Below are 57,671 nucleotides of genomic sequence, written 5' to 3'. Positions count from 1 at the left end.
CGAACTCCTTGCTTGGTATCCTCATTTACACACTCAATGAGAAGATATTGTCTCAATAAATCCAGTTTGAGAAAGGGATCTTCACTTTCACAGATAAAGTTTACTTGGTGTGTTGCCTCCGTTGTTTGCTCCCAAGGTTTCAGCGTAAATTCAGCCCAGTCTAAGCGATCACAGAGTAGGGCTTTAGCGATTCTTCTTTCCCCTAACCAGTTATGAACCATGCAGGGGAGATGGACTGTCTCGGGCAGTTCAACACTGCGCCGTAAGCTGGGCAGTAGCGACATGCGCTGAACTTGTAGTTGTTGTGCCAAGGTCATCATAAGAACGATCGCCGTTAAGCCAGATGATGGCCAGCAACCGAGAGTTGCAGTGAGATCGGTGGCGACTTGGGTTAATGCTTTCGCCAGTTGCACACCTTGGGGATGACCTTGTACTTCAAAAGCATATTGCGATTCGGCAAAGCCACCATTGGCAATCGTAACCACATGACCATGGGGCGTGAAATGCTGCGGACATTGCGTACCATTAAAAATAAAGGTGAGACCTTTCGCGGCAGGTTGCCATTCCCCTGACGCATTGCCAATGATGGTGGCTTGCTCAAGCTTGAGTTGCTCGGCAAGTGCTTTGAGGGAAATCCTAGGTTGCGGCTTAGCCAATTGACGGTGCATATGCGTATGTGGCTGAGGCGCATCGGCTAAGGGGTGTGAATAGGGCATACTCGCAAGGACTCTCTAAAGCAAAGAGGGCTAGTGTACTGGATCTTCTGTGCTGACTAAAGAATTATTGCCTACAAGCTATCGGTAAAATAATTAATAAAATTTTATAATAACAGTACGTTACACTGTTTTGTTTATCAGTATTACTTACTCACTAATCATCATAAACACAGGTATCTCAGCAAGAAACCTATACCAATTGCTCCAGAGTTTCATCTAGACGCGCCTTCGACAGGCTAAGGAATATATGTCGATTTTAATCGGCGGTAATCAGCAGCATGCTATAAACATTTTCATTTAAACCTATCTCACTTCATCCATCCTGAGCGCTGCTTGAGTTGAATATCCAGAGGCTGGTCGTCCTCAAATGTGTGACTCATCTTGTAAATATAGTAGATTACCCATATGTCGTATTGATAATAATTCGCATTAACTTTACACTGACAGGATTTTAAAAGAGGTAGGAACAACTCCCCATGGTGAAAATAAGTAATCGCTTCTGGTTTATGTTACACGGCTGGGTATCATTGCCCATCTGGATTTTATTCAGTTTCATCTGCTTAACGGGCACGGTTGCCGTACTTAGTCATGAACTGACTTGGCTGACTAACCCCGCAGCCCGTGCGACCAATCCGAATGAGCTACCCGCTAAACCCGTTGATGAATTAATGCTGGTGGTGGAAAAGGCCTATCCAAATGCACAAGTCATGGGAGCGATGACCTTTGAGCCTTATATAGTCAATGCCATTACTTTTACCGATGCCGATAAGCCTTATGCCATCGCCTATGTGAATCAATATACGGGTGAGATCCAGCAGATCAACGAAGGCATCACTTTTATCGGCTTTATGCGTTCATTACATGGTTGGCTGTTGTTTCCGTGGCAAGGCGGTTATAGCTTGGGGTATTACCTAGTGTGCTCTATGGCGCTCTTGATGCTTGCCTCATTAGTGACAGGGCTCATTGTGTACAAACGCTTTTGGCGCAGCTTTTTTGCACCTAAATTACGTCTAACGCAAGGAAAGAAGACCTTGTTGTCGGATCTGCATAAGTTATCGGGCGTTTGGTCGATTTGGTTTATCGCGATAATGAGCCTCACCGGGCTTTGGTATTTAGTCCAAGCCATCTTCTGGCATGCGGATATTGATATCGAGCCCCATGCACCATTGATTGCTGCCGAGCAAGTGCCGCTAGTACAGGCTGGCGATTCAAAAGTGCCAAGCGCCAATGTCTCTTTTACCGAGGCTTTAAGTTTAGCCAAACAGCGCTTCCCCGATTTTCAACCAAGTTATGTGATGCTGCCTGAGCATCAACGGGATATGTATCATTTAAGCGGCAGCGGCGATCATATTTTTTATGATCAATATTCCTATAATCTGAGCATTAATCCATGGACCGGCGAAATCGCCAGTGTCAGCTCGCCAGAAACCATGACAGGTATGCAAACCTTAATGCATATTGCTGATCCGCTGCATTACGGCACCTTAGGAGGGATTTGGACTAAGTTTATTTGGTTCTTTTTTGGTTTGGTGCTTTCTGGGATGTCAATCACTGGTTTTATGATGTGGGGATTGCGCCATGTTCGCGCCTTTAAACAGGCCGAAACCACAGATTTGGCCGCTGAGATGATTGGGGAGGCTCGCTAATGGCAAAATCGGTATTTTGGTTAAAGCATAAATACAAGCTCAGTGGCTTGATTTTAATTTTACCCTTAGTGTTTCTCTATCAGTCGCTTAGCCCGAGTTTTCCACCCGCTTGGCCGAGTCAGCAACTGGGGGAGTTTAAGATTGCGCCTATGCCGTTAGATTTAAAGTCGCCCTATAAACACCATGGTGATTACGTTAAAGATTTTATGTTGATCTTTGAGCAGGGAGATGTGGCCCATATTCGTCAAGCTTATGCCAATATCGGCCCAGTTGCTCTGCCATTAGAAGCGTTACAAAAAGGTGAAAATGGGGTGTTACATGGCAGCAAACATGGCCAGCATGTGCATGCGATTACGGGCGCTAAGTTAGCGGCAACGGACAGCTTGTGGGTGTCGATTCAAAATTGGCAGGGCGAATGGTTGGTTAGCCAATGGCCCGTGCCCGAGGCGGTGTTAGTTCAGTAATACCGCTAGCAAATTGTTTGCAGTAAACTAGCCCTCAGGTGCAAACTGTGCCTGAGTGTTATTTTTATCGGGTAGGTTTTACTGCATAGGATGTGATATGGAATTTACTGAAACAGAACTCGCGTTAATCGCGGCCGCAACACAAAAAGTGCAAATGGCGCAGCGGGTGCGGATAGGGGTGATTATTATGCTTATCTTAGGCACGCTTACGTTGCTGGCAGGATTTTGGAGTCACCCGTATGCGATTTACATTGCCTTCGCGATGGTGGTCTTTGCGGTCGCGCTACCTCAGTTTGGTCAAGGACCCAAATATGAAGAATTGTTAGCTCTATTGCAGCAAAAAGCCGCTCAAGTAAAATGATTAATCTGCATCAAAGTGCTAAGAGCGGTGCTAACAACAGCGCTAATAACAAAAGGACTTTCAGCAACATATTCTCTAGCCTAAAGCCCTTGTTACTTGTTCATTCCGTTAGTTAAAGCGCTTAACGACAGCCATATGACGCCCTTATTCTTCGGGGTAGACCTTTTCTTTAAATTCGCAAAGATCCTCAATAATACAGCTGCCGCAGCGTGGTTTGCGGGCCAGACAGGTATAGCGGCCATGCAGGATAAACCAGTGGTGGACATCGACTTTAAATTCGGCGGGAACGACCTTTAACATACGTTCTTCCACTTCGACCACGTTTTTGCCGGGGGCAAATTTAGTGCGATTGGCGAGGCGAAAAATATGGGTATCTACAGCGATAGTCGGCCAACCAAAGGCGGTATTGAGTACCACATTGGCGGTTTTACGGCCGACACCGGGAAGGGACTCGAGGGCTTCTCTGTCCTCTGGGACTTCGCCATTGTATTTTTCAATCAAGATCTCACAGGTTTTAATCACATTGATAGCCTTGTTGTTATACAGGCCAATCGTCTTGATATATTCCTTTAATCCTTCCACGCCTAAGGCATAAATGCTGTGGGCGGTATTGGCCACCGGAAACAGTTTATCGGTCGCCTTATTCACGCTCACATCAGTTGCTTGTGCCGACAAGGTCACCGCCACCAGTAATTCAAAGGGACTGGAGAAATTCAGCTCAGTTTCGGGTTTGGGATTGTTTTCACGTAGGCGGGTGAGGATTTGGATGCGTTTTTGTTGATTCATAGTGATCCTTGTCAGTAGTGGGTTGAACGTTAAACCCACTACTTAAGCTGTTATCTCAATGAGGCTTAACTCACTTTGGTGATCCGCGCCCGTGTCACACTAGGCTGCGCTGCTGCTTGTGGCTGGCGCTCTTTAAGCTTTTTATCGACAATATTTTTCAGGGCAATAAGTAGGCCCATTACGATAAAGGCACCAGGCGGCAACATAGCGAGCAAGAAAGGGGTATCGACTTGCCATACTTGAATGGTTAAAGCCTTTGCCCATGGGCCGAGCAATTGGTCGGCGCCGTCAAATAGCGTGCCTTGGCCAAGAATTTCCCGCGTAGCCCCAAGCACGGCTAATACCAAGGTAAAGCCTAGTCCCATCATCAAGCCATCGAAGGCCGAGCTAAAGGCATTATTACGGGAGGCAAACGCTTCGGCGCGGCCAATGATAATGCAGTTGGTCACAATCAGCGGTAAGAAGATCCCTAACGACATATACAACCCATAGGCGTAGGCATTGACTAACAGTTGCACCGCTGTCACCAGCGCCGCAATGATCATCACAAACACGGGGATTCGGATTTCCTTCGGCACATAGTCGCGCACTAACGAGACTAAAACGTTTGAGCCAATCAGCACCAGCATTGTTGCGATACCTAGGCCAAGGGCGTTGGTGAGGGTGGCCGTTACGGCTAACAGTGGGCAAAGCCCCAACAGTTGCACTAAACCTGGGTTGTTTTTCCACAGTCCTTGCCAGGCAATTTCGCGATAATTAGTCATGGTTGGCCTCACAATTCAGTGGTTGGCTGAAAATCTCTGCTTGATGCTGAGTAAAGTACCATACAGCGCGTTTAACGGCTTTCACATAGGCGCGTGGTGTAATTGTCGCGCCAGTGAATTGGTCGAAATCGCCGCCGTCTTTTTGTACCTGCCACTGCTTATCATCTTCAGATGTAAGCACTTTACCCACAAATTTGGTGACCCAATCGGATTTACGTAACTCGATTTTATCTCCAAGCCCAGGCGTTTCTTGGTGAGAAAGCGTACGAACGCCTAATACTTCACCTTGGGTGTTGATACCAACAATCAGCTTAATATTACCGTTGTAACCATCGGGAGCGATGGCTTCTAAGGCAATAGCAACGGGTTTACCCGCTGCGGTGGCAATATACGCAGGCAAGGCATCTTCAGTGCCGAGCGCCTCTTTATTTTGCAGTAACGTACATTGCGCGGTCAGCTCATTGTCATGGAGTTCATCTGGGATCAGTTGATGTAAGATGCCCATCAGTTCTTTCTGCTGTTGCAGCTTTATTTCATCAAAGGTCTGTTGATTAACCACAGCCACTAAGCCGGTGCAGAGCAGGGCAAATAGGGCAAGTAGCAGACCATTTTTAATCATTGGGTTATTCAATTTTTTTCCTCAAGAGTCTTTGTTCAAGCTCGCTTGATTCTCTATTTCACAGGTCTAGCCCGCTGAGTGGCCATAGGCACGCGGACGCACATAATAGTCAATAAATGGCGCGCACAGGTTGGCGAGCAATACAGCAAAAGCAAATGCGTCGGGATAACCGCCTTGGGTACGGATGATATATACCAAGACACCGATTAAAGCACCGAAAATCAAACGGCCGCGTGGACTGGTGGCGGCGGTGACAGGATCGGTCGCAATAAAGAAGGCGGCGAGCATGGTGGCACCCGAAAATAAATGGAACAGCGGACTTGCCTGCATATCGGGTGACAGTAAAAAGCCGATGCTCGATGCCACAAATAATCCCGCCAAGACGCCAGTACTGATGTGCCAACGAATGGCTTTTAATTTAAGCAGCACTAACCCGCCAGCGAGATACGCCAAATTGACCCAAAACCAACCTACGCCAGTGCTGCCATCGAATATGCTTTTGGTCATACTTTCAGTGGTGGTGAGCCCTAGTGACAAATCGGTTTTGAGGGTATCGAGTGGCGTTGCCATACTGATACCATCAATCCCTAAACGGAATTGATCCATCCCACCATGGGCACCGACATTGAAGATAAGTTGCAAGCTATCGATAACACTTGGGGTATTGAGTGCAACGGTACTTGGCGCAATCCAGCTGGTCATCTGTAGTGGAAACGACACCAGTAGCAACACATAGGCAGCCATGGCAGGGTTAAACAGGTTATGGCCTAAGCCGCCATAGAGGTGCTTAACAATAACAATCGCAAAGGCGGTGCCCATCACGATCATCCACCAAGGTGCTAGCGGCGGGATCGCGACCCCAATTAAGATTGCCGTCAGCATGGCGCTGTTATCGCTTAAGCTCGCTTTGATGCTGCGATTACGCAGTTTCATCACCGCTGCTTCACAGCTTAGGGCCACGATAATCGCCAGTAACACTTGAATAAGCGTGCCCCAGCCAAAAAAGGCGCATTGCACCACAAGGCCGGGTAACAAGCATAAAATAACCCGTTGCATAACCGTTGAAGTATGCAAGTTACGGGTAACATGGGGTGATGAGGCTATTTTAAACGCCATTGTGATCCCTTTTATCTAATCTTGAGTCACTGATTTTTAAGCTAATAATTTTTAAAGCACGGATGTCAAAATCAGCAGTGCTATTCATTTGAGTCACTGAGCGCATCCGCTTCTCTGGCTGCTTTTTTGGCTTTCGCACGAGCAACCGCAGCAGCGACCTTGGCCTTTTTCTCATCATCAGGACTGAGTGGTGCGCTTAGTTCGGTGGTTGAGTCTGATTCATCGCCTGACTCATTGGTTGACTCTGGCTTAGCCTCTGTTACTAACTCGGGCTGAACCTCGGCAACCTCACTCGAATCCGCTTGCTGTGCGGCGGCTTTTTTGGCTTTCGCGCGAGCAACCGCAGCAGCGACCTTGGCCTTCTTCTCATCTTCAGGGCTAAGCGGCGCACTTATTTCAGCGGCTGAGCCTAATTCATTGCGTGATTCAACGTCAGAGCCTGACTTTTGCTTAGCGTCTGCGGCTAGCTTGGGCTGAACCTCGGTAACCTTAGTTGATTCAGCTTGCTGTGCGGCGGCCTTTTTGGCTTTTGCGCGGGCGACGGCAGCAGCGACTTTGGCTTTTTTGTCATCCGCCTCTGTGCTCGTAGCCGTTTCTGCTACTGGCTGATTCGCATTGACAGTCGCTTCAGTATCGCCATTGGCATCCGAGTCGGCCTTCAATGCCGTTTTTTTCGCTTTGGCACGAGCGATAGCGGCGACGACTTTATCTTTTTGTGATAAAGACTCGGCTTGAACCGTTGGCTCGCTTGATTCAGAAGAGACTGCTTGCTTTGACGATTCTGCATCATCCGCCCCTTGAGCCGCCTTCTTGGCTTTAGCTCGAGCAATTGCAGCGGCAACAGCCGCTTTACCCTTAGGCGCTTCTGTGTTGCTCGTATCAGCAACAACGACCTCGACCGTCGCGTTATCGGTTGTGGCTTCTGCCGCTGCTGCCTTTTTGGCCGCAATCCGCGCCATGGCTTCAGCTACAGCATTCTTATCCGTTGAGGTCATGGTCGCTTGGCGACGCGCAGCGGCTTCTTTAGCCTTAGCTTCGCGGGCGAGTTTTTCTTCTTCGAGGCGTTGAATACGCGCCTCGAAGCGCAGTTTGGCGCGCTCGGCTTGATGCTTCTCATCGGCGGCTTGTTTTAGTGCCGATTTAGCGATGCGGTAGTATTCCACCAGTGGAATATCACTCGGGCACACATAACTACAGCAACCGCATTCGATACAGTCTTTTAGGTTGTAGCTGGCCGCCTTATCATATTCTTCGGCTTTTGCATGCCAAAACAGTTGTTGTGGTAGCAAGAGTGCAGGGCAGGCATTGGCACATTCGCCGCAGCGGATACAGGCCTTTTCCTCTGGAGTTATCCCAATCTCTTGACTGCTCGGGACCAAAATACAGTTTGTGCCCTTTAAAATCGGTACTTGGATGGTTGGCAATGCGTGGCCCATCATTGGCCCGCCAATAATCACTTTTTGCTCGGCTTCGGCATTAAATTCAGTTTGCTTGAGCACATGTTCAACAGGCGTGCCTATGGGTAACCAATAGTTGCCAGGTTTACCCACATTTTGCCCCGTCACGGTTACCACACGTTCAATCAGCGGTTTTCCTTGGGTCACGGCTTGATGAATCGCAAAGGCGGTTCCCACGTTATGCACGACAATCCCAAGCTTAGCGGGAATGGCGCCTGAGGGCACTTCACGACCGGTGATGATTTGGATCAGTTGTTTTTCACCGCCAGAGGGATACTTAGTTGGGATCACCGTTACCCGAGTGCTGCCCGCAGGGAGCGTGGATTGACTGACCGCCTGTTGCATCGCCTTTATGGCTTCAGGTTTGTTGTCTTCGATAGCAATCACAATGCGTTTTGGCGACAAAAGGCGATGGATAATCGCAATACCCGCCAGAATGTCTTGGCTGTATTCGCGCATTAAGCGATCGTCGGCGCTGATATAAGGCTCACATTCCACGCCGTTGATTATCACTAATTCAATTTCACTGACGGGATTGAGCTTAATGTGGCTTGGGAAAGCGGCGCCACCCATGCCGGCTATCCCTGCGCCATGGATTTTGGCAATCATCTCCTGATTGCTGAGCTCAATTGAGCCTGGCGTTAACTCGCACCAGCGGTCTTCACCATCGGCAGCAATTACACAGGTATTGACTGGCAAGGCCGAGGCATGGTTACTGACTCTTGGCTCAATGGCGACCACAGTGCCAGAGGTTGGCGCGTGCACGGGCAAATGCCAAATTGAGGTGCCTTGAGTTAATGGCGTACCTTTTAATACTTTGTCACCCACTTTTACTGCAAGAGTGCAGTTTTCGCCCACCTGTGGCACAGGGACAAGGTATTCCTGTGCTAATGGCAGTTGGCTAATCGGTGTGGTGTTTGAGAGGAATTTGACTTCAGGCGGATGAATGCCACCAGGTGAGCGCCAAAGGGTTCCTTTATCTAATTGATCTAATAAAGTCTGCACCGCTTATCCTCTCTTTTCTTCGTGCGGGGTCTCTTGGATAAGAGTCACGGGAATGGCATTTAAGCGCCAGTTCCAGTTTTTCAGATTTTGGCCCACAGGGATCATATCGATACAGTCAACGGGGCAGGGCTCGACACAGAGATCGCAACCTGTGCAGTCTGCCGTGAGCACGGTATGCATGAGTTTGCCCGCGCCAATAATGGCGTCGACAGGACAGGCCTGAATACATTTAGTGCAGCCAATACATTCATCTTCGCGAATATAGGCGACTTTTTTGACTTGGGACTGAGCCTCGGCGTTGAGCGGCTCTGGCTCGACCCCCATTAAGCTGGCGAGTTTTTCCATGGTCGCAGTGCCGCCGGGCGGGCACTTGTTGACTTTATCGCCATTGGCAATGGCTTCGGCGTAAGGACGACAACCGGGATAACCACATTGACCGCATTGAGTTTGTGGCAGAATCGCTTCGAGTTCATCGACGATAGGATTACCTTCAACCTTAAATTTTAAGGCGGCAAATCCGAGTAATACCCCAAAGAACAATGCCAATAGGGTCAATAAGATAACGGCAATTAACATGGTGGACATCTATTTAACCAATCCTGTAAATCCCATAAAGGCCAATGACATCAGGCCCGCGGTGATCATGGCGATAGCACCGCCTTTAAACGGCATTGGCACATCGGCCGCCGCTAAACGCTCACGCATCGCGGAAAACAGAATTAACACTAAGGAAAAACCCACCGCAGCACCAAAACCATAGATAGCAGATTGAATAAAATCGTGTTTTTCGTTCACGTTTAATAGGGCTACCCCTAATACTGCACAGTTAGTGGTGATCAGCGGCAGATAAATTCCCAGTGCGCGATGTAGGGCTGCACTGGTTTTCTGCACTACCATCTCGGTAAATTGCACTACCACCGCAATCACCAGAATAAAGCTCATGGTACGCAGATAACTGAGATCAAAAGGCAATAATAGGTATTGATTCACTAGGTAACTGAGAATGGATGCCAAGGTCAACACGAAAGTGGTCGCCATAGACATACCGATAGCGGACTCCAGTTTGCTGGAGACCCCCATAAATGGACATAAGCCTAAGAATTTCACTAATACGAAATTGTTGACCAGTACAGTGCTGATCAACAACAGGAGATATTCACTCATCTCAATACTTGTCTAAACGGATCTTGGCCGTATTATCGACTTTTCCGTTTGCATAAACAACATATAGAATGCAGGGTTAACTATCTTTACTGTAAATATGCATGCTTGATTAGCCCTGCATTGGTTTAAATTTGATCAGTTAGGGTGATGGCCTGTGGCTGGGCAATGTAATAGCCTTGGAGGCCATCAACGAGAAGTTTTTCGAGGGTTAATTTTTCTTCTTGGCGCTCAACACTGGTCGCAATTACGCGGATACCAATACGTCTGGCAACGTCTACCATCATACGCACAAAGAATTTATTATTACTGTCTTCATCGATCGCCGAGGTGTAGCTACCATCAAGCTTAATGTAGTCTGGGCGCACTTCGCTGAAGAATTTGAACGAGGTAAAACTCATGCCAAAACGCTCAATTGATACCCTCGAACCTACGCTATGCACTTCACGCACAAACTTATAACTCGCCCCTAAATTGGCTTGCATACCGGATTCGTTAATCTCAAATACTAAGCGTGAAGCGATATATTTATGCTTGCCAAGAATATCCTTTAACCAGCCAACAAACAGTTCTTGATGCGCTGAAAAAGCACTGATGTTGATGCCAAAATTGCCGCTAATGGTGGGGTTTTCTTTAAGCATTTTTAATGTAGTGATCACCACTAGTTTATCTAATTCTGTGCTCATTCCATGGCGCTCCGCCATGGCAATGACTGTGGTGGTCGGTAAAAACTTCCCTTCACTATTGTAGAAGCGTGCCAGCAACTCGCGATATACCTCTACATCGTTACGGCAAGGTTGAATCGGTTGTTGGAAAAATTTAAGCGCTTGGCGGGTGATTAGGTCGTTGATTGCCAGTTTCCAACGGTCGTCACCAAATTGCTGATCCGCATTGAGTTTCTCTTGAATATGATAACTATTAGGACCAAGGGTTTGCGCTATGCTGACAGCCGTATCTGCAAGGGATAGCAAATTGACGGGATCTGTCCCTTGTTGGTATGGGACAAGCCCGATATGTGCCGCGGATTCTGCTTTGATCATCTGTTGATATTCATCAAGGAAAATTTTCAGTTGATCTAAAAACTTAGGTCCATCCTTTAACACTAAATCGGGCAAAAAAATCGCAAAATCGGCACTGGAAACGCGGTAGCACTCTGCATCGGGATATTTTGAACAGGCTTTACGAATGCAATTAGCCACATTCGATAAATAATCGTCACCCGCTGAGCGCCCTTGAAGTTGGTTGATATGAGCTAGCTCAGTCGCCTTAACCATGGCCATTAATCCGAGTTGAGGAATGGCACGATTGCTAATACTTTCCAACTTGGAGGTAAAACGAGGACGACTGCCAAACCCCGTAATGGGATCTTGATAAGCCACTTTATGCAGTTTCTGGTTTTCCTGTGTGAGGCTATCGACTCGTGATTTTAACGTTGTTCGGCACTCCTCAAGCGCTAATCTGACTGGGGTCATTTCGCCATTCAGTCTAGAAGACTCTATGGCTGAAAAACTCAACTCCGGAACATGCATAATATAATCGGCAGCATAACGGATAGAAGATTTTAATTTATTGATAAGTAATAAAAAAACAACAACTAATACAATGTAAGCTAGCAGCAATGAGAATCCTAGCTGCTGGGTACTGGCAATGGCGTTTTCGATGGCTTGGTTAACACTCAACTTAACTTGTAACCGACCCGCAGGCAGCTTTTGTGTATGTGACAAATCTAAGGAAAATAACCCAGCAAGTGGGTGAGCCATTTGGACGTTGAGTTCACCTTGAGTGTAATTAAGTTGCCCATCAGTATCATCAATATATTGAAAAAATTGCAGAGGGTAATGTTCGGAGAGGCGTTGGTAAAGTTCGCTACCATTACCTTGCCACTGGTCAAAGTTGACCATGTATTGTTTGAAATTATTGAGTTCCTGCTGTTTTTCTGCCTGCAACTGGTGATTTTCGCTTTGATAAATCCAACCAAAAAAGCCTAAAAAGATCAGCAACAAAAAAATGGGATACGATTTAGACATCGCCATAAAATTCGCTCTCAATATGTCAAAGTATGTGCAATAAGATATTGCATGAGATTTGAAATAACACCGTTATCTGCGCGATGATACACGGTATTTTGGTTAACAAACTGCTCACAGTGTAACCGTATTTAAGGCAAAACAGAAATGAAAAGCGTGATCTATAAGCGTTAGATGTAGGATAAAAATCAGATGAAGTGAAATAAAATGGCTCCCCTGACTGGACTTGAACCAGTGACATACGGATTAACAGTCCGCCGTTCTACCGACTGAACTACAGGGGAGTAGAGGGTGCGATATGACTATCGACTTTGGATATTACTTTAAAATGGCTCCCCTGACTGGACTTGAACCAGTGACATACGGATTAACAGTCCGCCGTTCTACCGACTGAACTACAGGGGAATCGTTTTAACGTATCAGCTTGCTAACTAAGTGGCTCCCCTGACTGGACTTGAACCAGTGACATACGGATTAACAGTCCGCCGTTCTACCGACTGAACTACAGGGGAATCGTTAGTTATCTAACTGTATTCTCATTGATTATCAATGATTAAATAGTGGCTCCCCTGACTGGACTTGAACCAGTGACATACGGATTAACAGTCCGCCGTTCTACCGACTGAACTACAGGGGAATCGCTTTAATCGTCTCGATGACTCGTTGAGAACGGAGCGCATAGTAAAACGCTCTGTTGGAGGAGTCAACTCGAGTTACTAAAAAAAGTGTAATTATGCTGTTAAGTGCTCATCTAATGTGCATCATGGTGTAGAAATCAGCATTTTGATGAAGAAATAACTTAACTTTTCGCAAGATAGCGCTGTTCGGTACCATAAAATTTGTCAATGAAAAGTGCTTAAAGGCTGGCTCATATCTTCAATTGCTTAAAGATCCGTCGCTTGAGCATCAAAATCACTACGGCATTGAATAAATACACGAAAGTGCAAAATTGGCTGAATGTTTACAGGAACTAATAGCAAACAAAGTCAATGCGGATTCCGGCAGATGCGAACCCTTACTCAGAAAGGTTTTTGCCCGCATAAATAATCTCTTACCTCGTTATAATGTTGATGCCGCTATTTGGGCTGAGTTTATCGCGTGAGTGGTGAGCACTGACGTTTAGGCGAATAGAGCCACAACTCGAGCATTAGTCACTAGATGAGCGCCGTTAAACATTAAGATGACCATTTGATTGCAGCAAAGTGAAACTTTTTGACTACGGCGTTTTAGTGCTCAAACTGACGATAAAACGCACTGAAATTCAGGATTAATGCCAAATTAATACACAAGGAAGGACTTTCATCTGCTTACAAAATTGCAACTTAAATTTATGCTAAAAAAGATAAGGCTTGCAATTGTCAACTATATGAAATTTAAGGATTAATATTTTTATCGCCAAAATAGTGCAATTTAAGTCCATCGCCCGCGCACCAAGGGTTTGCCGCTTGTTTTAAGTCGCAACTCACAGGGTTATCCACAGAATTTGTTGATAAGTCGAAATAAGCGAGAAACCATGCGGGATTGAGGAGTATTTTTCATCCCCAACATTGGAGATAAATGGTTTGTAATTTAATTACATTTGATAAAAGTTACTACTTGTTACATTGGCGTTTATGTTCAGTGTAGGCTGATTATAAGATAACTGCTGGAGCTTAATCTGTCTCTTGATTAGAATGGTTCGACTAACCACAAGGATATGTAGCGCGTGTCAGAATCTGTTTTTCAGCTTGAATCCCAATTTGCCCCCGCAGGTGACCAGCCAACAGCCATTGCTAAATTGGTTGATGGCCTCGAATCAGGCCTTGCTTGCCAAACCTTATTAGGGGTGACGGGCTCTGGTAAGACGTTCACCATCGCCAATGTGATTGCCAAGCTTGGGCGACCGACCATTATTATGGCGCCAAATAAGACTCTCGCCGCACAGTTATATGGTGAGATGAAAGAGTTTTTCCCCAATAATGCGGTGGAATATTTTGTCTCCTATTACGATTACTATCAGCCCGAGGCGTATGTCCCCGCATCCAATACCTTTATAGAAAAAGATGCTTCGGTAAACGCCCATATTGAACAAATGCGGCTCTCGGCCACTAAAGCCCTGCTGGAACGCAAGGATGTGGTGCTGATTGCCTCGGTATCGGCGATTTATGGTCTTGGCGATCCTGACTCTTACCTAAAGATGCTATTGCACCTGCGCCAGGGCGATACCATGGGACAGCGGGACATTCTTAAGCGCTTGAGTGAATTGCAATACACCCGCAATGATATCGAGTTGCAGCGCGGTACCTTTCGTGTTCGCGGCGAAGTGATTGATATTTTTCCTGCCGATTCAGACCGCTACGCGATTCGGGTGGAGCTATTTGACGATGAAATTGAACGCTTAAGCGAGTTTGATCCGTTAACTGGGCAGATTATCAAACGTATCGCTCGCACTACAGTGTACCCTAAGACCCACTATGTGACGCCGCGGGAAAAGATCCTAGAAGCCACCGAGCTGATTAAACAAGAGCTGCGTGAGCGCAAGCAATATCTGCTCGACAATAATAAGTTGATTGAGGCGCAGCGCATCCACGAGCGGGTGCAATATGATATCGAGATGATGGTGGAGCTAGGCTATTGCTCCGGCATTGAAAACTACTCCCGCTATTTATCCGGACGCGCCCCCGGTGAGGGGCCACCAACGCTGCTCGATTACTTACCCGCTGATGGTTTATTGGTTATCGACGAATCCCATGTCACCGTGCCACAAATTGGTGCCATGTATAAGGGTGACCGTTCCCGTAAAACCACGCTAGTGGAATATGGCTTCCGTTTGCCCTCGGCGTTGGATAACCGGCCGCTGAAGTTTGAAGAGTTTGAGCAGTTAATGCCGCAGACGATTTATGTGTCGGCGACGCCAAATCCCTATGAATTGGATAAGAGTGGCGGCGAGATTGTTGAACAAGTTGTGCGGCCCACAGGATTGCTCGACCCTGAGCTGGAGGTGCGCCCCGTTGGCATTCAAGTGGACGATTTGCTCTCTGAGGTCGCCAAACGCGTCGCCGTCAACGAGCGGGTGCTTGTCACCACCCTAACCAAGCGCATGTCGGAGGATTTAACTGAATACCTCGATGAACACGGCGTCAAAGTCCGCTACTTGCACTCAGATATCGATACCGTAGAGAGGGTGGAGATCATCCGCGATCTGCGCCTCGGTAAGTTTGATGTGCTGGTCGGCATCAACTTGCTGCGCGAAGGCTTAGATATGCCGGAAGTCTCGCTCGTCTGTATTTTGGATGCAGATAAGGAAGGCTTTTTACGTTCGGAGCGTTCGCTTATCCAGACCATTGGTCGTGCCGCGCGTAACGTTAATGGTAAGGTGATCCTCTATGCCGATCGCATCACCAACTCGATGGCAAAGGCGATGGGCGAAACCGAGCGCCGCCGTGAGAAACAGCGAGCCTACAACCTTGAGCATGGCATTGTGCCAAAAGGCGTGGTCAAGCGTATTACCGATGTGATGGATGTGGACGATGGCAGAGAGTCTGAAAAGGGTTATGCTCAAGCATCCCTTGGCAGAGTCGCTGAGCCTAAAGCCAAACGTTATCATGCAGATGCTGCGCAGCTGAGCTATGATATCGACAAGCTCGAGAAGCAAATGCATGAACATGCGCGTAACTTGGAGTTTGAACAGGCGGCGGCCTTGCGTGATGAGGTAAAACGCTTAAGGGAATTACTGATCAGCGCATAAATGAGTTTCTCGCCTAAGCAAGGCGTTGAGACTCGACGCTGTGATGCTAACGTTCTGCCACTAAGGTGTTTTACTGAATAAAAAGCCGCTAACACAATGTGTTTAGCGGCTTTTTATTGGATTAGATCATCAAAGAAGAATCGAGACTTTATGCTTTTTCTTTGGTTAGCATCGTGCGTGGGAGCATAAAGAATAAGAGCGCGCAGACTAATCCGCAGATCAAACCAACTAAATGCGCCTCGGTGGCCACCCGCGCGCCGATCATTGCGGTTACATCGTCACTGGCACCATAGAACTGTTCATGGCCAACTTTGATGATTACCCCGAGCAGCAGCAAATAACCAGAGTACATTTTGCGGCGAATATCCTGCATTGCACCAAAGGTAAATAGGCCATGTAACATGCCGCTCAAGCCCACATAGCCAAATAATTGTGGGTAACCTAAATACAGACCAATGCCTTCAAACAGACAAAGCAGGATAAACAGCGCGGTTAATCCCTTAAGCTGGTAATGAAAGTGGTGCAAAAACAGCACTACCCATAATCCCGCGAGGTTCATCAGCAGGTGCCAATGATTGGTATGCAGCAGATTACCGGTAATCAGGCGCCACCACTGGCCGTCACTGATATCGCTGCGTCGATAGGCGAGCAGATTATCTACGCTTGGGGTAAAAAGTCCCGCAATATATAAGAGCGCGCAGAGCAGACTGACGATAAGCGCCAGCCAATAGGGGCTGAGTTTTTTTAACGTTAACAGTTTCACGCCTGTGGCTTACCTGTTTCAATTGCCTGTGTGAGCGAGGCCATCACTGCGGATTTGTTTTGCAGATAATCATCCAGTCCGCGTTTACGAAGATGGCAGGCTGGGCAGTCACCGCAACCATCGCCAATAATGCCGTTATAACAGGTCAGGGTATGGTGGCGAACTAAATCGAGTTGCTGGTATTTATCGGCCAGCGCCCAAGTTTGGGCCTTGTTGAGCCACATTAACGGCGTGATGATCTCAAGCTTTTTATCCATGCCTTGCACCAGTGCCGATTCCATCGCGCGGACAAAGTCGTGGCGACAGTCGGGATAACCCGAAAAATCGGTTTCACATACGCCGGTGATAATCGACTCAGCCCCTAACTGATAGGCGTAGATCCCCGCTAGGGTTAAAAACAGAATATTACGCCCAGGCACAAAGGTATTGGGCAGGCCGTTTTCCATCAACTCGTGGGAGACGGGGATCGCATCCCGGGTGAGGGCTGAAATGGCTAACTCATTGAGTAAGCTCACATCCATCACTTTATGGCTAGTGATCTTTAAGCGCTTGGCGAGGGATTTAGCAACTTCAATTTCTTCACGGTGACGTTGACCATAATCGAAGGTGATCCCGTGGACTTCATCAAACTGAGTTAAGGCTTGAATAAGACAAGTCGTTGAGTCTTGTCCGCCACTGAAAACCACTACCACCTTTGAAACTGATGCTGCTGACATAGGATCCACTTAAATTGACACATAAAATAGGGCGTAAGTGTAACTCAGGCGCTAGGGCTTGCAAACTCTTTGCTGGCGCGTGGCGACGGGTATGCGGCACTTAGTATCACAATGGCAGAGGCGGTAAAAACTTGCAGCTGCATCTAAAATCCTCTATAAATGCCGCCCCAGAAAAACGGAACGCTAGCATGAATTACCCTGTCAACGAAGTCTTTGAAACTATTCAAGGTGAAGGTGTCTTTACCGGAGTACCCGCCATTTTTGTGCGTTTACAGGGTTGCCCTGTGGGATGTGCTTGGTGTGATACCAAACAGACTTGGGATCTGCTTGAGGAAAATAAGGTGTCACCCGAACAAGTGATTACCGTCGATGGCTCCGTGGGGCGCTGGGCAAACCATACGGCGAAGAGTCTTATCGAGGCGTTCAACGCTAAGGGATACACGGCGCGCCATGTGGTGATCACAGGTGGTGAACCTTGTATGTATGATTTGAATGAATTAACCCTCACGCTCCACGCTGCCGGCTATGCCACTCAAATCGAGACCAGCGGCACCTTTGAGGTGAAGTGTGATGCTGATACCTGGGTGACTGTCTCGCCCAAGATCAATATGAAAGGTGGTTATAAGGTGTTAGCGCAGGCCTTGACCCGCGCCAACGAAATAAAGCATCCGATAGCGACCGAACATCATATCGACGAACTCGATGAGTTACTCAAAGGGATTGATGTGTCAGCGAAAACGATTTGTTTGCAACCGATCAGCCAAAAACCAAGGGCGACGGAATTAGCCATGAAGGTGTGTATTGCCCGCAACTGGCGTTTATCGATTCAGACCCATAAGTACTTAAATATCGATTAATCGCCATCTAGCTCAACTGGATGGGTCTTTAATGCTCAGAAATAGTTTTAACGCTCCGAATGGGGCGTTTTTTTATGAGCAAAATCGATAGATTAAAGGCACTAAATTTAAGCGATAAATAATAAGTCTGAATTAGCTGGTGTGCTAGAAAGAAAACTTGGGGAATAACGTGAGATAAAGTGTGATATGAGAAAGAAGTGGTGGAGGGAGAAGGATTCGAACCTTCGAAGGCGGAGCCGTCAGATTTACAGTCTGATCCCTTTGGCCACTCGGGAACCCCTCCACATAATTTCTTCAACTTTTAAGTCTGACTCATCGAGTCTGATTTTAAAGTTATCTTAAATCTTGGCCCGATTTAAGGGTAAAGCAAGTTTCCAGCGAACTAACGATTGACGAACCACATAAGATAAAAGTGGTGGAGGGAGAAGGATTCGAACCTTCGAAGGCGGAGCCGTCAGATTTACAGTCTGATCCCTTTGGCCACTCGGGAACCCCTCCACGAGTATCTTTTATAGCATCGCTAATTGTTAGTGCAAATGGTGGAGGGAGAAGGATTCGAACCTTCGAAGGCGGAGCCGTCAGATTTACAGTCTGATCCCTTTGGCCACTCGGGAACCCCTCCTCAATTGCGGCCGCCATAGTAGTCAGAAACCTTAGGCATGTAAAGTCTAAATATGAAAATTTTCCTAAAGTTCTTGTTCAACTGGTCGATTAACTGACAACGAGTTGTTTTAGCGATGTTTTTTTATGCAAATCGATGTTCCTTTAATCAATGAAGCCCAAATTGGCTCCCGCTTAAATGCGGCAATCGAACACAACAGGCGAGGTGAGTTTGCCCTGTTGCTGTCGCTATTGTCTGCTGACGCGAGGGACATGGCGCAGTTTCAATGGCAAAAAGAACTCGATACTGCCGAAAAACTACAACGTCAGTTTGAATTACCACCAAAACAAACGTTAGTGGCGGATTTATCCTCAGACAATCATATTATCGACAATAGCGCCGTGTTTATGCAGCAAGGGGCAAGAGCTTTTCAATTGCAACAGGCCTTGCGACCGGAAGCGTTAGTGATCCGAGGTGGTGAACCCATCGCCATGGCCGAAGCCTTAAGTAACTGTGAGTTTACAACTCGCTTGCGTCAGCGGGGGCAATTGCCATCTCCTCAAGTTGAAATCATGCACTTTGCCGATCAACTGGCGATCCAACGTAATTTGATCCCACGCTTAGCCAGTGCTTAGTGCTACTGAGGCTATTTATTATCAAAGGTATTATTTCGGGTAATAAGCGTGAGCAATACCAGAGTCTCTCTCATCATCATTCCCTATAATTAGTCGTTAGTGATATTAATGTTGAGTCGCTTATGTTGAGTTTTTAACATGAGACCATTAGAGAGGATAACCCTATGAAAGGTATCATTGCAGGACAAACCCCCACAGTAAACGACACATGTACCGATTGCGGCAGCTTTGTCGACATAGGCGCAGTGATTGATGAACAAGATACTGTACTTGAGTTGCAGTTTACGGGTGGCGAGGCGGAAAATGAGGCGGCAAAGATGGTTGAGCGTGCCCAGACACGTTTTCGACACACGCAAGCGAGCGTTACTCGAGGTGAAACGGGTGTGACGCTCAAACTGGTATTTGATGTCAGTGTCGAAAAAATGATTTTCCAGTTAGAGAATGGTCTATAGCGCAACCCCTGTGATACAAGTCGAGGTTAATTTGTAATAAAGTGTGGCCGATGTTGCTGTTTTAAATGTAGATCGTGTAATCTGCGTCAACAAAAACAATGATAAATCGGCTCCATTAACACTCCTATCTTTGGTGTGTTAGTCGCAGCATTATCGTTTTACCCAACACGAAGTTTTGTAGGGATCAGAGTGAAGCGACGTCAGCATCAACACTTATTAGAGTCTTTAGTCCATTCTACGGCAAAGCAGCAGGGTGATTTCACTAAGACGGCAGAGTTAGCGACAGAGCTACTGTGTCAGAATTTAGCGGTCTCCTTGGTGTCGGTGTGGATTTTTTCTGCCGAGCAAAACACCCAATCTCTCGTCGCCCAGTTTGGGGCGATGGCGCTGCAGGACATCTACCGTCCTAAACTGCTGCAAACGGTGCCGCGTTATTTAAATGAACTAAAAAATCACAGACATATAGATGCTGGTAATACGCTTATTGACCCGCGGTTGACCGAATTAGTCGATAGTTATTTTATTCCACGCCAAATTTTATCTAGTCTCGAAGTTGGCATCCGTATCAATGGCCATCTTGAGGGCGTGCTCTGCATTGAGCGCGCGCAGCTCACACACCATTGGCACGATAGTGAAATTCATCTGGCTTGCCAAATGGCCGATCAATTAGCCCTCACTCTTGCGACCAAACATGCTTACGATAAAGAAGAACGTCTCAGCCTTTTTCGCTGCGCCATAGAACAATCTCGTCAAATGACTATGTTGATTAACTTGCACACTGAAAAAGTGGAGTACGTTAACCAAGCCCATCAGGATATTAGTGGTATTTCTCGGAGCAGGAGCGTTGGCACTAATTTACGTGATTTAACTTTTTTCAAACAGCACAATGCGTTAGCTGAGCAGACCTTAGCAAAAATTTTCAGAGGTGAACTGGCAAAAGGTGAAGTGCAATTTAATCGTGCTGATGGTAGTCGTTATTGGCTGAAATATGTTGTGAGCCAATTTATCACCGATAGAGGCAATCATTACGCTTTAGTGTCGGGTGAAGAAAGTACGGATGAGCATAACTACAAAGCGGAGTTGGAACGTCTGGCGTGGCGTTGTAGCTTGACTGGACTGAACAATCGCAGTCACTTTAATCGAGTGCTCGAGCGAACAACACATGGGCTACTGTTGCTAGTCGATTTAGTCGCCTTTAAGCGTTTTAACGATACTTATGGTCATGAAAATGGCGACAGCCTGTTGATTGAGATTGGCCGGCGCTTAAAGCATTTTTCAGACATCAACAAAGCGACTGAAATCGCTCGTGTCGGTAGTGATGAGTTTGCGGTATTACTGACCGACGACAACGCAGTTTATGATCTGGACTATATCAGCACCCGCTTATACCAGCATTTAGCCATGCCGATATTAATTGGCCGTGAACAAGTGGAACCTAAACCCGCACTGGCCGTGGTTGATATTGCGTCGGTGGCAAATTTATTTGCACCACTGACCTGCGCCGATATTGCAGTGCAATATGCGAAGAAGAAAAAGGGCACAGCAATTCAAGTCTTTAACAGTACATTGCTGAGTGCGTTTAAGGAAGATGCGCAAATTGAACGCGATTTGCATAGTGCTATTCGCGGTCGACAATTTGAGCTTTATTACCAGCCCTTAAGGGATCTCGAACAGCAAACTTATATCGGTGCCGAAGCGCTTATTCGTTGGCATCATCCCAAAAGAGGCGTGCTATATCCCGGCGCGTTTATTGATATTGCCGAGCAATCGGGGATGATCAATGCGATAGGCAGTTGGGTATTAGAGGCGGCCTGTCGGCAATTGAATATTTGGCAGCATCACAATGCCGATCTTAGCATGCATGTTAACGTGTCTGCGCGGCAGTTTTTTAGTGGTAATTTGTATGAACAAGTATGGCAACTCTTAACCCGTTATCGTTTAAAGCCCAAAACCTTAATTTTAGAAATTACAGAGACGGAACTCATGGGCGATATTCGCCATGCGACCTTATTGTGTCAGGAGTTGGCTGAACTGGGGGTAGGCTTGGCTATCGATGATTTTGGGACGGGTTACAGCTCGATGCGCTACCTTAAACAGTTTCCTATCAGTAAGTTAAAAATCGATCGCTCGTTTATTTCAGATTTGACGATTAGCCGCGAAAGCCAAGAAATCGTCTCGGCCATTATTGCGATGGCGAGTGCGCTCAATATTTCCTTGACCGCAGAAGGGGTAGAAACCGTTGAGCAGGAGGCGTTTTTAGCCAAGAGTTTGTGTCATCAGGCACAGGGATATTTATACAGTCCAGCTCTGCGAGAACCCGAGTTTGCGCAGTTTTTGCTGGCCGCGAAACAATCGAGTTTTATCGCCCACTAAACCAGATGTTCGTATTGGTGTGATGAAAAAATAAAGGCAATCAATTGATTGCCTTTATTTTATGAGTCGATACTTTCATCAACAACTATCGTGTTAAGCAGCACTGTTTAAATTTCTTACCACTCTGGCAAACACAGGGATCGTTGCGCCTAGGGCGTTTGGCCTGCATTTGTTGTCCTTGGGTATAGTACCAACGGCCCTGTTCAAATATAAACTCAGATAGTTCATAGATTGCATCAATCTCACCCGCGAGTTTATACCAAGCTTTGAAGGTCACATTGCCGCGTTGAGTACCATCGGGATAGATTTTTTCATTCGCAGCTAAGACCTCAAGCCCTAACCAATGTGGATGTGGGCCTTGCTGTAGTTGTTCGAAGGTTAAGCCATCGAGAAAGTCTACATGGTGAGTTTTAATAATGTAATCAAAATTTTTCAACACAAATGCGCAGTAGCGTGAACGCATTAGTTGTTCGGGACTGGTGGCCACTTGAGTCCCTGAATCAACATTAAGGTGCAAAGTTTCACAACAGTGCTGATAAGGTTTTTGGCTGCCACAGGGACAATAGGCTTCTGGTGTCATGAGTGTAACTTGCTCAATAATAAAGATTATTACTTTGGTTTTTTACTGTCAGGTAATGGCGGAAACTGACGGCCATAGTAAAGATTTGGCACAGGCTTCGCATTCAAATAAAAACTAGGCTCGGCTCGATTGTTCATATCAAGGGTGACATTCCAGCGGTGCTGGGTGTCTTTTTGTGTGCCAATGACGAACTTGCCTGCAAATTCACTCACGGGTTCGCCAGTCTCTTCGGCGGGATAAAAACGCACTAAATAATAGCCAGTGTCGAACGCGCTGTTGCCTGATAATTTGCGGTTTAGCACCCGAAAGTCGATATCGATACGGGCCTTTTTGGTTCGGATTTTATCAAAAAAGCGCTGATAAATAGCGACAATATTATCACGGCCATAATAAATTTCTTTACTTTGACTTTCTGACAGATAACTTGCGTCTTTAGCATAAATCTCGGCAGTGACGTCGTGATTAAGTTCATTAAATGCTTGAGTAAACAAAGGATAATTCGCATTTATCAATTGATCTGTTGTCATGCTGGTCTTGGCTTTTGAGGGGGTCGCAAAACTCGGCAGCGACAATAGGCATATCAGGGCTAGCAGCAAAAATCTCATTACATTATTCTAATCAAGCATTCATGGCGCCACTATAATGGAGGCGCCCGCTGAACTAAAGGGGTGAATGTTTACAAAGTGTGTTTCTGTTGTAAAAGTGCACACTGAGTGTGAAGAGTGGAGGAGCTTGCCATGCTGGATAATGAATCGGCACTATTTTTTGAAGAAATGGCGGGAGTTGTGCCACTTAAAGGTGATGTCAAGGTGGTGAATTTACAACCTAAGGCATTAACGGATGAGCAAATTCAGCGCCGTGATGCGCTGCAACGTGAGGCTTATTTAGCTTGTATGCCGCTGGATTTAAGCTTGATCCCGGTTATGGCACCCGATGATATAGCCAGTTTTAAGCGTGAAGGGGTTCAGGGGGCTGTTTTTAAGCGCTTAAGGCTGGGGCAGTACAGTATTAAAATGGAGTTAGATGTGCATGCCTACCGTTTGAGTCAGGCCAGAGATGCGTTACTCAATTATTTGTTAGCGGCGCAGGCCCATGGTGAACGTTGTGTGATGCTCATTCATGGTAAAGGCCATAACAGTAAACCCGTGGCTGGATTGCTTAAATCAGCGGTATGTCACTGGTTATCTCAGCTTGATATGGTACTTGCCTACCATTCTGCGAAAACCGAGCAGGGCGGCACGGGCGCCTTATATGTGATGCTCACTAAATCCGAGCAGCTTAAGATTGAGAATAAAGAAGCAAATCGTAAGGGAATGGGTTGGCGTTAATAGGCTTCTGAACGCATTGATTTTATCTGATTGATACTCGCGTTCGTTATTAATGCCGAAGCTTAAAAAGAAAATGCCCAACATCGTTGGGCATTTTTATTGGTTTAGTTTAAGGCGTGGATATGACTCGCACCTGAGGCTTAATTACCAGCCACATTGACGATTCGCAGCTTTGTTCTGCTCATCAAGCCAGATTTTAAGCGGCGCAAAATAATCGAGTACTGCGCTCGCATCCATCATTTCCGTTCCTGTGACTTCTTTTAAGGCAACGGGCCAAGGTTGGCTTGCACCAAGCGCTAACATTTTATTGAGTTTTTCTCCTGCCGCTTGATTGCCGTAAATACTGCATCGATGCACTGGGCCCTTGTCTCCAGCCGTTTCACACAGCGCCTTATGGAACTGGAATTGCAGAATATGTGCGAGGAAATAGCGGGTATAAGGCACATTACCGGGTACATGGTATTTTGCACCTGGGTCAAAATCGGCTTCGCTGCGCTCAGTCGGGGCCTTAACGCCTTGGTATTTTTCTCTTAATTCCCACCAGGCTTGGTTATATTGCGCTGGAGTGATTTCACCGCTAAAGACTTTCCAGCGCCACTGGTCAATCATCAAACCAAAGGGCAGGAAGGCGATTTTATCCAGAGCTTGCTTTAACAATAAGCCAATATCCTTGGAAGCATCGGGTACGTCTTCGAGCAAACCAATCTGTTTTAGATAGCTTGGGGTGATAGATAGCGCGATCGTGTCACCAATGGCTTCATGGAAACCATCATTGGCACTGTTTTTAAATAGGAAAGGTTGTTGTTTATAGGCACGTTGATAGAAGTTGTGTCCAAGCTCGTGGTGAATAACGGTAAAGTCTTCAGCGGTTTTTTGGATACACATCTTGATGCGAATATCATCGAGGTTGTCCAAATCCCACGCCGAGGCATGACAAACGACATCACGATCCTTCGGTTGCAAGAATAAAGAGCTGCTCCAGAAGCTGTCTGGCAGCGGCGCAAAGCCCAAAGAGGTGAAAAAGCTTTCGGCCTGTTTGACCATTTTGTGCTCATCATAGCCTTTCTGCGCGAGCAATTCTGTCACATCGTAGCCTGGATCGGCATCATTCGGGGCGACGAGATCGTACACATTACCCCATTGCTGCGCCCACATATTCCCTAGCAAATGTGCCGGAATCGGGCCTGTTTTCGGCGCAATGGCGTCACCGTATTCGTTATTCAGCTCGCCGCGAACATAACAATGCAGGGATTCGTAGAGGGGTTTAACTTGTCCCCATAAACGGTCTAATTCCTGTGAAAATTCATCGGGTTTCATATCGTATTGGCTGCGCCATAATTCTGAAAGATCCGCGTAGCCTAAGTCTTTTGCGCCTTCGTTAGCGAGTTCCACTTCACGTTGAAACAACGGACGCATTGGTTTTGCAATTTCACGCCAGCCTTTCCACGCTTCAAGTAATTTAGCGGGATCCCGTGATTCCGCCATCAGGGTCGACAGTTCAGGTTGCGTCATACATTTGCCATCGGCGAAGCAATATTTGCCTTTACCGTAGAGCCCATTGAGTTCGGAGCTGATTTGCGCCAGCTCAGCATTTTTGGCGGGATCCAGCGGCGCCGGTAACACAAGTGCGCTGCGCAGAATATTCAGTTTGCGCGCATTGGCGGGATCGAGTTCCACATTGGCATACTTTGCGGCTTCAGTAGCAAGCTTAACGGAAGCGGCGCTGACTTTTTCACCCACGGCGGCCGATAATGCTGCGGTATCTTCGGTGATGAAATTGCTATAAATCCATTCGGCACGATTCGCTTCGATAGATAACTGCGCCATTTGCGCTTCCGCATCTTGTATAAAGGCAATGGCCTGGGCTTTATCGGGCGCATTTTTGTTAGCTGTAGTGGCATCGGCCTTGCTTTGTGCATCATTACAGGCGCTTAATCCTAAGGTTAGCGTAATGGTGAGCGCGAGTGTCGTGGGATGATTTAATCGAATAGTCATGTATTGCAATCCGCTGTTGTTTTTGTGTTGCACATTCTACCTAAGTGGATTGTATTTTGAATAAAACTTGATGGCTTTTGGCTCTTTTTTGCAATCACTGTGATTGGCTTGTTAAGCCTCGTTGTTGTGACGCAGCTTATTTGGTCATTTTTCGTTTGACAATGACCATACCAATGTTTAATTTAAACGAGTGTTTTAAATTAATTCAAGGTCACGGAATGGCAAGTCGATCTGATACAAAAACAAGAATACTTGATGCTGCAGAGAAACTCTTTGCTGAAAGAGGTTTTTCTGAGACGTCATTACGACTTATCACTAGCAAGGCAGAGGTCAATTTAGCGTCGGTGAATTATCACTTTGGCTCTAAAAAAGAGTTAATCCGTGCAGTGTTAGCCCGCTATTTAGACGTTTTTATGCCCGCAGCATCGACGGCTATAAAACGTTTACATACTGCATCCTCTCAGGCTTCGCTAGAGGATATTTTATCGGCGTTAGTCGATCCGTTATTGGATTTAAATGACTTGCGCACGGAAGGTACCACGATTTTCCTACAGCTACTTGGACGAGGCTATATCGAAAGCCAAGGGCATCTGCGCTGGTTTATCACCACCCACTATGGACAACATCTAGATACCTTTGTGAAGGCGGTATCGGCCAGTGCTCCCCATATTCCTCAGGCAGAGATGTTTTGGCGCTTACACTTTACCCTCGGCACAATCGTTTTCACTATGGCTTCAGCTGACGCCTTAAACGATATTGCTGCGGCCGAATTTGGCGAGCACAACGATATTGAAGCCGTGATCCGTAAAGTGATCCCCTACATGGCCGCGGGCGTATCAGTTCCCGTAGCTTCTTAATAAAAAGGTCTTGATTATGTTGACGATTATAATTATTGCCCTGATAGCTGTTATTGCGCTGTTTGCAGTAAAAAGCCTCAGAATGCAATTTATCACCCAGCCAGTTTTCCATTTTTTCAAAAAAGTGTTACCGCCATTATCCGATACTGAGCGCGAAGCGATGGAAGCGGGCGATGTATGGTGGGAAGGGGAATTATTCCGCGGTAATCCGAACTGGAACACGCTGCACAGCTACGGCAAGCCAACGCTGACGGCAGAAGAGAAGGACTTTATTGATAATCAGGTCATGACGGCCCTGACAATGATCGATGATTTTGACATTGTCCATAATCGTAAAGATTTGCCGCCAGAGCTGTGGGATTATTTCAAAAAAGAAGGCTTCTTTGCGCTGATCATTCCGAAAAAATTTGGTGGTAAAGCGTTTTCGGCTTATGCCAATTCGACGATTGTGAGCAAGTTAGCTAGTCGTAGCGTGAGTGCTGCGGTAACTGTGATGGTACCTAACTCATTAGGCCCTGGTGAATTATTAACTCACTATGGCACAGAAGAGCAAAAGGAACGTTGGTTACCTGCATTAGCGAAAGGCGATGAAATACCTTGCTTTGCGTTAACAGGCCCAGAAGCAGGCAGTGACGCGGGCGCAATCCCAGATGTGGGCATTGTGTGCCGTGGTGAGTTTAACGGTGAAGAGGTTTTAGGCCTTAAATTAACCTGGAATAAGCGTTATATCACCTTAGCACCTGTTGCAACGGTATTGGGTTTAGCCTTCCAGATGCGCGATCCTGACGGTCTATTAGGTGATAAAAAGAATCTTGGTATTACCTGCGCGTTGATCCCAACGGATCACCCTGGCGTGGTGATTGGTCGCCGTCATAATCCACTTAATATGGCGTTTATGAATGGTACAACCCAGGGCGATGAAGTCTTTATTCCGCTCGATTGGATCATTGGTGGTCCAGAATTTGCGGGCAGAGGCTGGCGCATGCTGGTTGAATGTTTATCAGCGGGTCGCGGTATTTCTCTGCCAGCGCTGGCAACTGCTTCAGGCCATATGGCAACCAAAACCACCACTGCATACAGTTATGTGCGCCACCAATTTGGTATGGCGATTGGTCAGTTTGAAGGGGTGCAAGAAGCCCTTGCTCGTATTATTGCCAATACCTACCAGTTAGAAGCTGCACGTCGTTTAACCACCACGGGGATTGATCTTAAAGTCAAACCCTCAGTGGTGACGGCTATTGCGAAGTTCCACATGACTGAACTTGGCCGAGCTGTTATGAACGATGCGATGGATATTCAGTCGGGTAAGGGGATCCAATTAGGGCCTAAAAACTACCTCGGCCATCCTTATATGTCGAATCCAATTTCGATCACCGTAGAAGGCGCGAATATTCTTACCCGCTCGTTAATGATCTTTGGTCAAGGCGCAACCCGTTGCCATCCTTATGTTTTGGCCGAAATGGAAGCGGCAGCTATGGAAAATCAGCACGAGGCGCTTGCGCGTTTTGACTCGTTGTTGATGGGCCATATGGGGTATGCGACGCGTAACGCGTTCAGTGCATTATTTAGTGCCTTAACTGCGAGCCGTTTTGGTAGCGCACCCGTAAGTGGCGAAACCAAACAGTACTACAAAGATATGTCGCGTTTGTCTTCGGCGCTGGCCTTTATGACGGACATTTCAATGTTGATTATGGGCGGCGATTTAAAACGCAAGGAAATGTTGTCTGCACGGATGGGCGATGTATTGAGTCAGTTGTACTTAGGCTCTGCAACGCTAAAACTATTTGAAGACAATGGTCGCCAACAGGATGATTTACCTGCGGTACGTTATGTAATGGCTAATCGCCTGCACTTAGCGGCGAAAGCACTAGAGGATGTGATCCGCAACTTCGCCAATCGTCCAGTTGCTTGGTTATTGCGAGCACTCATTTTCCCGATCGGCAATCATTTTAATGCGCCGAGCGATAAAATGGCGACTGAGCTTGTCTCTGGCATGTTAAAACCAAGTCCTGCCCGCGAGCGCATTACCTTCCTTTGTCCTGAGTTTGAAGGCGATGTGGGTGGTATTGCTGAAGTAGAACAAGCGTTTGTAGCACAGTATGCCTGTAAAGAGATTTACAAAAAGCTCAAAAAAGCACAGCGCAGCGGTGAGTTACCTGCAAAAGTACCAAACTTGGTTCTATTTGCTAAAGCGCTAGAGCAGGGCACGATTAATAGCGAAGAACATCAAACACTATTGCATGCGGATAAGTTACGTTTAGCCGCTATCAATGTGAATGATTTTGAAGCCTTATAATCTGATTTGCTAGCACGACTACAATAGTTTCTCACCCTTACAAGAGATAAAAAAACCACCTCAACTGAGGTGGTTTTTGTTTTTAAGTTTAATGACTTTTAGCCTAACTTTTTCGTCTAGCGAAAGCCAATCAGCAAAGATTAAGCGACGATTAGCACTTTACAAGTGTTAGTGCCACCGATGGTTTCCATCGCATCACCTTTGGTCATTAACACTAAGTCACCGCTGTGTAAGTAACCCGCTTTGGTTAATGATTCTAATGCTTTTTGTGCGAGCTCATCGGCTGGATAGATCGTTGAGTCGAAGTAAATCGGTAATACACCACGGTACAGAGCCATCTTCGCCAGTGTTGTGTCATGGCGAGATAGGCCAAGGATTGGTAAAGATGAACTGATACGCGACATCAGTTTAGGTGTTGCACCTGATTCTGTTAAAGCAATAATCGCTTTAACACCTTCTAGGTGGTTTGCCGCATACATAGTCGATAGGGCGATGGTTTCTTCAACTGAAGTGAAACGTGCATCCAATCTGTGTTTAGAGACTTTCACACTTGGGTGAGATTCTGCACCAACACACACATTCGCCATCGCTTTAACCGTTTCTTCAGGGAAGTCACCGGCAGCGGTTTCGGCTGATAACATCACGGCGTCTGTACCATCAAGCACGGCGTTTGCCACGTCCATCACTTCTGCACGGGTTGGCATTGGGCTTGAGATCATTGACTCCATCATTTGGGTCGCAGTGATGACGATTTTATTGAGCTGACGTGAACGGGCGATGAGTTTCTTTTGCACTGCCACAAGTGCTGCATCACCAATCTCAACCCCTAAATCTCCACGGGCAACCATGACAACGTCAGAGGCTAAAATCACATCATCCATTGCTTCATCGCTAGCAACCGCTTCTGCACGTTCAACTTTCGCGACGATCAGTGCATTGCTACCAGCCTGCTGTGCTAAAGAACGTGCGTATTCTAAATCGGCACCGCTACGTGGGAAGGAAACGGCTAGATAATCCACTTGGATCATCGCTGCGGTGAGAATGTCAGCCTTGTCTTTTTCGGTCAGTGCCGCAGCGGACAAACCACCACCTTGCTTGTTGATCCCTTTATTGTTTGATAAAGGACCCGCAACCGTTACCGTCGTATGGACTTTACGACCTTCGACGCGCTCAACACGTAGTTGGACACGGCCGTCATCGAGCATCAGGATGTCGCCAACATTCACATCATCAGGTAATTGCTTATAGTCGATACCGACTTGATTCTCATCGCCTTCACCTTTGGGGAGTTCAGCATCAAGAATATAAGCTTGGCCTAATTTCAGTTGGACTTTCTTGTTGTCTTTAAAGGTAGAAACACGGATTTTAGGACCTTGTAGGTCACCTAAAATCGCTACATGTACACCTAATTCTTTTGCAATTTCGCGAGCTTGAGTCGCGCGTTTGAGATGATCTTCGGGGGAGCCGTGGGAGAAGTTAAGACGAACAACGTTTGCACCTGCCGCGATAATGCGGCGTAAGTTATCGTCACGGTCAGTGGCGGGGCCCAGGGTGGTGACGATTTTGGTTCTGCGGAACATAAGATACTCCGTTAAAGTTAAAAAAATCTTGTGACTATATTAGCATGCAATTCCAAATTATGTAGTAAAGTTACAATCAAATTGATCTGAAGTTATGTTTTAAAATTGTGAGGTATCGCTGAAATTTGCTTTAAAAAAGGCTAGACGTAGGGTTTGCGCTAGCCTTTTTAAAGATAGGAAGTGAATTACAGTATCGGATCTTTATTGATACGAGACTCTTTCAACACTTCTTTTACCCGTTTTAAATTATCACGGAAACGAGGGCCGCGGCGTAGGGTAAAACCCGTCGCCAATACATCTATAGTCACCAATTGCGCTAAACGCGAGGCCATAGGTAAATACATATCTGTATCCTCTGGCACCTCCATAGTCACAGGCAGTGTACATTCCATCGATAACGGCGAGTTACGAGCCGTAATACCAATAACGGCAGCGCCGTTTTCTCTTGCTAAACGTGCTATTTCGATCAATGACTTAGTGCGGCCTGTGTGGGAAATTAAAACCACAACATCGCCTTCATTGCTGTTGATACAGCTCATGCGTTGCATCAGAACATCGTCAAAACAGATGACAGGCACATTAAAACGGAAAAATTTATTTTGTGCGTCATGGGCGACTGAGGCTGATGCTCCTAAGCCAAAGAATGAAATTGTCTTGGCCTGAGTCAGAATATCAACGGCTTTATTGATGGCCGCTACGTCTAAACTTTGACGGGCAGTATCTAAGGAAGCCATTGAAGATTCGAATATTTTTGTTGTGTATGATTCGGGAGAATCATCTTCTTCCACATGGCGACTCACATAAGGCGTGCCGTTTGCGAGACTTTGTGCCAGATGTAACTTAAAATCAGGAAAGCCTTTAGTATCTAAGCGGCGACAGAAACGGTTCACAGTAGGTTCACTGACATCTGCCATCTTAGCGAGTGTGGCGATACTGGAGTGAATAGCTGTTTGCGGAGAGGCTAAGATGACCTCTGCAACCTTGCGTTCTGACTTACTAAAATGGGTGAGGCTTTTTTGAACCTTTTCTAGGGTATTCATACGCGTATGTCCGCTAAATTGAGTATGTAATTTTATTTTTTTTTGTTTAGTGCCACAGATCAGCTTGACGATCCCACTAATCAAGATTGCTTAAGTAAGTTTTACGTCGTTTTTTGAAATAAGAATTTACTATCATCAGTAATTTAAGCACAAAAATCATATCAGATTTATGCCTTAGGTGCCTAGTTAGCTAGAATGTTAATATTGATAAAAAGAGATGCATTTAACAAATTCTGTTGTTATATTACAACAAAAGTGTGGATTCCTTCATTAGCATGAAGGGACACGACATACAAAGGAGAGCGTAACGCAATGGGCAAAACATCATCAGGCGCCAAAGCTTGTGACTTCGTACTCTTTGGTACTAAAGGCGACTTGGCAAGACGCAAGTTGTTACCTTCTTTATACCAGTTAGATAAGGCTGAACTTCTCGACAAAGATACTAAGGTGATCGGTGTCGCAAAAGATGAATTTAGTCAGGATGAGTTTAGAGAGTTAGTCATTCTTGCGTTAAACACCTTCGTCAAAGAGCCCCTCTGCGAAGAAACGCTTAACCGATTCGTGTCCCGTTGTCATTATGTCGGCACTAATTTTACTGATTCAGCAGGTTACAGCGCCTTCCATGAATTGCTCAAACCAGAAGAGCGCGTCATGGTCAGTTACTTTGCCACCCCGCCGTCGATTTTTGGGGATATCTGCCGCTGTTTACATGAACAAAATCTGATCCACAGCGACTCGCGCGTCGTTCTCGAAAAACCCATTGGCTCTGATCTCGCATCTTCCCGAGTGATTAACGATCAAGTTTCTGCCTACTTTAAAGAAAGCCAAGTCTACCGTATCGACCATTATCTCGGTAAAGAGACAGTTCAAAACTTAATTGCGCTGCGTTTTGCTAACTCCTTATTTGCCTCTAAATGGGATAACCGGACCATTGACCATGTCCAGCTCACGGTTGCCGAAGAAGTGGGTATCGAAGGCCGTTGGGGTTACTTCGATAAAGCTGGTCAAATGCGCGATATGATCCAAAACCACTTACTGCAAGTGTTGACGCTGGTTGCGATGGATCCACCTGTTAACTTAGATGCTGACAGTATCCGCGATGAAAAGGTGAAAGTACTGAAGTCGCTGCGGCCGATTAATGCTGACAATGTGTATGAAAACACCGTCCGTGGTCAGTACAGTGCGGGCTTCCTCAAGGGCAGTCCAGTGCCTGGTTATTTGGAAGAAGAAGGGGCGAACGTACACTCGCATACTGAAACCTTTGTGGCGCTGCGTGTCGACATTGATAACTGGCGTTGGGCTGGCGTGCCGTTTTATCTGCGCAGCGGTAAGCGCATGCCGTTTAAGAGTTCTGAAATCGTGGTGTATTTTAAAAATCCACCGCATAACTTGTATCGCTCTAGCTACCGTAACTTGCCACCTAACAAGTTAACCATCCGTCTGCAACCACACGAAGGGGTTGAGATCCAGATGATGAACAAGGTGCCAGGGTTAGAGCAAAAACAACGTCTGCAAACCACCAAACTCGACTTGAGTTTCTCGGATACTTTCAAAAACGAGCGCATTGCCGATGCCTACGAGCGTTTATTGCTTGAAGCCATGCTCGGTAATCAAGCCTTGTTCGTTCGCCGAGACGAAGTGGAGCAAGCTTGGACATGGGTTGATGGCATCATCCAAGCATGGGAACAGAGCAATGAAAAACCGAAACCTTATCCTGCGGGCACTTGGGGCCCCGTGGCTTCCGTCGCGCTGATCACCAAAGACGGTCGTTCGTGGGATGAATAGGGGGCTTTGATGATTAAAGAAACCGTATTTAAATCCTTTGATACACCTGCTGCGCTCGAGCAACAGTTAGCGAATAAGATCGCTAGCCAGTTACAAGAGGCGGTGGATGCCCGTGGTAAGGCGAGTTTAGTGGTCTCTGGCGGCTCAACGCCGCTGAAACTGTTTGAGCTACTTAGCATGAAATCTATCGACTGGAGTGATGTTTACATTACGCTTGCCGATGAGCGTTGGGTCGATGTCGAAGATAGCGCCTCTAACGAACGTTTAGTGCGCGAGCATTTATTGCAAAACCGCGCGGCCAATGCCAAGTTCCGTGGATTGAAGAATATGTTTTCCACCGCCGAAGCGGGCGCCGATATGACCGCCGAGTTGCTGTCTAACTTCCCGCGTCCCTTCGATGTGGTGGTGCTCGGGATGGGCAACGATGGTCACACTTGCTCATGGTTCCCTTGCAGTGCTGAGTTAAACGATGCCTTAACTACTCAAGCTTTGTGCGTGGCAACTAATCCCACCACGGCGCCCCATGGTCGGATCACATTATCTAAGAATGCGATCCTCAATAGCCGTCAGATTTATCTGCATTTGGTTGGGGAACAGAAATTATCCGTATATCGTCAAGCCTTAGAAAATGATGATGTTAATGCTATGCCTATCAGAGCCGTATTAGCGCAGCGTAAAACGCCCGTTGACGTGTTCTGGAGCGCTTAAGGAGTCACTCTCATGCACTCAGTCGTTCAATCTGTTACCGACAGAATTATTGCCCGTAGCAAAGCATCACGTGAAGCATACCTTGCTGCATTAAACGATGCCCGTAACCATGGCGTACACCGTAGCTCGTTAAGCTGCGGTAACTTAGCCCATGGTTTTGCGGCTTGTAACCCAGATGATAAAAACGCATTACGTCAATTGACGAAGGCCAATATCGGGATTATTACTGCATTCAACGATATGTTGTCGGCACATCAACCCTATGAAACGTATCCTGATTTATTGAAAAAGGCCTGTCAGGAAGTGGGTAGTGTTGCGCAGGTGGCCGGTGGTGTTCCCGCCATGTGTGACGGCGTGACTCAAGGTCAACCTGGGATGGAGCTGAGCTTACTGAGTCGTGAAGTGATTGCCATGGCAACCGCGGTTGGCTTATCCCACAATATGTTCGATGGCGCCTTACTCCTTGGTATTTGCGACAAAATCGTGCCCGGTTTATTGATTGGTGCGTTAAGTTTTGGCCATTTACCTATGCTGTTTGTGCCAGCAGGCCCGATGAAATCGGGTATTCCTAACAAGGAAAAAGCCCGTATTCGTCAGCAATTTGCCCAAGGTAAGGTCGATAGAGCACAACTACTCGAAGCGGAAGCGCAGTCTTACCACAGTGCGGGTACTTGTACCTTTTATGGTACGGCTAACTCAAACCAATTGATGCTCGAAGTCATGGGCCTACAATTGCCCGGTTCATCTTTTGTGAATCCTGACGATCCACTGCGTGAAGCCCTGAATAAAATGGCGGCTAAGCAGGTTTGTCGCTTAACCGAACTGGGCACTCAGTACAGTCCAATTGGTGAAATTGTTAATGAAAAATCGATAGTGAACGGCATTGTTGCATTGCTGGCGACCGGTGGTTCAACAAACTTAACCATGCATATCGTGGCGGCGGCGCGTGCAGCGGGCATTATCGTCAACTGGGATGATTTTTCTGAATTATCCGATGCGGTGCCATTGCTGGCTCGGGTTTATCCAAACGGTCATGCAGACATTAACCATTTCCACGCCGCGGGCGGGATGGCTTTCCTTATCAAGGAATTACTCGATGCGGGCTTAGTGCACGAGGATGTCAACACAGTTGCAGGTTTTGGTCTACGTCGTTACACCCAAGAGCCCAAATTACTCGATGGCGAACTGCGCTGGGTCGATGGTCCAACCGTCAGCTTAGATACCGAAGTATTAACCTCTGTCGCTACACCTTTCCAAAACAACGGTGGTTTAAAACTGCTTAAGGGCAACTTAGGCCGCGCGGTGATAAAAGTGTCTGCCGTTCAACCGCAGCATCGAGTGGTGGAAGCGCCCGCTGTGGTGATTGACGATCAAAACAAACTCGATGCGTTATTTAAATCCGGCGCATTAGACCGAGATTGTGTGGTGGTGGTGAAAGGCCAAGGGCCGAAAGCCAATGGTATGCCAGAGCTGCATAAACTAACGCCGCTGCTAGGTTCACTACAGGATAAAGGCTTTAAAGTGGCGCTGATGACCGACGGTCGTATGTCGGGTGCATCGGGCAAAGTGCCTGCGGCGATTCATTTAACCCCAGAAGCGATTGATGGCGGGTTAATTGCCAAGGTACAAGACGGCGATTTAATTCGTGTTGATGCGCTGACCGGCGAGCTGAGTTTATTAGTCTCAGACACCGTGCTTGCAGCCAGAACTGCCGCTGAAATTGATTTACGCCATTCTCGTTATGGCATGGGTCGTGAGTTATTTGGGGCACTGCGTTCAAACTTAAGCAGTCCAGAAACCGGTGCGCGCAGTACTAGCGCCATCGATGAACTTTACTAATACAAAGGAAGAATAACGCAATGCTTGAGAATAACTGGTCATTACAACCACAAGATATTTTTAAACGCAGCCCTATTGTTCCTGTTATGGTGATTAACAAGATTGAACATGCGGTGCCGTTAGCCAAAGCTCTGGTTGCCGGTGGGATTAGCGTGTTAGAAGTGACATTACGCACGCCGTGTGCTCTTGAAGCGATCACCAAAATCGCTAAGGAAGTACCAGAGGCGCTAGTCGGCGCTGGGACTATTTTAAATGAAGCCCAGCTTGAGCAAGCGATTGCTGCGGGCGCGCAATTTATTATCACCCCTGGTGCAACAGTTGAACTGCTCAAAGCGGGGATGCAAGGCCCGGTGCCGTTAATTCCTGGCGTTGCTAGTATTTCCGAAGTGATGACGGGTATGGCGCTTGGTTACACCCACTTTAAATTCTTCCCTGCTGAAGCGTCTGGTGGAGTGGATGCACTCAAGGCTTTCTCTGGCCCGTTAGCCGATATCCGCTTCTGCCCGACAGGTGGTATTACACCGAGCAGCTATAAAGATTACTTAGCGCTGAAAAATGTGGATTGTATTGGTGGCAGTTGGATTGCACCTACTGATGCGATGGAGCAGGGCGATTGGGATCGTATCACTCAGCTTTGTAAAGAGGCGATTGGCGGACTTTAATCCGTTATTGCACTGATTAATTTGCGAACAAAAACCACCTTTTCGGTGGTTTTTTATTACTAAATCAAAAGGCTACATTTCTTTACTCAACTCCACGTTTGAGCCAGCCTTAGGGCTAAAGAGTTGTTGATAGAGCCGTCCGGCAAACTCGTCCGTCATCCCTGATATATAATCGGCTAAGACTCTGTGACTGTTTAGACCCTGTTGTTCGCTTGCGCGCCAACGCTCTTGAGTGTTAAGCGGTAACAGGCGCTCGGGATCGGAGGCAAATGCTTCAAATAACCCCATCACAATTTGTTGCCCTTTGTATTCGAGCATTTGGATCTCGGGTTTACGGATAACATATTTATACACTAGCTGTTTTAATACATTGAGCGCATGGGCAAAGTCGGGTTCAAGGCTGGCATTAAACCGCAGCAACGGTTCCTCGAAAGCCGGATCGTCATTGATGATAATGGCGGTGACAAAGCCATTCACTAAGGTACCTATGGCATCTTTTCGCAGATGATGCTCGTGGGAGAACAGTTTAGTACCGATATCGGCCAATTCATGGCGGATCCAGAGATCATTACTGTGCTCAAATGTTGGCGCCACATCCTGCTGCCATTGTGATGCCGTTACTATCCCCATGACGATGGCATCTTCAAGATCATGTACTGCATAGGCAATATCGTCCGCCAGCTCCATGATGGAGCAATCGAAGGATTTATATTGGGTACGCAGGTGCGGGTAGTTGGGCTGAACACTTGGTTGGACTGAGGTAAAGCGAGTTCTATCTGCCGCAGATAATGGCTCAAGCACCCAGTCGAAGATGTCGTTATCATCGTCGAATATGCCTTTAACAGGCGGCCATTGTGACGGTTTAAGCTGTCTGTGGTTGGTGATTTCAGGATGATTGCCTGCGACAAACAGGTGCGATTGTGGTGCGGGATATTTTAAAATCCCTAACATGGTTCTGCGGCACAGATTCATCCCAAAATCTAAGGTGTAGGGCTCGAGTTTAGAGAGAATACGAAATGTTTGGCCATTGCCTTCAAAGCCTCCGTGGTGGCGCATCATATAGTTAAGGGCTACTTCACCACCATGACCAAAGGGCGGATGGCCAATATCATGGGCAAGGCATAAGGATTCCAGCAAACTCATTGAGTCTAATAAGGGATTATGCTCGGGATATTTACGGCTCAGCTGAGCGGCGATCCCCGTGCCGATTTGTGAGACTTCCAATGAGTGGGTTAAGCGTGTGCGATAGAAGTCATTCATGCCTACGCCAAGCACTTGGGTTTTTGCTTGCAGGCGACGAAATGCCGCAGAGTGGAGGATCCGCGCTCTGTCCCTTTGATATGGGCTGCGATGATCATTACGTCTTTGTTTATCTTCACCATGGCGGCGTTCTTGCCAAACACTTGAGGTCATATGCATTCCTAGCGGGGGTGGTACATCAGAGCATCTTGTTTATTTCGTCTAAATTCAAGGTAAAACTGGGCACAAAGCAATCCATAAAATATTTCACTGCAGGGTTAGGGTTGGACTCGAGCATGGCTTCGAGGCGTTTTCGTGCGGTGTTAAATTCAGTATTGCCAGCGCGATTTTCCTCTAAACACTTCAGGTAAGCACACAGGGTATCGGCTGATTTAACTATGGCTTTGTAGATTGGATCGGCGTTATCGCTGATAAACAGGCTGCGATAATCCTCTTTAAATTCATCAGGTACCATATCGAGCATGCGCTGCTCGGCAATGGCTTCAATTTTTTTATACTCGGCTTCAATTTCTTTATTGAAATACTTCACCGGGGTGGGTAAATCGCCAGTTAAGATCTCACTGGCATCATGGAATATGGCCAAACTGGTTGCTTGATGGGCATCGAGAGTCGTGCCAAATTTCTTATTACTGATGATGACTAAGGCGTGTGCCACCATGGCGACTTGCAGAGAGTGTTCCTGAACGTTTTCGGTGCGCACGTTGTACATTAAAGGCCAGCGCTGGATAAGTTTCATTCTGGCAAGGTGGGCAAATAAATGACTCATAAGGCTCCTTTAAATGAAGGCTAAAAGGCGCGTCACTCGACTCTGAAGATAAGTGAAAAGCAAAGTGCAAGTACGGCTATTGAGCGTAAGCCTAACACTTATCGCAAGGATAAGTGAGTGAAATAATGGCAGGATTTACAGAACAAATACAAAAATAAAGCGATCTTGTTGATCGCTTTATTGCCTAGGTTCGCTAAGTAAGCGTGATGCTGAAACCCATTTATTGTTTATAGGCTTCCAGGAAGTTACCAAATTCAGTTAATGCCTTCGTCAGATCTTCTTTATAGGGTAAAAACACCACTCGGAGATGATCAGGTTCCGGCCAATTAAAGGCCGTGCCGTGCACTAATAGGATTTTTTTATCCCTTAATAAATCGAGTACTAGGCGCTCATCATCCCTGAGATTGAACTTTTTCATATCCAATTTGGGGAAAGCATAGAGTGCGCCCTTCGGCTTTTTCACGCTCACACCTGGGATTTTATTCAACAGCTCGTAACAGGCGTCTCTTTGGACAGTGAGGCGGCCATTAGGCAGTATCAGCTCGTTAATACTTTGATAGCCACCGAGTGCGGTTTGAATCGCATGTTGATTGGGCACGTTGGCACACAGGCGCATCGAGGAGAGCATCTCTAACCCTTCGATATAACTCTTTGCAGCCTTAAGATTACCAGACAACATCATCCAACCAACACGAAAGCCCGCAGCGCGATAAGCCTTGGATAGCCCATTGAAGGTAACCGTTAAAATATCGTCCGACAGACTAGCCGCAGGAATATGCTCGGCTTCGTCGTATAAAATTTTGTCGTAAATTTCATCAGCAAATAAAATCAGGTTGTGTTCACGGCAAAGCTCGATAACTTGCAGCAGTAATTCTTTGCTGTAAACCGCACCCGTAGGATTATTCGGGTTGATCAGTACAATACCACGGGTGCGAGAAGATATTTTGCTCTTAATATCATCAAGATCGGGAAACCAATCCGCTTCTTCATCACAGCGATAATGTACGGCTTTACCGCCGGCTAAGTTAGCTGCGGCGGTCCACAGTGGGTAATCGGGTGAAGGGATCAGTACTTCATCAGCGGTGTTCAATAAGCCCTGCATGGCCATCATGATCAGTTCTGACACGCCGTTACCAATATAGACATCTTCGATATCAACGCCATAGATACCCTGCGCTTGATAATGCTGCACGATCGCCTTGCGGGCTGAGAATAATCCTTTTGATTCACAGTAGCCCTGGGCACTCGGGAGATTAAGGATCACATCGCGCACAATTTCTTCTGGTGCTTCAAAACCGAAGGGAGCAGGGTTACCAATATTGAGTTTGAGGATCCTGTGGCCTTCGTCTTCTAAACGTCTGGCTTCCTTGTGCACTGGGCCGCGGATGTCGTAGCAAACAGTATCCAGCTTATTGGATTTGATGATAGGGCGCATTTACACCTCGAAACATGCAGTTAATTTTGGCTTAAGTTTGTGCACCATAACGAAATTATCTGATTTAAGGAAGGGGCATTGAGCACAAATACCATGTTTTTTTTATTAAACGTACTAGTTAAATATGCTTTAACCTGGCATTAAATAAATTTATACAAGTTATATGTGCCGTTATTGTGTCTAATTTTGATTTTTTATACTGCATCTTGTTATGGGGTTAGCCTTTGTACCTATCAATTAGGCTGCATTGGCTCATGCACTCTGTTTTACTACAACCGCATTACCCTAGGGGCAAGATGTTAGTAAAAATGTTAATCAGTGTTTGCTTAACTGCTGATTTATCAGAGTTGATTTAAGTTAATGTCGCATTATCCTGCATTCGGTAATTTTTCGATATTTAGGCAGATTAACTGAATGCTTATTAAGCATTTAGGTTGAAATAAAAAATTCATCACACTCTAGTTATTTTGTTTAAAATCAAGTTGATAAATCATTTTTTAATTCAAAATGAAAAATTATTTAGCGCTAGCATAAATTTATAGTTGACTCGATATTCGATGCGCTTTATTTTCTGCGCGATGTTTTCGGCAGGGCACCTAAGATAACAAGCTTTTAGCAGGTTTTATCAGCGGAGTTAGTCATCATGAAGCAGCAATATTGGCGTCCGTTATCGAGGTGATTTCAGGCGCTGTTCTAAAAACTTTTGCCTTTTAGGCGACTTATTTAGAGGACCTAAGTGCATGTCTGAACCGACAGCGTTAAGTCTTATTCCACCTTTGGTGGTATTGGTGTTGGCCGTTTGGTTACGCCGCCCCATTTTATCTTTGATCATTGGTGCGGTAACGGGTTTTTTGTTACTTGATCCAACGCAAGTTTTAAATAATTTTGCAAGTACTTCATTAAAAGTCATGGCCGATGAAACTATCGGTTGGTTGATTTTGGTGTGTGGCTGTTTTGGTGCCTTGATTGCGCTGTTAGTACGTACTGGCGGTGCTTTGGCATTTGGTCGAAATGCATTGAAATTTGCAAAAGGGCCAAGATCTTCCCTGTTTATGACCTTTATTCTGGGGATTGTGATTTTTATTGATGACTATCTGAATGCGCTAACTGTGGGTGAAACCATGAAGCGTGTAACGGATAAGTTTAAAGTCTCCCGCGAAATGCTGGCTTATGTGGTTGATTCCACAGCGGCTCCTGTGTGTGTATTAGTGCCGCTCTCCACGTGGGCGGTGTTTTTTGGTGGCTTACTGGTCGATAACGGGGTGGCCGCTGAAGGTCAGGGCATTAGCGTCTACATGCAAGCTATACCGTATATGCTTTATGCTTGGTTAGCCGTCGCGATGGTATTACTGGTTGCATTGGGCGTGGTACCTGCTATTGGCCCGATGAAAAAAGCCGAGCTGCGCGCAGCAAAAGGCGAGCCCGCTGAAGCGCAAGTCGATTTAGACCAAGTGCAAACCTCTGATGAATATGCCATCGCGGCAATTGAAGAAGAGTTTAAGCATGCTGACAATCAAGGCAAATTGCATAACTTTTTAGTGCCAATTTTATTACTGGTTGCTTTTACCGTTTATTTTGATATCGACGTGTGGAAAGGGTTATTAGCGACGCTGGTTATCACGCTCCCTTACTATGCAGTTCAGCGTTTGATGCCACTGTCAGAAATGATGGATCAGATGATTGATGGTTTTAAGAGCATGTTGCCAGCTATTGGTACTGTCATTGCGGCATTTGTGTTTAAAGATGTGTGTGATGCGCTATTACTGCCACAGTACGTGATTGAATCTTTAAGCCCATTTATGACGCCTAAGCTGTTACCTGCCGTGGTATTCCTATCAATGGCGATTTTGGCCTTTGCGACGGGTTCTAGTTGGGGAATTTTTGCAGTAACCATCCCAATTGTGATGCCACTGGCGCAATCGGTGGGTGCGGATATTCCATTAGTGATTGGTGCGCTGTTGTCGGCTTCTTCTTTTGGTAGCCAAGCGTGTTTCTACTCTGATTCAACCGTTTTAGCTGCCCAAGGCTCGGGTTGTAACTTAGTAAGCCATGCGGTGACTCAGCTACCTTATGCGTTAATTGCCGCGGTTATTGCATTCTTTGGCTTTATCCTGATTGCTTAATGCGTGACTTAATACATAAAAAACCAGCTTCGGCTGGTTTTTTTATGCGCGAATGTTAATTGTAGCTTTGTGCTAACCGCTAGTTTATGGATGAATCACTTGAGTTTGTTACAAAATCTGAACTACGATTTAAAGGGATGGTAAGAAATGCAAAAAGGCGCCGATGCGCCTTTTTGTGAGGGGAGATCAAGATGAATGCTAATCTTAGTTTATTTGGACTGATTCGAAGACTTATCTGGAGTTTGCGTTTCGTTACCATCGGCTTCGTGTGGAGGCTGAGTCATGTCGGATTTTAGTTGTTTCTCTTTATCGTGCTGACCAAACTGTGGCAGTTTGAATTTAGCACTGTATTTCAGTGCGGCAAGATTGCTGGCAATCACACCTACCACCAAAATTATAATGATCCACACTTCTAAGCTCGACATAACAACTCCTTATTGAGCAACACCCTGATTAATCAACGGCTAAGCGCTGCTCACACTTACGAATATCTTCTGGCGTGTCAACTTCGATAGAGTCGAAGGCGCTGATGGCGACTTTGATCTTATGGCCATGTTCTAGGGCGCGTAGCTGCTCTAACTTTTCAAGATCTTCAAGGCGGCCTAATGGCAAGGCGGCGAAGGCTTGCACGAATCTACGGGTGTAAGCATACACGCCTAAGTGCTTGTAAACTGGATAATCTTTGGTATCGCGACCGAAGGGAATACGCGCGCGGGAGAAATACAGCGCGTAATAGTCGTTATCGAACACCATCTTCACATGCATAGGATCGTCAAGTTCGGCCTTGTTGACAATTTCATAGCCGAGGGTCGCCATTTCAAACTCGCCTGGATGACGTTCGAAGAGGCTGATCACTTGCTCGATGGAAGTCGGGTCGATTAGGGGTTGGTCGCCCTGAAGGTTGATGACCAGATCGTCATCCTTTAAACCTAATTGGTTAATCGCATCATTGATACGGTCTGTGCCCGATGCCGCATCAGGGCTGGTCATGACCACTTTGCCACCGAAGCCTTCGACGGCGCTTTTAATACGCTCATCATCGGTTGCAACGTAAATATTGGTGAGGCCTTTGGCTAACGACGCGCGTTCATACACGTGTTGGATCATCGGCTTGCCGTTAATCGGGGCTAAGGGCTTGCCCGGGAAGCGGCTTGAACCATAACGCGCCGGGATTAACAGAGTCACATTCATTAAATTTTATCCTACTTTATCAGAGATATGCAGTGTAGATAGACAAAAGGGCTCACAATGAGCCCTTGTCATCTGCTTGAGAGCTTAAATGCGACGGAACAGGGCAGTCAACATTTCGTCAGTGACTTTCTCTTCCCATGTTGGGCCGTACACGTTTGCCCATAATGGACCCATGCTCTTAGTCACGGCAACCATTTTCGCGATGGTTTCATCTGGTAGATCTTTACAGATGTTCTTCGGCAGAGTGATGTTGTGTTTCTTCATCATCTGACGGAACTCTGCCACGCCTTCTGGGTAGAATTCTTCTAACACGTCAAAGGCGATACAGTTACCGATACCATGATGGTAGCCGAGGATGTAAGACAGACCATAGGATACCGCGTGGCATGCACCTACTTGGCTGTAAGCGATACTCATACCGCCCATAAATGACGCCATCATCAGCTTGTCGTCTTTTTCTGGGTGATCTTCTAAGTACACTTGGCGGCAAAGCTCCATGGCTTTTTCGGCATAGGCTTTAGAGAATTCGTTTAAGAAGGTACCTTCTAAGGATTCCACACAGTGGATATAGCAATCCATACCGGTGTAGAACCACTGGTCAGTTTCAACGCCATCGATTAACTCTGAGTCCATGATGATTTGGTCGAACACTGTATAATCTGAGTTCAGACCCAGTTTACGCACTGGACCACACAATACTGCGGTGCGTGACGCTTCAGCACCGGTACCAGAAATTGTTGGAATACCAATGTGGTGTACCGCTGGGTTTTTGATTAAATCCCAACCTTGGTACATGGCTGAGCCGCCTGGGTTGGTCAGCATTAGCGATACCGCTTTTGCCACGTCCATGGTTGAACCGCCACCTAAACCAACGACGCTCACTGGCAGTTTGCTATTGAAAGCTTGCACTTGTTCGGTCAGGGCATCGATTTGAATCGTGCTTGGCTCTTCATCAACGTTAACCCAAATCAGTAAGTCTTGGGCTTTGACTGGGATGCGTGCTTCGAGTGGTTTGCCTTGGTGAACGTCATCGACTAAAAATACCACGAAGTCATCGTCGGTTTTACGCTGGGCAGCTAAGACGTCGTCTAATTGGGCGAAAGAGCCACGACCGAAGATCATCTTTTCAACTACTTTAAAATTTTTAAAACTCATTGCAAAAACTCCCGTTTAATTATTGGGCAAATGCTTTCTTAATGTTTTCAATACGCTCGGCAATCTGAGCATCGGTCCAAGACAATTTAATGAGCATAGAAATAGTGCGGCTCATAATGGCATCAGATTTCGGCACAGAAATTTGAGTATAGTCAGGTCGGTCGGCAATTAATGTGATTGGTAACGCAGCAGGGGCCTTAAGCTCCTGAATGTGTTTCCAGTTTTTCAGATAATGCCAGTTGTTCACGTACCAGTAGAAGCAGCCATCTACACCATTTGCAGCTAATTTCTTGCTGATCTCTTGGGTACGGGCTTCTGTTGGTAACATAAAGCTTAAGAAGCCGGCTGAATCACCCTCTGGATCGGGGATTTCACGGAAGCTGACTTCAGGAATGCTCGCCATAGCTTCTTTAATGGCTTTTTTGTTTTTACGTTGAATATCGATAATGGTATCGAGTTTACGTAACTGAGCTAAACCTAAGGCCGCATTCATTTCAGAGATACGGAAATTCAGACCCATAATCGGGTGTGACTCGGCGCCACGGTCTTTACCAATATGGTCATGGCCGTGATCGGAGAACTGGTGGGCGTTATCGTAAATTTCGGTATTATTGGTGATCACCGCGCCGCCTTCACCACAGGTGATGGTTTTAACAGAATCGAAAGAGTAACAACCTACATCACCGATAGTACCTAGGGCTTGGCCCTTGTAGCTGCCGCCAATGGCTTGGCAAGCATCTTCTAACAATACTAAGTTGTGCTTTTTACAAATGGCTTTGATTTCGTCCATCTTGGCCATAGAGCCACACATGTGTACTAAGTTTACCGCTTTAGTACGTGGAGTAATTGCCGCTTCAATGCCCTCTGGTGATAAACACAGGGTTTCGTCGATTTCGGCAAAAATCGGTACTGCACCGGCCATAAAAATCGCTTCTACAGACGCAACAAAGGTAAAAGGTGGCACGATAACTTCGTCGCCAGCGCCAATGCCCGCGGCCATCATTGCCGTTTGCAGCGCGGCTGTACCGCTTGATAACAGATGGGCATGCTTAACATTCATTTTCTCGCAGAGCAGTTGCTCCATATCGCGAGTCTTCCAGCGATCATTACGCATATGGTCGAAGTTATAACGGAAGGTAAAGCCGTGCTCCATCACATCGGCAACTTCTTGTTTTTCTTCTGGACCAAATAATTCAAAACCGGGCATGGAAGGTATCTCCTTAGAATTTGTGGCGCATGGTCGCGCTGCAATTAACTGGCGGATTATAACTGGGCTAAAGATCCCTTGCGATGTTTTCTTGATGAAAATAAGGCCATGTTGAGATTTCGCGCTTAGTTTTTGCTCACTTAGCAAGACTAGATGAATGAAATGATAAATGTTGTCTAACGCGATGAAGTGAAATGGTCTCCTTGAGATAGATTTTGGTTATTTCTCGTAAATGAATAGTGAGTATTTGCCTTTAGGGCGTAAAACCAAAAACCTGCACAGTGGCAGGTTTTTGTGGTGTAACCTTGTCATGCAATCTCGGTGTTAACCTCAATCGCAGTATGAGCATTTACACGACTTGTGCACGGTCTACCGTAACATCAAGATCCGTTAATAGACCATTATCGATACCGTAAATCCACCCATGGACAGCCAGTTCTTGGCCGCGAGACCAGGCTTCTTGCACGATAGTACTACTGGTGACATTGGAAACCTGTTCAATCACATTGAGCTCACACAGGCGATCAAAACGTTTGGCTTCATCCATTTGCATTAATTCATCATGATGTAGGCGATAGACATCGCGCAAATGGCCGAGCCAGTTATCGATAAGTCCAAGGCGCTGATTACCCATTGCGGCACGTACACCACCGCAGCCGTAGTGACCGACGACCATAATATGTTTCACTTTAAGCACATCGATGGCGTATTGCAGTACTGACAGGCAGTTAAGATCGGTATGGATCACCATATTGGCTATATTGCGGTGAACAAAGACTTCGCCAGGCATTAAATCGATGATTTGGTTAGAAGGGACTCGGCTGTCTGAACAACCAATCCAGAGATACTCAGGGTTTTGCTGTTTTGCCAGTTGTTCAAAAAAATCAGGGTGTTCTTGACTGATGCGTCCGGCCCAACGGCGGTTATTATCGAATAAGGGTTTGAGTAGTTTCATTTTAACCTATTGTTTTATAGACATATTAAAATGTCTTTTGCCCTAAATGATGCAAGCCGCATCTTTTTTGCGATTGAGTATACCAGCAAAATCGTGGCCTCTGGTCTATCCAATTAAGTTTAAACTCAGGTTTGACCATGACTTAATTCCATCAACAGTTAAATAATTTGGTCTAATGCTTTGAATTTTTAGGGATAAAACTTATTTACCCTACACCTAAGCGCTCAATGTTACTGTTGGCAAAAGAGGGAACACGGGAATCAATGGGGAAGTCTGTTATTGCGCATGGTGCAATCACGCAGAACTTTTCGTTTAACTTAGGCCGGGGTTGTATATATCTATATGATTTAAAATGCTTAATGTAAAAATTTGATGCCTTCTTATTGAAAGAAGGCATCAATAGGTACAATCAGGTTAATCCCTAAAACTTACCTACAACTTTGACATTGGGCGTCACTTCTGCTGCATCCACAAAGCCGATCATATTTGGATTGGCGGCGACGAGAGTAAGAATCTCAGCACTGGATTCGACCACTTTAGGCGGTTGTCCTTGTCCAGAAAATACGAGTTTTGACCAATAGGCTTTTAACTGACTTTCTGTTTTATTGAGGATTTGTTTTACAAAGGCTTCCCTGACAGGTGAGCCTTCCGCTTGATCGAGTGCGACAATCGTGCCTCCTGTCGAAAAGGTTTTAAGCTTTCCCGAATAAATTCTTGAAATATCGGCAGCTGATATCTCTGAACTGTTCGAAGGGTGAACGATTACGGCGATTTCCGCTTGAGCCCATTGACTGAGTAATAGGAGTGCACACAAGCTGATTGGCTTGACGATGTATTTAGCAATGTGAGGTAAATTCATAAATGACTCCTTAGAAAACAAGATCAACAGCCATGCTTAAGAGTTGTTCATCGGAGGTCGGCTTATCATTACTGTAATTGGTGTATTCCAGTTTTAGCGCCGCAGAGGGATGAAAATCCCAGCGGGTTCCGATGATGTAATAGGAACTATCCTCTTGTTGTGCTTCTAATGCGGCTTTCGTTCCTATCACTAATGGCGCGAGAGCTGCTTGATTGGCCGGAGGTAGGGCGTTGTAGACAGGCAACATTGCATCATAGGCATCATATTGTGGGTCACCTTTATCAATGCCATAGGTTAAATGGAAGGTAAAATCATGGTAACGAACACCCGCTGAAACAAAGGCAGAATCTTGAATATTAAAACTGCTAGGGTCGACGTCTATTCGGGTGTATTCCGCTAATATAAACCACTTTCCTGCGTCATATTTGACGTTAGCGCCAATAAGTAAGGCACTATCCTCTATCGCTAATAAGTCATTTACAACTTGATCATCGAATAAACCTGTTTGGGAAATGGCTTCACCCAAACCAAGTAGTGCTGGCAGTTCATATGAGAAATCCGTGACTATCCCCACATTTAAACCGTACTCAAATCCAGCGGTGCTAAAATTGAAGTTCATAATATGGCCCTTGGCGGAAAAGGGCGCTGGGGGCGTTGATGAACCGACAGGCGCATAGTCAGACACCGATGTCGTAATATATTTATAGGTTAAGCCAACTTCAGTATTGCCCCATAAATCTGAATAAACTAATCCAACGCCTTCGCCAGAATTAAAGGGGAGCGAATAGACTCCCCTTGGTGGCGTTATCCAATGGTAGGCATAGCCAACATCGATATAATCGGAATATTTGTAAAGATTAAATCGTTGTCTTCCAGCCATTAGCATCAACTTATCGCTAATGTCATAGGAAATATAAGCCCATTCAAACTCTGCACTATAATCGTCACTGCCACGGGAGAGGACTTGTGCGGTTGCTCGTAAGCCGCTCCCTAAATCTGCGGAAAATTGTAATGCGACTTTGGAGTCATTATTAAAGTCGATTTCTTTATCATAACCGTAGTAACTTTTATCATCGGATAAACTTGAGCCAGCAACAATGGAGGCAAAGCCGTTTATTTCAACATTCGCGTAAAGGGATGGAATATAGAGTGCGGTCAACACACCTAATGCAACTGTACTTTTTCTCATGTTAGGAAACCTTTTTGAGGGAATACAGTTTAAAGGTAGTTGAATTTTTGGCGTTTTCACGATTTTGCAACATTTTTGGGGCAGTTAACAAATCGATGTTTGTTAAGCCTCAAGTGGGATAGCACTCCAAGATTATTGGAAAAGGTTTCGAGTAATAGGCAAAAGACTCATTCTTATTCACGGTTCTAGAATATGAATCTGTTAGAGCATGGGTGACATGCTCTAACCATCATGGTGCGTATTAAGCGTATTGGCTGAGAAATGCTAATAATTGCTGATTAACAAATTCGGCTTGTTCTAGACTTGAAATATGGCCAGCATTTGGAATATGCACTAATTGGCTGCCATTAATGGCATCACTCATCAAATAACTTTCTAAAACACTGCGCGCCTTGTCTTCTACACCCACCATGATTAAGCAAGGTAAGGTAAATTGTTCGGCAAATTCTAGGGTATCGCGCCGACCAAAAATGATCCGTCCAAGTTTTACTATGTCGGGAATGCGTTCTGGCGTTAGCGCAGCTAAGTCGCTTTCAAAACGTTGCACTAATTCGGGATTATTCGCTTTGGCATTATCTGCAAAAAACAGCGGTGAAATTGCTTTGATAAGTGCTGGCGGAATACTGCCAGCGGTTTGGATCATGTCTAACATCCCAAAATATTTGGCACGGGTGATTTCTGGCTCAAAACCAATAAAACTGTCCAGCATGGCAAGCGTCTTGACGCGAGCAGGCGCCTTAAGCACCAGCTCTGCCCCCCACATGGCGCCAACGGACAAACCGATGAGGGAAAATGTCTCAAGTTCGAGGGCGTCCATCAGGGCTAACATATGCTCACTAATGTCTAACAGGCTATGGCAGTTTTCCGGTACGGTGCCAGATTGGCCGTGTCCCCAGAGATCGGGTACGATACAGCGGTAGCTTTTGCTTAAGAGCGCAATTTGTGGTGCCCACATGGCGCTGTCCCACAGGTAGCTGTGGCCAAATAACAGGGCAGGGCCTGTGCCGATATCAAGGTAACTAAGTTGGCTACCCGCGATGCTAATTTGTTGCCTGTATGATGATAAATCCATAAAACCTACTTAATCTATAAAACCAAAAACGGGAAGGGACGTCGGCTAAAACGTGCAGAAAAAGCTATTAAGGCTGCGCAATCCGATGCACATATTCCGCTACTAACTCGGGTAAACGCCGGATCACGGCGTCTTTTAGCAACATATCGCTCTGCTGGATAACCTGCGCTAAGGCCTGCACCTCAAATTGGGGTAACAGGGTTTGAGACACGGGGAAATAGCTGATATGCCAAGGCTCTGCACTTACCGCGCTTTGGCCTTTCTGGAACGGAAAATAAAACCCAAAATCCTTGGCATTAGCCACTAGCCACTGGTGCAAGTGGGCGCAGGGGCCACCATCACGGTATTCGGCGTCCACTAGACGCAGGGATTTGACCTCAATTTGCTCGGCATCAAATACATCGATATCCGTTCCCCAATGGTGACGCGAAGCACCAGGCAGTGCCGACCAGAGTAAGATCAAATCGACTAACTCATCATCGCTGAGCGGCGCGATATCCGCGGGCTGCTCATTGATATCTAGGACCACTCGTTTACCGCTGGCCTTGGCATTCCAAATGGCGAGTTGCCGATCGAAGGGGCGATAGGCAGAGCAAATCGCCAGCTTAATACCGTCTTTGGCGGCACTGTCGGCCATTGCCTGAAAGGCAAGGGCGGTTTGTAACTCTAACTTAAACCGCGTTTCTCGCTGATGATAGGGGCTGAGTAACTCAACGAACACTAAGTCGCTCATTGAGTCAGAGTCTAGATCTGCTGTTAAACCTGTCTCTCCCCTTGGCTCTAGACCATAGAGCAGGGCTTTTTTTGCCGTGATAGCCATGGTATTTAACACAGTAACTGTTCCAAAATCACTTCATAACACAGCGCTAATTGCTCTAGATCGTCTACCTTCACGCACTCGTTCACTTTATGGATTGTGGCGTTTACTGGGCCAAGTTCCAACACTTTGGCGCCCGTTGGCGCAATAAAGCGCCCATCGGAGGTGCCGCCGGTGGTTTGTGGATCGGTATCATAGCCCGTGACTTGACGAATGGCATGGCGGGTCGCGTCTAACAGTGGGCCTTCGCCGGTTAAAAAGGGTAAGCCGTTAAAGGTCCAGCTGATGTCATAATCCAGTTCGTGGGCGGTTAATAAGGCTTCCACGCGCTCGATGAGTATCTCGGCGGTCACTTCGGTGGAATAGCGGAAGTTAAACATCACCTCCAAGGCGCCTGGGATCACGTTCGATGCGCCTGTGCCGCCGTTAATGTTGGCGATTTGCATGCTGGTGGGCGGGAAGAATTCGTTGCCATTATCCCAATGGGTTTGGCTTAACTCGGCTAAAAAGGGGGCGGCTTTGTGGATAGGGTTATCCGCAAGGTGCGGATAGGCCACATGGCCTTGAATACCTTTAACGGTTAAGTTGGCGGTGAGACTACCACGGCGGCCATTTTTAACCACATCACCGAGTTTTAAGGTCGACGAGGGTTCACCCACCAGCGCCCAAGTGATTTTTTCATTACGGGCTTCTAGGGTGTCGATAACCCGTGTGGTGCCATTGATAAAGGGGCCTTCTTCATCGCTAGTGATTAAAAACGCAATCGAGCCAGAATGATTTGGGTGCTTAGCCACAAAACGTTCGGTCGCGACGATCATCGCCGCCAGTGAGCCTTTCATATCTGCAGCGCCGCGGCCATAGAGGTAACCGTCAATAATGGTTGGCTCAAAAGGCGGAGTATGCCAGCGACTTAAATCACCTGTTGGTACGACATCGGTATGGCCGGCAAAACAAAATACTGGGCCTGTATTACCGCGCCGCGCCCACATATTGGTGGTGTCTTCAAAGACCATGGGCTCAATATTAAAGCCTATGGCGGCAAGACGTTCAGCCATTAAGCTTTGACAGCCTTCATCTAGCGGGGTGACCGAAGGACGAGCGATTAACGCTTTAGTCAGTTCGGTAACCGGGTGAGTGTTCGAAGCGTACGTCATAGGGAAAACACCTTCTTATATTCGGCTTCGTTAAAGCCCACTAGCACTTGTTCACCCACAACCAGCACTGGCCGCTTGAGCAGTGTCGGGTGAGTGAGCATTAGTTGAATGGCTTTGGCTTGGTCGATATCCGCTTTATCGGCATCACTTAAGGCGCGAAAACTGGTACTGCGTTTATTAAAGACGGTTTCCCATCCGGCAATTTGACACCAATGCTGCAGATCCTTTTCTGCTAATCCATCTTCCCTAAAGTCATGGAAGTTGACCGAAAGTTGATGGGTTTCAATCCATTTACGTGCTTTACGCACAGTATCGCAATTTTTAATACCAAAAAGGGTCAAGATGATGCTCCTATCGAGGGGCGCCGTTGGCACGCATTGATTTTGCTCGCATTGTGGCATTGTGTGTTGGATGCTACAAGGGGATATCGGATTGTTCGGCTAAGTATTGAGAAAAAGATGAAGTGAATAAAGGGAATCGATTTTTGTAAGTCGTGACGTTTAAATCTATTAACTTTTAACTCTATTTAAGACGTTTTGCGTTTATCTTTTTGTCCACATAACATAAATAAATGCCCATCGATGGATGGGCATTTACTACTATGTGAAACAGCCTAAATCAAGCATAAGCTAGGATTTAGAATTTTTGGTTGTAGCGAACATAGTATTCACGGCCAATAGGATCGTACAAGTAGGTGTCATATCCTGGGAAGCCCAAGTTTTCATTCATTGCAGGTTCTTCGTCGAGCAGATTACGAATACCTACATTCACCTTAGCATTCCAAGGTAAGTTGTAACCTGCTTGCGCATCTAACAACCACTGGCTTGGTGTTTTGCCATAGTCCTCATCTTCTTGGCTATCAGTATAACGGGCAAACAATGATGCTTCCCATTCACCTTGGGTCCAAGTTGTGCTGAGGTTGGCACGGAATTGTGGTTGACCAACATCACCTACAATATCTTCAAGCTCGGAATAAGGACCATCCTTTGACTCCCAGCTTAATACGTAGTTAGTTTCTGCGCCGAAGCGGAAATCACCCATACTGGTTTCAAGTAGGTAACGAATATTGAAGTCAATACCAGAAGTTTTTAATTCACCGAGGTTCATCTTCTGTAGAACAACATAATCAATTTTACCTGTTACAGGGTCTCTAAACAGAACATTTGACATATCAAAGCCATCACGCTCTTGGTTAATGACGTCTTGGGTTGACATGGTGCTAATCACACTGTCGATTTGAATGTCATAGTATGAGATTTCAAAATCTAATGCGTCGGTGACGTTCCATACCAAGCCTAAAGAGAGTGAAGTCGACTCTTCGGGTTCTAAGTCATCATTCCCTTGATATTGAGCTTTGAATTGTTCTTGCACGCAACCATTTGGATTACCTGGACATTGCGTCCAGTCTTTAGCCCAAAGATAGGTTTCTGAAGCTGTAGCGTATAAGTCATCAAAGGTCGGAGCTCTAAAACCTGTGCCATAAGAGGCACGAACTAACAGCGAGTCCACGGGACGGTAACTTAAACCCACTTTAGGATTAAAGGTACTGCCAAAATCACTGTAGTCATCGAAACGTGCAGATAATTCTAAATCAAGTCCATCGATAATCGGGAACATGGTCTCAGCAGAGAAAGATAACACTTCTCGTGATTTACCTTGGATATTGTCGCCACCTGAAGTACCGATAATATTACCTAGGTTTGAACCCGCATCATTAGTCTTGTCGTACTCGGTACGCATAAATTCAAAACCGATGGCTAAGGGGACTGTGCCTGCTGGTAATTCAAATAAATCAAAGCTTGCACCACCATCGATTCCGTAGGTTTGGACGCGACCAGTGAAAATTCCTGTATGGGCGGCTTCTTGCAGTTGCAGCTCGTTTGAGCCTTCAACATAACCTGTACCCGCTGCAAAGTAATCTAATTTACCATTATCCAAAAACTCTTGGATCATATTGGCATTGGCTAATCCAGTTTGAATGGTGGTGACATCTGAGCGAATCCACTGAGCACCTAAGTTCCAAGCGGTACCGCCTAAGATGTCACTATGACCTTCAAGCGAGGTTAAGAAGTTGATATCGGTATCTTCAACATTAGTAACACGTGGCCCAAGTGGTGTCGTGCGCATTCTTAAATTGATAGTATCACCACCAATTAAATTACCTTCAGTATCATACTTCAGTTGACTTTTTAAGTAATCGTTGCCGTATTTATTAACTGTCGCTAGATAAATATCACTGTTTTCTTTTGTCCAACGCAATTTAGGAGCATAACTGTTTGGTGCGGCGGCATATTGCCCCTCGGTCCAAACGCGGCTCATCATTAAGCGGTTAGTCCAGTTAATATCTTCGGTTAACTCGTGGTCTACTTTTACGAAGGTTGAGAAACGTTCTTGTGCCGCCATCGTTGCCGACTCTGCTGCAGCATTATATGAACAGGTTTGATTTCCATCAGGTCCTGTGACTAAAGAGTTTCCCTCACCGCAACGTTCATCTGCAAATGATACTGTTTGATATTTTCCGGTTGGTTTTCCGTCCGCATCTAAAATTGGTTTTGTTTTATCAACATAAGAACCAGTACCTGGCCAGCCATGAGCGCTATAAAGGGTATCGCTGTAATCGCGATCCGCATCGTAAAGTGCTGCGCGATTATAGTATTCAACCGAGGCAACCATATTGGTTTTTTCGCCATTGACACCAAAAGTGAAACGAGCATTTGATTTCTCTGCTCCACCATGTTGAGTCGCACCTAAATCTGCATCAAATTCAACACCTTCAAATTCTTTTTTGGTGATAATGTTAATTACACCAGCAACTGCATCAGAACCATAAACCGCTGATGCGCCGTCACGCAGAACTTCAATACGTTCAATCGCTGCCATGGGGACAACGTTGAGGTTTTGTGTTCCGCCACCAAAGGCAACCGACGAGCCCATACGACGACCATCGATTAGCACTAAAGTACGTTGTGAACCTAAACCACGCATGCTTACTGTGGATTGTGAAGATTGTCCAGAACCAAAGCCTGATGCTTCGCGGAAAGAGCCAAAGCTGTTTTGCGATAGGTTACGCACAAAATCAGACACAGTAGCTGTACCAGAAGCATCAATTTCTGCGCGGCTGATAACTGTCACTGGAGAGGATGTTTCCATATCGGTACGTTGGATTCTTGATCCGGTTACAGCGATACGTTCAACTTTATCAGCATCTACAGCACCTTGTTCTGCAGCCATCGCAATCGGTGCAATCGAGGTGGATACAAAGGCTAATAAACTAAAACGAACCGCACGAGCGACGGTTGTTTGCGTAGTCATATTTTCATTCCCTTAACAATGCCGTGATGATCAGGAAGGTTTTCATCAAGGCTTATATTTATTTGCAACTGCCCTCCATAACCAGAAAATTATCATTAACAACTTTAATATCAACAGCTTAATTGTTGGTTTATTGATGCGTAGATGTTGTATTTGTAATCCTTGGCTGGCTAATTAAGTGAGATGTAAAATAAATAATGACGGCATGGCGTGCGTTTTGGGGTGGTTGTATCTTAATGTAACTAAACATTGTGTTTACAATGTCAGTTTTTGTACTAGGTCTTTAGTTTGATTGAGTTTTAGATTCTGTGAGCTAAATCAAGTTCGGATAAAAGCGGTAAATTGGGAGTATCTTATTAACTGTTGAAAATAAGTGCATTATTGTTGAGGCTTCAGAGATTTAACAAATCTCAACAGATAAGCGCATAACTCGGGCATTTTAAACTATGGCTTATTTCACAATAGGGAGTTGGGTCCATTGTGTGGTATAGCGTGGAGAGAGTTGACCACGCTTCATTCTCCAATCGGCATTAAGTCCTTGTCCTGCAAATTGAATATTTCCTTTACCACTGTGATTGATACCATCAAGCAGTTTCATCAATTCTTTACTTTTAGGTTGTGGTTTGGCCTCGTCAAACAAGCCTAATTGAAATACTCCCGGCGCATAAAAATCTCCTAGCATGACGCCAGCTTTAGCATAGGCGGGACCTGCACGCCAAAGCCGATGCAATAGTCGCTGCGCTAATTCGATAAAATCACGGGTATCGTCACTGGGATACACAAGATGACCAGTGAGTACTTGGCTATATTGGGGCTGATGTTGCGTAAAATAACTGCTGCGAATAAACACCGATAATGTGCGGGCAAACTGTCCCTCCGCTCGCAATTTCTCGCAGGCCCTAAAGGTATAGTCACTGATAGCCTGCTGCATCGCCTCAAAGGTGGTAATACGTGCGCCAAAGGAGCGCGAGCTGATGATTTGCTGCTTTGTCGCTACCACCTGCTGAATATCATCACAGGCAATACCGTTAAGCTCGTACACCGTTCGCTCAACCATGACGGAAAAATTGTCTCGGATAAGTTTAGGATGGGCATCTGCAAGCTGTAGAGCGGTATGGATGTCCATCAGTTTTAAACGTTGCGCAATTTTTCGGCCAATGCCCCAAACTTCATCAATGGGAGTGAGCGCCATTAACCGGCGTTGGCGTTCTTTATCGCGTAAATCGACAACGCCTTGGGTAGCGGGATACTGTTTTGCGGCATAGTTAGCTAGCTTGGCTAAGGTTTTGCTCGGCCCAATTCCTACGCAGACACTGATCCCTATCCATTGCTGGATCCGCTGACGAATATCCATGGCTAACTGGTTAATATCTTGACATTTATCGAGCCGAGACAAATCCAAAAAAGCCTCATCGATTGAGTAGACTTCAACCCTAGGCACCATCTGCTCAAGTGTGGTCATGACGCGATTTGAAATATCAGCGTAAAGGGCATAGTTGGACGAAAATACCGCCACATTATGGGCGCGGATCATCTCCATCACTTGATAAACCGGCACGGCCATTTTTATGCCTAATTGCTTTGCTTCCGATGAACGCGCGACAACACAACCATCGTTATTTGACAGCACAACGATAGGTTTGCCCTGTAGATCGGGCCGAAACATACGCTCACAGGACGCATAAAAATTATTACAGTCTACGAGGGCGAATAAGTTGGCGGTCATTTGAGTTTTTTCACCACACAAGTCACGACACCGAACAGGTCTAACTCTGACTCGTGGCTGAGTGGAATTGCACTGTAGGCCGGGTTACATGGCAATAATTGCACCACAGGACGTAATTGCAATTGCTTTACCGTAAATTCCCCATTGATGGCCGCCACTACAATATCCCCATGGGTGGCTTGTAAGGCTCGGTCAACCACTAATATATCACCAGAGGAAATTCCGGCATCGACCATAGAATCGCCTTGAACTTTGACAAAAAAAGTTGCGGTGGGGTGTTTGATACAAAGCTCATTTAGATCAAGCGATTGCTCAATATAATCATTGGCGGGAGAAGGAAATCCCGCCGCCACCGATGTGCTAAAGAAAGGATATTGGATTTTTGATTGTTCAGGAGTAACCATGATCATATGCATCTATATACTGTACATATACAAGGGCTATCCATTTAGCGCCACCAGTGTCAATATGTAGTAATGAAAACTTCATCGTATTTATTAAAAGCTGGCGTCGATTACCCTACAAATTGGGACG

49 protein-coding genes and 7 tRNA genes (1 of these 56 running past the window's edge) are annotated in these 57,671 nt (G+C 46.2%); 16 read left to right on the top strand and 40 right to left on the bottom strand.

Translation table 11 applies throughout. From position 1 onward, the window contains the following. Positions 1-716, bottom strand: the 5' portion of a protein-coding gene (locus HG547_RS09090) for a hypothetical protein (protein ID WP_169547667.1). The gene continues 211 nt to the left of window position 1, outside the view; the window shows 716 of its 927 coding nt (coding positions 1-716); it begins with the start codon at positions 714-716; the stop codon falls past the left edge of the window. Positions 717-1,192: 476 nt separating this feature from the next. On the opposite strand from HG547_RS09090, the gene HG547_RS09085 reads away from it, so the two are divergent. The 3 genes from HG547_RS09085 to HG547_RS09075 all read left to right on the top strand — a co-directional run bounded on the left by HG547_RS09085 (position 1,193) and on the right by HG547_RS09075 (position 3,187). Next, on the top strand, positions 1,193-2,362 hold the full coding sequence (locus HG547_RS09085) for a PepSY-associated TM helix domain-containing protein (protein ID WP_169547666.1): 1,170 nt from the start codon (positions 1,193-1,195) through the stop codon (positions 2,360-2,362). After that, complete coding sequence (locus tag HG547_RS09080; RefSeq protein ID WP_069455028.1) at positions 2,362-2,826, top strand: hypothetical protein; 465 nt, start codon at positions 2,362-2,364, stop codon at positions 2,824-2,826. The genes HG547_RS09085 and HG547_RS09080 overlap by 1 nt, the downstream gene beginning before the upstream one ends. A 97-nt stretch (positions 2,827-2,923) precedes the next feature. Continuing rightward, positions 2,924-3,187 carry a hypothetical protein gene (locus tag HG547_RS09075; protein WP_169547665.1) on the top strand — a complete coding sequence of 88 codons (264 nt, stop codon included), beginning with the start codon at positions 2,924-2,926 and terminating at the stop codon, positions 3,185-3,187. A 144-nt stretch (positions 3,188-3,331) separates the two neighbouring features. Here the strand turns inward: HG547_RS09075 and nth are convergent, their stop codons facing one another. The 12 genes from nth to HG547_RS09015 all read right to left on the bottom strand — a co-directional run bounded on the left by nth (position 3,332) and on the right by HG547_RS09015 (position 12,759). After that, on the bottom strand, positions 3,332-3,973 hold the full coding sequence (nth, locus tag HG547_RS09070; RefSeq protein WP_037418655.1) for an endonuclease III: 642 nt from the start codon (positions 3,971-3,973) through the stop codon (positions 3,332-3,334). A gap of 65 nt (positions 3,974-4,038) precedes the next feature. Then, positions 4,039-4,737, bottom strand: coding sequence for an electron transport complex subunit E (locus tag HG547_RS09065; protein ID WP_037418658.1), 699 nt, complete (start codon positions 4,735-4,737; stop codon positions 4,039-4,041). After that, complete coding sequence (gene rsxG, locus HG547_RS09060) at positions 4,730-5,368, bottom strand: electron transport complex subunit RsxG (RefSeq protein WP_172589644.1); 639 nt, start codon at positions 5,366-5,368, stop codon at positions 4,730-4,732. Before rsxG ends, HG547_RS09065 begins: the two co-directional genes overlap by 8 nt. Before the next feature lie 54 nt (positions 5,369-5,422). After that, the gene (gene rsxD, locus HG547_RS09055; RefSeq protein WP_169547664.1) at positions 5,423-6,472 is read right to left on the bottom strand and encodes an electron transport complex subunit RsxD; all 1,050 of its coding nucleotides are present in this window, start codon (positions 6,470-6,472) and stop codon (positions 5,423-5,425) included. An 80-nt stretch (positions 6,473-6,552) separates the two neighbouring features. Continuing rightward, positions 6,553-8,934, bottom strand: coding sequence for an electron transport complex subunit RsxC (rsxC, locus tag HG547_RS09050; protein WP_169547663.1), 2,382 nt, complete (start codon positions 8,932-8,934; stop codon positions 6,553-6,555). Between the two features lie 3 nt (positions 8,935-8,937). Further along, on the bottom strand, positions 8,938-9,519 hold the full coding sequence (rsxB, locus tag HG547_RS09045; protein WP_011626120.1) for an electron transport complex subunit RsxB: 582 nt from the start codon (positions 9,517-9,519) through the stop codon (positions 8,938-8,940). Further along, positions 9,520-10,098 carry an electron transport complex subunit RsxA gene (gene rsxA, locus HG547_RS09040; protein ID WP_023267235.1) on the bottom strand — a complete coding sequence of 193 codons (579 nt, stop codon included), beginning with the start codon at positions 10,096-10,098 and terminating at the stop codon, positions 9,520-9,522. Positions 10,099-10,223: 125 nt separating this feature from the next. Beyond that, positions 10,224-12,128 (bottom strand): GGDEF domain-containing protein, encoded by a 1,905-nt coding sequence (locus HG547_RS09035; RefSeq protein ID WP_169547662.1) that lies wholly within the window; start codon positions 12,126-12,128, stop codon positions 10,224-10,226. Positions 12,129-12,330: 202 nt separating this feature from the next. Beyond that, a tRNA-Asn gene (locus HG547_RS09030) sits at positions 12,331-12,406 on the bottom strand. Between the two features lie 45 nt (positions 12,407-12,451). Further along, positions 12,452-12,527, bottom strand: a tRNA-Asn gene (locus HG547_RS09025). A gap of 31 nt (positions 12,528-12,558) precedes the next feature. Next, a tRNA-Asn gene (locus HG547_RS09020) sits at positions 12,559-12,634 on the bottom strand. A 49-nt stretch (positions 12,635-12,683) separates the two neighbouring features. Beyond that, positions 12,684-12,759, bottom strand: a tRNA-Asn gene (locus HG547_RS09015). 1,068 nt (positions 12,760-13,827) lie between these two features. On the opposite strand from HG547_RS09015, the gene uvrB reads away from it, so the two are divergent. Then, positions 13,828-15,849: an excinuclease ABC subunit UvrB gene (uvrB, locus tag HG547_RS09010; protein ID WP_169547661.1), complete on the top strand. Its 2,022-nt coding sequence runs from the start codon at positions 13,828-13,830 to the stop codon at positions 15,847-15,849. A gap of 148 nt (positions 15,850-15,997) precedes the next feature. Here the strand turns inward: uvrB and rrtA are convergent, their stop codons facing one another. Together rrtA and queC are read right to left on the bottom strand one after the other, a co-directional pair. After that, a complete protein-coding gene (rrtA, locus tag HG547_RS09005; RefSeq protein WP_169547660.1) occupies positions 15,998-16,612 on the bottom strand; it encodes a rhombosortase in 615 nt (204 codons plus the stop codon). Continuing rightward, positions 16,609-17,328, bottom strand: a complete 720-nt coding sequence (gene queC, locus HG547_RS09000; protein WP_169547659.1) for a 7-cyano-7-deazaguanine synthase QueC — start codon at positions 17,326-17,328, stop codon at positions 16,609-16,611. Before queC ends, rrtA begins: the two co-directional genes overlap by 4 nt. Before the next feature lie 188 nt (positions 17,329-17,516). Here queC and queE point away from each other — a divergent pair, with 188 nt between their 5' ends. Further along, a complete protein-coding gene (queE, locus tag HG547_RS08995; RefSeq protein ID WP_169547658.1) occupies positions 17,517-18,185 on the top strand; it encodes a 7-carboxy-7-deazaguanine synthase QueE in 669 nt (222 codons plus the stop codon). Between the two features lie 198 nt (positions 18,186-18,383). Here the strand turns inward: queE and HG547_RS08990 are convergent. From HG547_RS08990 to HG547_RS08980, 3 genes are all read right to left on the bottom strand, one after another. Further along, a tRNA-Tyr gene (locus HG547_RS08990) sits at positions 18,384-18,468 on the bottom strand. A 130-nt stretch (positions 18,469-18,598) separates the two neighbouring features. Continuing rightward, positions 18,599-18,683, bottom strand: a tRNA-Tyr gene (locus HG547_RS08985). 39 nt (positions 18,684-18,722) lie between these two features. Continuing rightward, positions 18,723-18,807, bottom strand: a tRNA-Tyr gene (locus HG547_RS08980). Between the two features lie 125 nt (positions 18,808-18,932). On the opposite strand from HG547_RS08980, the gene HG547_RS08975 reads away from it, so the two are divergent. The 3 genes from HG547_RS08975 to HG547_RS08965 all read left to right on the top strand — a co-directional run bounded on the left by HG547_RS08975 (position 18,933) and on the right by HG547_RS08965 (position 22,246). Then, positions 18,933-19,421, top strand: a complete 489-nt coding sequence (locus tag HG547_RS08975; RefSeq protein ID WP_088585641.1) for a VC2046/SO_2500 family protein — start codon at positions 18,933-18,935, stop codon at positions 19,419-19,421. A gap of 164 nt (positions 19,422-19,585) precedes the next feature. Beyond that, on the top strand, positions 19,586-19,873 hold the full coding sequence (locus tag HG547_RS08970) for a DUF406 family protein (RefSeq protein ID WP_037418691.1): 288 nt from the start codon (positions 19,586-19,588) through the stop codon (positions 19,871-19,873). Between the two features lie 189 nt (positions 19,874-20,062). Next, complete coding sequence (locus HG547_RS08965; protein ID WP_037418694.1) at positions 20,063-22,246, top strand: EAL domain-containing protein; 2,184 nt, start codon at positions 20,063-20,065, stop codon at positions 22,244-22,246. An 85-nt stretch (positions 22,247-22,331) separates the two neighbouring features. Here HG547_RS08965 and HG547_RS08960 read toward each other — a convergent pair whose 3' ends face one another. Then, positions 22,332-22,826 (bottom strand): YchJ family protein, encoded by a 495-nt coding sequence (locus HG547_RS08960; protein ID WP_169547657.1) that lies wholly within the window; start codon positions 22,824-22,826, stop codon positions 22,332-22,334. A gap of 29 nt (positions 22,827-22,855) precedes the next feature. After that, the gene (locus tag HG547_RS08955) at positions 22,856-23,431 is read right to left on the bottom strand and encodes a hypothetical protein (protein WP_037418700.1); all 576 of its coding nucleotides are present in this window, start codon (positions 23,429-23,431) and stop codon (positions 22,856-22,858) included. Positions 23,432-23,563: 132 nt separating this feature from the next. Between HG547_RS08955 and smrA the strand changes: the two genes are divergently transcribed. Beyond that, entirely contained in the window at positions 23,564-24,154 is a 591-nt protein-coding gene (smrA, locus tag HG547_RS08950; protein WP_140906667.1) for a DNA endonuclease SmrA, read from the top strand. Between the two features lie 144 nt (positions 24,155-24,298). Here smrA and HG547_RS08945 read toward each other — a convergent pair whose 3' ends face one another. Continuing rightward, positions 24,299-26,149 carry a M2 family metallopeptidase gene (locus HG547_RS08945; RefSeq protein WP_169547656.1) on the bottom strand — a complete coding sequence of 617 codons (1,851 nt, stop codon included), beginning with the start codon at positions 26,147-26,149 and terminating at the stop codon, positions 24,299-24,301. A 218-nt stretch (positions 26,150-26,367) separates the two neighbouring features. Here HG547_RS08945 and HG547_RS08940 point away from each other — a divergent pair, with 218 nt between their 5' ends. Beyond that, positions 26,368-27,006 (top strand): TetR/AcrR family transcriptional regulator, encoded by a 639-nt coding sequence (locus HG547_RS08940; protein WP_037429545.1) that lies wholly within the window; start codon positions 26,368-26,370, stop codon positions 27,004-27,006. A gap of 16 nt (positions 27,007-27,022) precedes the next feature. Further along, the gene (locus tag HG547_RS08935) at positions 27,023-29,302 is read left to right on the top strand and encodes an acyl-CoA dehydrogenase (protein ID WP_169547655.1); all 2,280 of its coding nucleotides are present in this window, start codon (positions 27,023-27,025) and stop codon (positions 29,300-29,302) included. A gap of 140 nt (positions 29,303-29,442) precedes the next feature. On the opposite strand, the gene pyk is transcribed toward HG547_RS08935, so the two are convergent. Both pyk and HG547_RS08925 read right to left on the bottom strand, forming a co-directional pair. Further along, positions 29,443-30,882, bottom strand: a complete 1,440-nt coding sequence (pyk, locus tag HG547_RS08930; protein WP_037418713.1) for a pyruvate kinase — start codon at positions 30,880-30,882, stop codon at positions 29,443-29,445. A 185-nt stretch (positions 30,883-31,067) separates the two neighbouring features. Next, positions 31,068-31,922 carry a MurR/RpiR family transcriptional regulator gene (locus HG547_RS08925; RefSeq protein ID WP_011072455.1) on the bottom strand — a complete coding sequence of 285 codons (855 nt, stop codon included), beginning with the start codon at positions 31,920-31,922 and terminating at the stop codon, positions 31,068-31,070. Between the two features lie 312 nt (positions 31,923-32,234). Here HG547_RS08925 and zwf point away from each other — a divergent pair, with 312 nt between their 5' ends. From zwf to HG547_RS08905, 4 genes are read left to right on the top strand one after another with little or no spacing between them, the layout of a single operon-like run. Beyond that, positions 32,235-33,707, top strand: a complete 1,473-nt coding sequence (zwf, locus tag HG547_RS08920; RefSeq protein WP_169547654.1) for a glucose-6-phosphate dehydrogenase — start codon at positions 32,235-32,237, stop codon at positions 33,705-33,707. A 9-nt stretch (positions 33,708-33,716) separates the two neighbouring features. Further along, a complete protein-coding gene (gene pgl, locus HG547_RS08915; RefSeq protein ID WP_037418721.1) occupies positions 33,717-34,415 on the top strand; it encodes a 6-phosphogluconolactonase in 699 nt (232 codons plus the stop codon). 12 nt (positions 34,416-34,427) lie between these two features. Continuing rightward, on the top strand, positions 34,428-36,254 hold the full coding sequence (edd, locus tag HG547_RS08910) for a phosphogluconate dehydratase (protein WP_088585636.1): 1,827 nt from the start codon (positions 34,428-34,430) through the stop codon (positions 36,252-36,254). 20 nt (positions 36,255-36,274) lie between these two features. Then, positions 36,275-36,916 carry a bifunctional 4-hydroxy-2-oxoglutarate aldolase/2-dehydro-3-deoxy-phosphogluconate aldolase gene (locus HG547_RS08905; RefSeq protein ID WP_055648241.1) on the top strand — a complete coding sequence of 214 codons (642 nt, stop codon included), beginning with the start codon at positions 36,275-36,277 and terminating at the stop codon, positions 36,914-36,916. A gap of 72 nt (positions 36,917-36,988) precedes the next feature. Here HG547_RS08905 and HG547_RS08900 read toward each other — a convergent pair whose 3' ends face one another. From HG547_RS08900 to HG547_RS08890, 3 genes are all read right to left on the bottom strand, one after another. Further along, positions 36,989-38,329, bottom strand: a complete 1,341-nt coding sequence (locus tag HG547_RS08900) for an anti-phage deoxyguanosine triphosphatase (RefSeq protein ID WP_169547653.1) — start codon at positions 38,327-38,329, stop codon at positions 36,989-36,991. 25 nt (positions 38,330-38,354) lie between these two features. Further along, positions 38,355-38,942, bottom strand: coding sequence for a 5'-deoxynucleotidase (gene yfbR, locus HG547_RS08895; RefSeq protein ID WP_037430288.1), 588 nt, complete (start codon positions 38,940-38,942; stop codon positions 38,355-38,357). Between the two features lie 220 nt (positions 38,943-39,162). After that, the gene (locus HG547_RS08890) at positions 39,163-40,377 is read right to left on the bottom strand and encodes a pyridoxal phosphate-dependent aminotransferase (protein WP_169547652.1); all 1,215 of its coding nucleotides are present in this window, start codon (positions 40,375-40,377) and stop codon (positions 39,163-39,165) included. 740 nt (positions 40,378-41,117) lie between these two features. On the opposite strand from HG547_RS08890, the gene HG547_RS08885 reads away from it, so the two are divergent. After that, the gene (locus HG547_RS08885; protein WP_037418738.1) at positions 41,118-42,500 is read left to right on the top strand and encodes a Na+/H+ antiporter NhaC family protein; all 1,383 of its coding nucleotides are present in this window, start codon (positions 41,118-41,120) and stop codon (positions 42,498-42,500) included. Positions 42,501-42,709: 209 nt separating this feature from the next. On the opposite strand, the gene HG547_RS20835 is transcribed toward HG547_RS08885, so the two are convergent. The 14 genes from HG547_RS20835 to umuD all read right to left on the bottom strand — a co-directional run bounded on the left by HG547_RS20835 (position 42,710) and on the right by umuD (position 57,541). Beyond that, positions 42,710-42,925, bottom strand: a complete 216-nt coding sequence (locus HG547_RS20835) for a DUF2897 family protein (RefSeq protein ID WP_037430289.1) — start codon at positions 42,923-42,925, stop codon at positions 42,710-42,712. Between the two features lie 28 nt (positions 42,926-42,953). After that, entirely contained in the window at positions 42,954-43,691 is a 738-nt protein-coding gene (gene kdsB / locus HG547_RS08875; protein WP_011622622.1) for an 8-amino-3,8-dideoxy-manno-octulosonate cytidylyltransferase KdsB, read from the bottom strand. Positions 43,692-43,775: 84 nt separating this feature from the next. Continuing rightward, a complete protein-coding gene (gene kdnB, locus HG547_RS08870) occupies positions 43,776-44,846 on the bottom strand; it encodes a 3-deoxy-alpha-D-manno-octulosonate 8-oxidase KdnB (protein ID WP_055648240.1) in 1,071 nt (356 codons plus the stop codon). A gap of 19 nt (positions 44,847-44,865) precedes the next feature. Then, entirely contained in the window at positions 44,866-46,053 is a 1,188-nt protein-coding gene (gene kdnA / locus HG547_RS08865) for an 8-amino-3,8-dideoxy-alpha-D-manno-octulosonate transaminase KdnA (RefSeq protein ID WP_037418748.1), read from the bottom strand. Positions 46,054-46,402: 349 nt separating this feature from the next. After that, positions 46,403-47,008: a carbonate dehydratase gene (can, locus tag HG547_RS08860; RefSeq protein WP_037418751.1), complete on the bottom strand. Its 606-nt coding sequence runs from the start codon at positions 47,006-47,008 to the stop codon at positions 46,403-46,405. A 421-nt stretch (positions 47,009-47,429) separates the two neighbouring features. Beyond that, complete coding sequence (locus tag HG547_RS08855; RefSeq protein WP_037418757.1) at positions 47,430-47,867, bottom strand: substrate-binding domain-containing protein; 438 nt, start codon at positions 47,865-47,867, stop codon at positions 47,430-47,432. A gap of 10 nt (positions 47,868-47,877) precedes the next feature. Next, positions 47,878-49,056, bottom strand: coding sequence for a porin (locus HG547_RS08850; protein ID WP_169547651.1), 1,179 nt, complete (start codon positions 49,054-49,056; stop codon positions 47,878-47,880). A gap of 241 nt (positions 49,057-49,297) precedes the next feature. Next, positions 49,298-50,128: an alpha/beta hydrolase gene (locus HG547_RS08845; RefSeq protein ID WP_169547650.1), complete on the bottom strand. Its 831-nt coding sequence runs from the start codon at positions 50,126-50,128 to the stop codon at positions 49,298-49,300. A 67-nt stretch (positions 50,129-50,195) separates the two neighbouring features. Beyond that, the gene (locus HG547_RS08840) at positions 50,196-50,861 is read right to left on the bottom strand and encodes a M15 family metallopeptidase (protein ID WP_051714139.1); all 666 of its coding nucleotides are present in this window, start codon (positions 50,859-50,861) and stop codon (positions 50,196-50,198) included. A gap of 92 nt (positions 50,862-50,953) precedes the next feature. Then, positions 50,954-52,099, bottom strand: a complete 1,146-nt coding sequence (gene dapE, locus HG547_RS08835) for a succinyl-diaminopimelate desuccinylase (protein ID WP_169547649.1) — start codon at positions 52,097-52,099, stop codon at positions 50,954-50,956. Then, positions 52,096-52,500, bottom strand: a complete 405-nt coding sequence (locus HG547_RS08830; RefSeq protein ID WP_169547648.1) for an arsenate reductase — start codon at positions 52,498-52,500, stop codon at positions 52,096-52,098. Before HG547_RS08830 ends, dapE begins: the two co-directional genes overlap by 4 nt. Positions 52,501-52,735: 235 nt before the next feature. After that, on the bottom strand, positions 52,736-55,411 hold the full coding sequence (locus HG547_RS08825; RefSeq protein WP_169547647.1) for a TonB-dependent receptor: 2,676 nt from the start codon (positions 55,409-55,411) through the stop codon (positions 52,736-52,738). 451 nt (positions 55,412-55,862) lie between these two features. Further along, positions 55,863-57,137, bottom strand: a complete 1,275-nt coding sequence (gene umuC / locus HG547_RS08820) for a translesion error-prone DNA polymerase V subunit UmuC (RefSeq protein ID WP_169547646.1) — start codon at positions 57,135-57,137, stop codon at positions 55,863-55,865. After that, positions 57,134-57,541: a translesion error-prone DNA polymerase V autoproteolytic subunit gene (umuD, locus tag HG547_RS08815; RefSeq protein WP_229777742.1), complete on the bottom strand. Its 408-nt coding sequence runs from the start codon at positions 57,539-57,541 to the stop codon at positions 57,134-57,136. Before umuD ends, umuC begins: the two co-directional genes overlap by 4 nt. Positions 57,542-57,671: the final 130 nt, after the last annotated feature.

Source organism: Shewanella sp. DNRA4 (assembly GCF_012843185.1).
Lineage (GTDB): Bacteria > Pseudomonadota > Gammaproteobacteria > Enterobacterales > Shewanellaceae > Shewanella > Shewanella xiamenensis.
The sequence above is the reverse complement of the archived record's forward strand: the minus strand, read 5'-3'. Positions and strand labels throughout refer to the sequence as shown.

Bases quoted from the DNA above. Each gene is read 5' to 3' on its own strand.
- HG547_RS08825 (WP_169547647.1), bottom strand. From the start codon at position 55,411: ATGACTACGCAAACAACCGTCGCTCGTGCGGTTCGTTTTAGTTTATTA.
- HG547_RS08890 (WP_169547652.1), bottom strand. From the start codon at position 40,377: ATGCGCCCTATCATCAAATCCAATAAGCTGGATACTGTTTGCTACGAC.
- HG547_RS09065 (WP_037418658.1), bottom strand. From the start codon at position 4,737: ATGACTAATTATCGCGAAATTGCCTGGCAAGGACTGTGGAAAAACAAC.
- umuC (WP_169547646.1), bottom strand. From the start codon at position 57,137: ATGACCGCCAACTTATTCGCCCTCGTAGACTGTAATAATTTTTATGCG.
- umuD (WP_229777742.1), bottom strand. From the start codon at position 57,541: ATGGTTACTCCTGAACAATCAAAAATCCAATATCCTTTCTTTAGCACA.
- HG547_RS09080 (WP_069455028.1), top strand. From the start codon at position 2,362: ATGGCAAAATCGGTATTTTGGTTAAAGCATAAATACAAGCTCAGTGGC.
- rsxA (WP_023267235.1), bottom strand. From the start codon at position 10,098: ATGAGTGAATATCTCCTGTTGTTGATCAGCACTGTACTGGTCAACAAT.
- HG547_RS08945 (WP_169547656.1), bottom strand. From the start codon at position 26,149: ATGACTATTCGATTAAATCATCCCACGACACTCGCGCTCACCATTACG.
- smrA (WP_140906667.1), top strand. From the start codon at position 23,564: ATGCTGGATAATGAATCGGCACTATTTTTTGAAGAAATGGCGGGAGTT.
- HG547_RS08960 (WP_169547657.1), bottom strand. From the start codon at position 22,826: ATGACACCAGAAGCCTATTGTCCCTGTGGCAGCCAAAAACCTTATCAG.
- HG547_RS08850 (WP_169547651.1), bottom strand. From the start codon at position 49,056: ATGAGAAAAAGTACAGTTGCATTAGGTGTGTTGACCGCACTCTATATT.
- HG547_RS08855 (WP_037418757.1), bottom strand. From the start codon at position 47,867: ATGAATTTACCTCACATTGCTAAATACATCGTCAAGCCAATCAGCTTG.
- HG547_RS08925 (WP_011072455.1), bottom strand. From the start codon at position 31,922: ATGAATACCCTAGAAAAGGTTCAAAAAAGCCTCACCCATTTTAGTAAG.
- rsxB (WP_011626120.1), bottom strand. From the start codon at position 9,519: ATGTCCACCATGTTAATTGCCGTTATCTTATTGACCCTATTGGCATTG.
- HG547_RS08940 (WP_037429545.1), top strand. From the start codon at position 26,368: ATGGCAAGTCGATCTGATACAAAAACAAGAATACTTGATGCTGCAGAG.
- rsxD (WP_169547664.1), bottom strand. From the start codon at position 6,472: ATGGCGTTTAAAATAGCCTCATCACCCCATGTTACCCGTAACTTGCAT.
- pgl (WP_037418721.1), top strand. From the start codon at position 33,717: ATGATTAAAGAAACCGTATTTAAATCCTTTGATACACCTGCTGCGCTC.
- HG547_RS20835 (WP_037430289.1), bottom strand. From the start codon at position 42,925: ATGTCGAGCTTAGAAGTGTGGATCATTATAATTTTGGTGGTAGGTGTG.
- yfbR (WP_037430288.1), bottom strand. From the start codon at position 38,942: ATGAGTCATTTATTTGCCCACCTTGCCAGAATGAAACTTATCCAGCGC.
- can (WP_037418751.1), bottom strand. From the start codon at position 47,008: ATGAAACTACTCAAACCCTTATTCGATAATAACCGCCGTTGGGCCGGA.
- HG547_RS08885 (WP_037418738.1), top strand. From the start codon at position 41,118: ATGTCTGAACCGACAGCGTTAAGTCTTATTCCACCTTTGGTGGTATTG.
- HG547_RS08840 (WP_051714139.1), bottom strand. From the start codon at position 50,861: ATGAGCGACTTAGTGTTCGTTGAGTTACTCAGCCCCTATCATCAGCGA.
- pyk (WP_037418713.1), bottom strand. From the start codon at position 30,882: ATGTTCCGCAGAACCAAAATCGTCACCACCCTGGGCCCCGCCACTGAC.
- edd (WP_088585636.1), top strand. From the start codon at position 34,428: ATGCACTCAGTCGTTCAATCTGTTACCGACAGAATTATTGCCCGTAGC.
- queE (WP_169547658.1), top strand. From the start codon at position 17,517: ATGAATTACCCTGTCAACGAAGTCTTTGAAACTATTCAAGGTGAAGGT.
- HG547_RS09075 (WP_169547665.1), top strand. From the start codon at position 2,924: ATGGAATTTACTGAAACAGAACTCGCGTTAATCGCGGCCGCAACACAA.
- zwf (WP_169547654.1), top strand. From the start codon at position 32,235: ATGGGCAAAACATCATCAGGCGCCAAAGCTTGTGACTTCGTACTCTTT.
- HG547_RS08905 (WP_055648241.1), top strand. From the start codon at position 36,275: ATGCTTGAGAATAACTGGTCATTACAACCACAAGATATTTTTAAACGC.
- kdnA (WP_037418748.1), bottom strand. From the start codon at position 46,053: ATGCCCGGTTTTGAATTATTTGGTCCAGAAGAAAAACAAGAAGTTGCC.
- HG547_RS08970 (WP_037418691.1), top strand. From the start codon at position 19,586: ATGAAAGGTATCATTGCAGGACAAACCCCCACAGTAAACGACACATGT.
- HG547_RS09085 (WP_169547666.1), top strand. From the start codon at position 1,193: ATGGTGAAAATAAGTAATCGCTTCTGGTTTATGTTACACGGCTGGGTA.
- HG547_RS09035 (WP_169547662.1), bottom strand. From the start codon at position 12,128: ATGGCGATGTCTAAATCGTATCCCATTTTTTTGTTGCTGATCTTTTTA.
- queC (WP_169547659.1), bottom strand. From the start codon at position 17,328: ATGTCAGCAGCATCAGTTTCAAAGGTGGTAGTGGTTTTCAGTGGCGGA.
- HG547_RS08955 (WP_037418700.1), bottom strand. From the start codon at position 23,431: ATGAGATTTTTGCTGCTAGCCCTGATATGCCTATTGTCGCTGCCGAGT.
- HG547_RS08830 (WP_169547648.1), bottom strand. From the start codon at position 52,500: ATGCCACAATGCGAGCAAAATCAATGCGTGCCAACGGCGCCCCTCGAT.
- HG547_RS08900 (WP_169547653.1), bottom strand. From the start codon at position 38,329: ATGACCTCAAGTGTTTGGCAAGAACGCCGCCATGGTGAAGATAAACAA.
- nth (WP_037418655.1), bottom strand. From the start codon at position 3,973: ATGAATCAACAAAAACGCATCCAAATCCTCACCCGCCTACGTGAAAAC.
- HG547_RS08845 (WP_169547650.1), bottom strand. From the start codon at position 50,128: ATGGATTTATCATCATACAGGCAACAAATTAGCATCGCGGGTAGCCAA.
- HG547_RS08935 (WP_169547655.1), top strand. From the start codon at position 27,023: ATGTTGACGATTATAATTATTGCCCTGATAGCTGTTATTGCGCTGTTT.
- HG547_RS08975 (WP_088585641.1), top strand. From the start codon at position 18,933: ATGCAAATCGATGTTCCTTTAATCAATGAAGCCCAAATTGGCTCCCGC.
- dapE (WP_169547649.1), bottom strand. From the start codon at position 52,099: ATGACGTACGCTTCGAACACTCACCCGGTTACCGAACTGACTAAAGCG.
- kdnB (WP_055648240.1), bottom strand. From the start codon at position 44,846: ATGAGTTTTAAAAATTTTAAAGTAGTTGAAAAGATGATCTTCGGTCGT.
- kdsB (WP_011622622.1), bottom strand. From the start codon at position 43,691: ATGAATGTGACTCTGTTAATCCCGGCGCGTTATGGTTCAAGCCGCTTC.